The organism is Phycicoccus sp. Soil803 (assembly GCF_001429685.1).
Lineage (GTDB): Bacteria > Actinomycetota > Actinomycetes > Actinomycetales > Dermatophilaceae > Pedococcus.
The window spans coordinates 2,643,325-2,696,035 of the sequence record NZ_LMST01000001.1 but is presented as its reverse complement, the minus strand read 5'-3'; the positions used below and the strand labels follow the sequence as shown (position 1 = coordinate 2,696,035).

Annotated in this window: 46 protein-coding genes; 27 read left to right on the top strand and 19 right to left on the bottom strand. The window is 71.1% G+C overall.

Features of this window, described 5'->3' with window-relative positions; all coding sequences use genetic code 11:
- The 5 genes from ASG95_RS12355 to ASG95_RS12335 all read left to right on the top strand — a co-directional run.
- A partial coding sequence (locus tag ASG95_RS12355) for an SAV_6107 family HEPN domain-containing protein (protein ID WP_369820379.1) occupies nt 1-480 on the top strand: 480 nt, incomplete at its 5' end.
- Nucleotides 477-4,478, top strand: coding sequence for a DNA polymerase III subunit alpha (locus ASG95_RS12350; protein WP_057377661.1), 4,002 nt, complete (start codon nt 477-479; stop codon nt 4,476-4,478). The genes ASG95_RS12355 and ASG95_RS12350, both read left to right, overlap by 4 nt.
- A gap of 98 nt (nt 4,479-4,576) precedes the next feature.
- On the top strand, nt 4,577-5,350 hold the full coding sequence (locus tag ASG95_RS12345; RefSeq protein WP_057378889.1) for a methyltransferase domain-containing protein: 774 nt from the start codon (nt 4,577-4,579) through the stop codon (nt 5,348-5,350).
- 33 nt (nt 5,351-5,383) lie between these two features.
- Complete coding sequence (gene dinB, locus ASG95_RS12340) at nt 5,384-6,670, top strand: DNA polymerase IV (protein WP_057377660.1); 1,287 nt, start codon at nt 5,384-5,386, stop codon at nt 6,668-6,670.
- A 143-nt stretch (nt 6,671-6,813) separates the two neighbouring features.
- The gene (locus ASG95_RS12335) at nt 6,814-7,227 is read left to right on the top strand and encodes a DUF3040 domain-containing protein (RefSeq protein ID WP_057377659.1); all 414 of its coding nucleotides are present in this window, start codon (nt 6,814-6,816) and stop codon (nt 7,225-7,227) included.
- A 9-nt stretch (nt 7,228-7,236) separates the two neighbouring features.
- Here the strand turns inward: ASG95_RS12335 and ASG95_RS12330 are convergent, their stop codons facing one another.
- A complete protein-coding gene (locus tag ASG95_RS12330) occupies nt 7,237-7,722 on the bottom strand; it encodes a DUF456 domain-containing protein (RefSeq protein WP_057377658.1) in 486 nt (161 codons plus the stop codon).
- A gap of 21 nt (nt 7,723-7,743) precedes the next feature.
- Nucleotides 7,744-7,965 carry a hypothetical protein gene (locus ASG95_RS12325; RefSeq protein ID WP_057377657.1) on the bottom strand — a complete coding sequence of 74 codons (222 nt, stop codon included), beginning with the start codon at nt 7,963-7,965 and terminating at the stop codon, nt 7,744-7,746.
- A gap of 368 nt (nt 7,966-8,333) precedes the next feature.
- Between ASG95_RS12325 and ASG95_RS12320 the strand changes: the two genes are divergently transcribed.
- Together ASG95_RS12320 and ASG95_RS12315 are read left to right on the top strand one after the other, a co-directional pair.
- Nucleotides 8,334-10,481: a type IIA DNA topoisomerase subunit B gene (locus ASG95_RS12320; RefSeq protein ID WP_057377656.1), complete on the top strand. Its 2,148-nt coding sequence runs from the start codon at nt 8,334-8,336 to the stop codon at nt 10,479-10,481.
- 164 nt (nt 10,482-10,645) lie between these two features.
- On the top strand, nt 10,646-12,082 hold the full coding sequence (locus ASG95_RS12315; RefSeq protein ID WP_057377655.1) for an APC family permease: 1,437 nt from the start codon (nt 10,646-10,648) through the stop codon (nt 12,080-12,082).
- A 7-nt stretch (nt 12,083-12,089) separates the two neighbouring features.
- On the opposite strand, the gene ASG95_RS12310 is transcribed toward ASG95_RS12315, so the two are convergent.
- The 8 genes from ASG95_RS12310 to ASG95_RS12280 form a co-directional block, all read right to left on the bottom strand.
- Nucleotides 12,090-13,136, bottom strand: a complete 1,047-nt coding sequence (locus tag ASG95_RS12310; protein WP_057377654.1) for a LacI family DNA-binding transcriptional regulator — start codon at nt 13,134-13,136, stop codon at nt 12,090-12,092.
- Nucleotides 13,137-13,156: 20 nt separating this feature from the next.
- Nucleotides 13,157-13,318 carry a hypothetical protein gene (locus ASG95_RS21355; protein ID WP_200961911.1) on the bottom strand — a complete coding sequence of 54 codons (162 nt, stop codon included), beginning with the start codon at nt 13,316-13,318 and terminating at the stop codon, nt 13,157-13,159.
- 88 nt (nt 13,319-13,406) lie between these two features.
- A complete protein-coding gene (locus ASG95_RS12305) occupies nt 13,407-14,312 on the bottom strand; it encodes a carbohydrate ABC transporter permease (RefSeq protein ID WP_056920787.1) in 906 nt (301 codons plus the stop codon).
- A gap of 1 nt (nt 14,313) precedes the next feature.
- Entirely contained in the window at nt 14,314-15,369 is a 1,056-nt protein-coding gene (locus tag ASG95_RS12300) for a carbohydrate ABC transporter permease (protein WP_057377653.1), read from the bottom strand.
- 153 nt (nt 15,370-15,522) lie between these two features.
- Nucleotides 15,523-16,791, bottom strand: coding sequence for an ABC transporter substrate-binding protein (locus tag ASG95_RS12295; RefSeq protein ID WP_057377652.1), 1,269 nt, complete (start codon nt 16,789-16,791; stop codon nt 15,523-15,525).
- 190 nt (nt 16,792-16,981) lie between these two features.
- Entirely contained in the window at nt 16,982-17,965 is a 984-nt protein-coding gene (locus ASG95_RS12290) for a sucrase ferredoxin (protein WP_082592561.1), read from the bottom strand.
- Between the two features lie 10 nt (nt 17,966-17,975).
- Nucleotides 17,976-20,423 (bottom strand): DNA topoisomerase (ATP-hydrolyzing) subunit A, encoded by a 2,448-nt coding sequence (locus ASG95_RS12285; RefSeq protein ID WP_057377650.1) that lies wholly within the window; start codon nt 20,421-20,423, stop codon nt 17,976-17,978.
- Between the two features lie 66 nt (nt 20,424-20,489).
- Complete coding sequence (locus ASG95_RS12280; RefSeq protein ID WP_057377649.1) at nt 20,490-21,122, bottom strand: nitroreductase family protein; 633 nt, start codon at nt 21,120-21,122, stop codon at nt 20,490-20,492.
- A gap of 144 nt (nt 21,123-21,266) precedes the next feature.
- On the opposite strand from ASG95_RS12280, the gene ASG95_RS12275 reads away from it, so the two are divergent.
- The 6 genes from ASG95_RS12275 (at nt 21,267) to ASG95_RS12250 (ending at nt 28,576) form a co-directional block, all read left to right on the top strand.
- A complete protein-coding gene (locus ASG95_RS12275; RefSeq protein WP_162259403.1) occupies nt 21,267-21,788 on the top strand; it encodes an RNA polymerase sigma factor in 522 nt (173 codons plus the stop codon).
- Nucleotides 21,785-23,230: a sialidase family protein gene (locus ASG95_RS12270; RefSeq protein ID WP_057377647.1), complete on the top strand. Its 1,446-nt coding sequence runs from the start codon at nt 21,785-21,787 to the stop codon at nt 23,228-23,230. Before ASG95_RS12275 ends, ASG95_RS12270 begins: the two co-directional genes overlap by 4 nt.
- Before the next feature lie 66 nt (nt 23,231-23,296).
- A complete protein-coding gene (locus tag ASG95_RS12265) occupies nt 23,297-25,963 on the top strand; it encodes a bifunctional GNAT family N-acetyltransferase/acetate--CoA ligase family protein (protein ID WP_057378888.1) in 2,667 nt (888 codons plus the stop codon).
- Between the two features lie 48 nt (nt 25,964-26,011).
- Nucleotides 26,012-26,647: a DUF5998 family protein gene (locus ASG95_RS12260; RefSeq protein ID WP_235543827.1), complete on the top strand. Its 636-nt coding sequence runs from the start codon at nt 26,012-26,014 to the stop codon at nt 26,645-26,647.
- A gap of 94 nt (nt 26,648-26,741) precedes the next feature.
- Nucleotides 26,742-27,890, top strand: a complete 1,149-nt coding sequence (locus tag ASG95_RS12255) for an alkaline phosphatase family protein (RefSeq protein ID WP_057377646.1) — start codon at nt 26,742-26,744, stop codon at nt 27,888-27,890.
- A gap of 11 nt (nt 27,891-27,901) precedes the next feature.
- Nucleotides 27,902-28,576, top strand: a complete 675-nt coding sequence (locus ASG95_RS12250) for a thymidine kinase (RefSeq protein ID WP_057377645.1) — start codon at nt 27,902-27,904, stop codon at nt 28,574-28,576.
- Between the two features lie 27 nt (nt 28,577-28,603).
- Here ASG95_RS12250 and sepH read toward each other — a convergent pair whose 3' ends face one another.
- The gene (gene sepH / locus ASG95_RS12245; RefSeq protein ID WP_162259402.1) at nt 28,604-29,800 is read right to left on the bottom strand and encodes a septation protein SepH; all 1,197 of its coding nucleotides are present in this window, start codon (nt 29,798-29,800) and stop codon (nt 28,604-28,606) included.
- 126 nt (nt 29,801-29,926) lie between these two features.
- Here sepH and ASG95_RS12240 point away from each other — a divergent pair, with 126 nt between their 5' ends.
- From ASG95_RS12240 to ASG95_RS12230, 3 genes are read left to right on the top strand one after another with little or no spacing between them, the layout of a single operon-like run.
- Nucleotides 29,927-30,562: a trimeric intracellular cation channel family protein gene (locus ASG95_RS12240; RefSeq protein WP_057377643.1), complete on the top strand. Its 636-nt coding sequence runs from the start codon at nt 29,927-29,929 to the stop codon at nt 30,560-30,562.
- Between the two features lie 13 nt (nt 30,563-30,575).
- Entirely contained in the window at nt 30,576-31,694 is a 1,119-nt protein-coding gene (locus ASG95_RS12235) for a ferrochelatase (protein ID WP_057377642.1), read from the top strand.
- Nucleotides 31,695-31,696: 2 nt separating this feature from the next.
- Nucleotides 31,697-32,578 carry an inositol monophosphatase family protein gene (locus ASG95_RS12230; RefSeq protein WP_057377641.1) on the top strand — a complete coding sequence of 294 codons (882 nt, stop codon included), beginning with the start codon at nt 31,697-31,699 and terminating at the stop codon, nt 32,576-32,578.
- Nucleotides 32,579-32,659: 81 nt separating this feature from the next.
- Here the strand turns inward: ASG95_RS12230 and ASG95_RS12225 are convergent, their stop codons facing one another.
- Nucleotides 32,660-32,845: a hypothetical protein gene (locus tag ASG95_RS12225; protein ID WP_056920801.1), complete on the bottom strand. Its 186-nt coding sequence runs from the start codon at nt 32,843-32,845 to the stop codon at nt 32,660-32,662.
- A 414-nt stretch (nt 32,846-33,259) separates the two neighbouring features.
- On the opposite strand from ASG95_RS12225, the gene ASG95_RS12220 reads away from it, so the two are divergent.
- The 5 genes from ASG95_RS12220 (at nt 33,260) to ASG95_RS12200 (ending at nt 36,174) form a co-directional block, all read left to right on the top strand.
- The gene (locus ASG95_RS12220) at nt 33,260-33,559 is read left to right on the top strand and encodes a DUF4193 domain-containing protein (protein WP_056920802.1); all 300 of its coding nucleotides are present in this window, start codon (nt 33,260-33,262) and stop codon (nt 33,557-33,559) included.
- 84 nt (nt 33,560-33,643) lie between these two features.
- Complete coding sequence (dut, locus tag ASG95_RS12215) at nt 33,644-34,138, top strand: dUTP diphosphatase (RefSeq protein WP_235543817.1); 495 nt, start codon at nt 33,644-33,646, stop codon at nt 34,136-34,138.
- A gap of 7 nt (nt 34,139-34,145) precedes the next feature.
- The gene (locus ASG95_RS12210) at nt 34,146-35,024 is read left to right on the top strand and encodes a DUF3710 domain-containing protein (protein WP_057377639.1); all 879 of its coding nucleotides are present in this window, start codon (nt 34,146-34,148) and stop codon (nt 35,022-35,024) included.
- A 6-nt stretch (nt 35,025-35,030) separates the two neighbouring features.
- Nucleotides 35,031-35,450, top strand: coding sequence for an OB-fold nucleic acid binding domain-containing protein (locus tag ASG95_RS12205; RefSeq protein WP_369820378.1), 420 nt, complete (start codon nt 35,031-35,033; stop codon nt 35,448-35,450).
- On the top strand, nt 35,440-36,174 hold the full coding sequence (locus tag ASG95_RS12200) for a DUF3159 domain-containing protein (RefSeq protein ID WP_057377638.1): 735 nt from the start codon (nt 35,440-35,442) through the stop codon (nt 36,172-36,174). The genes ASG95_RS12205 and ASG95_RS12200 overlap by 11 nt, the downstream gene beginning before the upstream one ends.
- Here the strand turns inward: ASG95_RS12200 and ASG95_RS12195 are convergent.
- Together ASG95_RS12195 and ASG95_RS12190 are read right to left on the bottom strand one after the other, a co-directional pair.
- Nucleotides 36,147-36,830 carry a TrkA family potassium uptake protein gene (locus ASG95_RS12195; RefSeq protein WP_056920806.1) on the bottom strand — a complete coding sequence of 228 codons (684 nt, stop codon included), beginning with the start codon at nt 36,828-36,830 and terminating at the stop codon, nt 36,147-36,149. The genes ASG95_RS12200 and ASG95_RS12195 overlap by 28 nt on opposite strands.
- A 64-nt stretch (nt 36,831-36,894) precedes the next feature.
- Nucleotides 36,895-37,563, bottom strand: a complete 669-nt coding sequence (locus ASG95_RS12190) for a TrkA family potassium uptake protein (protein WP_057377637.1) — start codon at nt 37,561-37,563, stop codon at nt 36,895-36,897.
- 79 nt (nt 37,564-37,642) lie between these two features.
- On the opposite strand from ASG95_RS12190, the gene ASG95_RS12185 reads away from it, so the two are divergent.
- The 4 genes from ASG95_RS12185 to ASG95_RS12170 all read left to right on the top strand — a co-directional run bounded on the left by ASG95_RS12185 (nt 37,643) and on the right by ASG95_RS12170 (nt 44,577).
- The gene (locus ASG95_RS12185; RefSeq protein WP_235543815.1) at nt 37,643-39,649 is read left to right on the top strand and encodes an APC family permease; all 2,007 of its coding nucleotides are present in this window, start codon (nt 37,643-37,645) and stop codon (nt 39,647-39,649) included.
- Nucleotides 39,646-40,944: a class I SAM-dependent RNA methyltransferase gene (locus tag ASG95_RS12180; RefSeq protein WP_082592553.1), complete on the top strand. Its 1,299-nt coding sequence runs from the start codon at nt 39,646-39,648 to the stop codon at nt 40,942-40,944. Before ASG95_RS12185 ends, ASG95_RS12180 begins: the two co-directional genes overlap by 4 nt.
- Before the next feature lie 187 nt (nt 40,945-41,131).
- On the top strand, nt 41,132-43,939 hold the full coding sequence (gene acnA, locus ASG95_RS12175) for an aconitate hydratase AcnA (protein ID WP_057377636.1): 2,808 nt from the start codon (nt 41,132-41,134) through the stop codon (nt 43,937-43,939).
- 188 nt (nt 43,940-44,127) lie between these two features.
- A complete protein-coding gene (locus tag ASG95_RS12170; RefSeq protein ID WP_057377635.1) occupies nt 44,128-44,577 on the top strand; it encodes a DinB family protein in 450 nt (149 codons plus the stop codon).
- Nucleotides 44,578-44,615: 38 nt separating this feature from the next.
- Here ASG95_RS12170 and ASG95_RS12165 read toward each other — a convergent pair whose 3' ends face one another.
- The 5 genes from ASG95_RS12165 to ASG95_RS12145 all read right to left on the bottom strand — a co-directional run bounded on the left by ASG95_RS12165 (nt 44,616) and on the right by ASG95_RS12145 (nt 50,921).
- Nucleotides 44,616-45,026, bottom strand: a complete 411-nt coding sequence (locus ASG95_RS12165) for a VOC family protein (RefSeq protein WP_056920810.1) — start codon at nt 45,024-45,026, stop codon at nt 44,616-44,618.
- 151 nt (nt 45,027-45,177) lie between these two features.
- Nucleotides 45,178-46,638 (bottom strand): HNH endonuclease signature motif containing protein, encoded by a 1,461-nt coding sequence (locus tag ASG95_RS12160; RefSeq protein ID WP_057377634.1) that lies wholly within the window; start codon nt 46,636-46,638, stop codon nt 45,178-45,180.
- 182 nt (nt 46,639-46,820) lie between these two features.
- Nucleotides 46,821-48,842, bottom strand: coding sequence for a VWA domain-containing protein (locus tag ASG95_RS12155; RefSeq protein ID WP_057377633.1), 2,022 nt, complete (start codon nt 48,840-48,842; stop codon nt 46,821-46,823).
- The gene (locus ASG95_RS12150; protein ID WP_057377632.1) at nt 48,839-50,251 is read right to left on the bottom strand and encodes a hypothetical protein; all 1,413 of its coding nucleotides are present in this window, start codon (nt 50,249-50,251) and stop codon (nt 48,839-48,841) included. The genes ASG95_RS12155 and ASG95_RS12150 overlap by 4 nt, the downstream gene beginning before the upstream one ends.
- 88 nt (nt 50,252-50,339) lie before the next feature.
- Nucleotides 50,340-50,921 (bottom strand): DinB family protein, encoded by a 582-nt coding sequence (locus tag ASG95_RS12145; RefSeq protein WP_057377631.1) that lies wholly within the window; start codon nt 50,919-50,921, stop codon nt 50,340-50,342.
- 187 nt (nt 50,922-51,108) lie between these two features.
- On the opposite strand from ASG95_RS12145, the gene ASG95_RS22430 reads away from it, so the two are divergent.
- Nucleotides 51,109-51,633, top strand: a complete 525-nt coding sequence (locus ASG95_RS22430) for a pentapeptide repeat-containing protein (protein WP_157582017.1) — start codon at nt 51,109-51,111, stop codon at nt 51,631-51,633.
- The gene (locus tag ASG95_RS12140) at nt 51,596-52,171 is read left to right on the top strand and encodes a hypothetical protein (RefSeq protein ID WP_057377630.1); all 576 of its coding nucleotides are present in this window, start codon (nt 51,596-51,598) and stop codon (nt 52,169-52,171) included. Before ASG95_RS22430 ends, ASG95_RS12140 begins: the two co-directional genes overlap by 38 nt.
- Nucleotides 52,172-52,711: the final 540 nt, after the last annotated feature.

The following is a 52,711-nucleotide window of genomic DNA, read 5'->3' as shown; positions in this document are numbered from 1 at the left end:
GGGTCCTCCACGGGGTCCTCCACGGGGTCCTCCACGGGGTCCTCCACGGGGTCCTCCACGGGGGCGGCTGCCACGCTCGACCTGCTCGACCGGGCGCGGCACTCGCTGCTCGAGGCCTGCCAGAGCCAGGAGGTCACCCGGCGCTACGACCAGGCCCAGCTCGGGGCGCTGCGGGCCGCTGCCGCCGTGGTGGCCACCCGCACCTCCAGTCGTCCACCCACGGGCCAGTCGGGTCCGCGCAGCCTGTGGGAGCTGCTGCCCACGGTCGCCCCGGAGCTCTCCGAGTGGGCGGGGTTCTTCGAGGTGGTCGGTGCCCGCCGCCACCACGGGCACAGCGCACGGGAGGCCGATGACGTGCTGCGCCAGTCCGAGCTCTTCCTCGACCTCGTCTGCCACACCCTCGGTCTGCCGGTGACCATGTCGCCCCAGGACCACCTGCTGGTGCCCACGGCCGCTACCGGCGCGAGGGCGGCGCCATGAGCACCGAGTTCGCCCACCTGCACGTCGCGTCGGGGTTCTCGATGCGCTACGGCACGGCGCCACCCGAAGCCCTGGTCGAGCGCGCCGCCCAGCACCGCCAGCCGATCCTCGCCCTCACCGACCGTGACGGTCTCTACGGTGCGGTCCGGTTCGTCCAGGCGGCCACCGCGGCCGGGATCGCCCCCGTCCTCGGCGTCGACCTCGCAGTGGGACCGGACGCGGCACACCCCGGCGCAGCACACCCCGGCGCAGCGGGGGACTGCCCCACTCCCACGCCCACCGCTCCAGCCCGGACGCCGGTCCGCGGTGGTGCCGAGCGCGACGCGCGGCACCCCCGGGTCACCGTCCTCGCGCGGGGGCGGGCCGCTGGGGTGCCCGCCGGGGTGGGGTGGGCGGCGTTGTGCCGGCTGGTCACCCAGACCCACCTGCGGGGGGAGCGCGGGGTGCCGGTGAGCTCCGTCGCGGTGCTCGCCGGCGCGTGCGGGTGGCCGCCGGGAGGGCCGAGGGAGCAGGGCAGGGGAGCAGCAGGGGCCGCCGGTGGGGGAGCGCCCAGCCCGCTCGTGGTGCTGCTCGGACCCGACTCCGACGTGGGTCGCGCGCTGCTGGCGCGGCGTACCGACCGCGCGCGCGAGCTGCTGAGCGCCTGGCGGCGCCGACTGCCCCCCGACGCCCTCGTCATCGAGGTGGTCTGCCACGGGGGCCCCGAGGGCACGCCCGCCTCGCGCAGCCATGCCCGGCGACTGCTCGGGCTCGCCGACGAGCAGGGCGTCCCGGCGGTGCTCACCGCCGCGGTGCGCCACGTCGACCCGGGGGAGTCCGCGGTCGTCGACGTGCTCGACGCCGCCCGGCGGTTGGTCGCCCTCGACACCCGGCACCTCGACCGGGTCACCGACGCCGCCCACCTCGCAGGCACCGACCCGATGCACGCCATCGCCCGCGAGGTCGCCGGTGGCGACCGGGCGCGCGCCGACGCCCTGGTGGCCCGCACCCTGGCCCTCGGGCTCGGGTGCGCCCAGAGCGCCCGTCATGACCTCGGCATCGGCTCGATCCACCTGCCCGAGCCCGAGCGACTGGGGGTGGAGCCGGGCATGAGCGCCCAGGTCATGCTCGAGCAACGGTGTCGCGCGGCGGTGGCCTGGCGCTATCCCGGCGCCAGCGAGCACGAGCTGGTGGCCATCGAGAGCCGACTCGGCGACGAGCTCAAGGTGATCGCCGAGCTCGGCTACCCGACCTACTTCCTCACCGTCGCCCAGGTCGTCGACCTGATCCGGGAGATGGGCGTCCGCGTTGCCGCCCGCGGGTCCGGTGCCGGGTCGCTGGTCAACTACCTGCTCGGCATCAGCGGGGTCGACCCGATCCGCTACCACCTGCTGATGGAGCGGTTCTGCTCCCCGCTGCGGGCCGAGCTGCCCGACATCGACATCGACGTCGAGTCGGCCCGACGCACCGAGGTGTACGAACGGATCCTCGACCGGTTCGGCGGTGAACGGGTCACGTGCGTCTCGATGATGGACACCTACAAGGTCCGCCACGCCATCCGCGACGTCGGATCGGCCCTCGGGCTGCCACCGGTGGAGATCGACGAGATCGCCAAGGCGTTCCCCCACATCCGGGCCCGGGACGCCCGCAACGCCATCGCCGAGCTGCCCGAGCTGCGGGCCCGGGGTCTGGACAGCCCACGACTGCGCGCCCTGTTCGACCTCGTCGAGCGGCTGGACGGGTTGCCCCGCCACATCGCGCTGCACCCGTGCGGGGTGATCCTGTCCGACGGCAGCCTGCTCGACCGCACCCCGGTCGAGGCGAGCTGGCTGGGCTTCCCGATGAGCCAGTTCGACAAGGACGACGTCGAGACGCTCGGGCTGCTCAAGCTCGACGTCCTCGGCATCCGCATGCAGTCGGCGATGGCGCACGCCGTGGCCGAGGTCGCCCGGGTCGACGGGGTGCAGGTCGACCTCGACGACCAGGCGCAGGTGCCGCTCGACGACGAGGCGACCTTCCGGCTGATCCGCACCAGCCACACCCTCGGCTGCTTCCAGATCGAGAGTCCCGGGCAGCGCGAGCTGATCGGCAAGTTCGGCCCGGAGCGGTTCGAGGACCTCGTCATCGACATCTCGCTGTTCCGACCCGGCCCGGTGAAGTCCGACATGATCACGCCGTTCCTCGAGGCCCGGCACGGGTGGAAGGAGGTCAGCTACCTGCACCCCACGCTCATCGAGGCGCTGCGCGAGACCGAGGGGGTCGTCGTCTTCCACGAGCAGGTGCTGATGATCGTCGCCGAGACCACCGGGGTGTCGCTGGCCCAGGCCGACGAGGTCCGCCGCGCCCTCGGCACCCCCAAGGGCCAGCGCGAGATCGAGGCCTGGTGGCGGCCCGCGGCGCGGGCGCGAGGCTATGCCCCGGCCGACGTCGACCGGATCTGGGAGGTGCTCAAGGCGTTCGCGTCGTTCGGGTTCTGCAAGGCGCACGCCGCGGCCTTCGCACTGCCCACCTACCACTCGGCGTGGCTCAAGACCCACCACGCCGCCGCGTTCCTCGCCGGGGTGCTCACCCACGACCCGGGCATGTACCCCAAGCGGCTCATCCTCGACGACGCCCGGAGCCTGGGCATCGCGGTGCTCGGGCTCGACGTCAACGTCTCCACCGAGAGCTACCGCATCGAGCGCCTGGGCGAGGACACCGATGACACCGAAGGCACTGATCACACTGATCACACCGATGGCATTGCTGGCATTGCTGGCCCAGACCCGTCCGGGTTCGTGCCAGCGCACCCCGACCTGCCCGATGCCAGCAACTACGGCATCCGGCTGTCCCTGGCCGACGTGCGGGGGATCAACGACGCGGAGGTGGCCCGCATCGTGGCGGGCCAGCCCTACGCCGGGTTGGCCGACTTCTGGCACCGGGCCCACGTCTCGCGCCCGGTCGCCGAGCGCCTCGTCCTCGCCGGCGGGTTCGACAGCCTCTACGGCATGCGGGTCGAGTCCGCCGGGATCGGTGCCGGGGGGCTCGGGCGCCGGGGTCGCACCACCCGACGCGACCTGCTGCTCCACGTCGCCGAGCTCGACCGCTACGGACGAGCACTCGACCGTTCCGCGAAGCGGGCCGCCCCACGACGGGGCAGGGCGTCCAGCGCTGCCCCGTCGGACCAGGCGCTCGAGACCGGCCAGGTGCGGGCCAGGGCGGCCGCGCAGTCCCAGGGCGCCCTGCCGGTCCGCGCGGCCGACCAGCAGCCGACCCAGCTCGCGCTCGACCTCGGCGACCGACCCGAGCTCACCAGCGGCACCGGCCTGCCCGAGCTGTCCGGTCCCGAACGCATCCGCGCCGAGCTCGACATCCTCGGCCTCGACGCCAGCGCCCACGTCGTCGCCTTCTACGCGCCGATGCTCGATGCCCTGGGGGTGACCCGCAGCCGTGACCTGCTGCGGGCGCGCAGCCGGTCGACCGTGTGGGCGTGCGGGGTGAAGGTGGCCACCCAGACACCGCCGATCCGGACCGGCCGCAGGGTGGTCTTCCTGACCCTTGACGACTCCACCGGTCCGGTCGACGCGACCTTCTTCGAGGACGTCCAGGGCCCGTATGCCGCCACGGTGTTCCACTCGTGGATGCTGCTCGTGCGGGGAGTGGTGCGACGCACCGGGCCCCGGGGCGTCTCACTGCGAGCGACCGGGGCCTGGGAGCTCACGCCGTTGTGGGAGGCGTGGCTGCGTGGTGGCCTCGAGGCGGTGCATGCCGCGATGGAGGCGACCGAGCGCGCCGCCACCGAGCAGGCGGAGGCGATGGAGGCAGCCCACCAGGACCAGGTGGGCGCGGGCCGGCGGGTGCTCGTCCACGCCTCGGGGTTCCGCCAGTCGCCCTACGCCGACACCCGTCCTCCGGGAGAGGACGTGCGGGGTTCGCACCGGCTGGGCCAGGGAGTGGTGGTGCCCGACGGCCGGGAGGCGGAGCAGTTCAGCCCGCCCCGCAAGCTCTGGCACTCCAGCCCGGGAAGCTCGGGTCACTGAGCCGATGACCGTGCCAGCACTCCAGCCGCATGATCCGCGAAGCTCGGGCCATTAGGCTGGCCGAAGCACCATCAGACCCAGCACAGGAGGTGGCCGTCGTGGCCGAAGAGCAGTGGCGGCACCGGCGCGGCGGCGTCGAGACAGCCCTGCGCACCTCGGCGGTCTGGTCCTCGGTGCGCAGCCTCATCGAGCGGCGTCAGGGCGAGCTCGGCCGCCCCCTGCGGGTCCTGGACCTCGGTGGCGGCACCGGAGGACTCGCGGTCCCGCTCGCCGAGCTCGGCCACCAGGTGACCGTCGTCGACCCCAGCCCGGACGCCCTGGCCTCGCTCTCGCGGCGCAGCGCCGAGCGGGGGGTCGCCGACCGGGTCACCGCCCTGCAGGGCGATGCCGACTCCCTCGCCGGCTTCGTGGGCGACCAGCAGGTCGACCTGGTCTGCTGCCACGGCACGCTCGAGGTCGTCGACGACCCCGAGGCCACCCTCGTGGCGCTGGCCGGCGTGCTCGCCCCCGGCGGCTACCTCAGCCTGGTGGCGGCAGGGCGCCTCGCCGCGGTCCTCGCCAGGGCACTGGCCGGCCAGTTCGCCCAGGCGCACACGGCGCTGACCTCGGCGGACGGCCGATGGGGCGGCGCCGACCCGCTGCCGCGCCGGTTCGACGCCGCAGCCCTCCGCTCCCTGGTCGAGCAGACCGGGCTGGTCGTGGAGGACGTGCACGGGGTGCGCGTGTTCAGCGACCTCGTCCCGTCGGCCCTGATCGACTCCGACGCCGACCGCGTCGCCCTGCTCGAGCTCGAGGAGGCCGCCACGGGCCACCCGGACTTCGGCTTCCTCGGACAGCTCGGCGCCGCGGTACACGTCCTCGCCCGACGCTGACGGCGTCCGGCTGCTGACCACGAGGCCACCGAGATGAGCCGGCGCCAGTACGCGCTTCCCCAGCGCGGCGACGAACATCCCCCGGACGACACCGGGTGCACGGTGCTGCACGTCGACATGGACGCCTTCTACGCCTCGGCCTCCCTGCTGAGTCGTCCCGAGCTGGTCGGCACCCCCGTCATCATCGGTGGCGGTGGCAACCGCGGGGTGGTGCTCTCCGCGACCTACGAGGCCCGCACGTTCGGCGTCGCCTCCGCCATGCCGATGGCGCGCGCCCGACGGCTGTGCCCCACCGCGACGGTCGTGGCGCCCGACCACGCCCTCTACAGCGCGATCTCCGCGGCCGTGATGGCGACCTTCGAGACCATCACCCCGGTGGTCGAGCCGCTGTCCCTCGACGAGGCCTTCCTCGACGTGTCCGGGGCGATCCGCCGGCTCGGCAACCCGGCCAGGATCGGCCAGCTGATCCGCGACACCATCCACGATGAGCAGGGCATCACCTGCTCGGTCGGGGTGGCGCCCACCAAGTTCGTGGCGAAGCTCGCTTCCGGCCTGGCCAAGCCCGACGGGATGGTCGTGGTGCCCCGCGACGAGGTGGTGACCTTCGTGCAGCAGCTGCCCGTGGGAGCGCTGTGGGGGGTGGGTGACAAGACGGAGGAGGCCCTCCTGCGGCTCGGCCTGCACACCGTGGCCGACATCGCCCACACCCCCGTCGACACGCTGCGCCGGGCCCTGGGCGAGAGCGCCGGCCCGCACCTGCACGACCTGTCCTGGGGCCGGGACCCCCGCCACGTCGAGGTCCAGCGTCGCGAGCGCAGCATCGGCTCGGACGAGACGTTCGAGTTCGACGTCGACGACCCGGCCTACATCCACCGGCAGCTGCTCAAGCTCAGCGACCGCACGGCGGCCCGGGTGCGCTCGGCCGGGATGCTGGGGCGGACCGTCACGATCAGGGTGCGGTTCTCCGACTTCACCACCATCACCCGCAGCCGCACGTTGCGTGACCCCACCGACGTCAGTCGCGAGATCTTCGACACGGCCAAGGGGCTCTACGACGCGTTGGGGCTGCAGCGGGCCAGGATCCGCCTCGTGGGAGTGCGGATGGAGGGCCTCGTGGAGAGCGAGGGCGCGCCGATCCAGGGCACCCTCGACGAGCCCGACCACGGGTGGCGCGACGCCGACCGTGCGGTCGACCGGGCCAGCGCCCGGTTCGGTGCGGGGAGCGTCCGCCCGGCCAGCCTGATCAGCGACCGTGAACGCGACCGGCGTCGCGGCCGGCAGGGTGGAGCCGAATCCGGGACGGGCCAGACCTCCACCTGAGAACGGGTAGTGCAACACCGCGCGGCGACATATCCTGAAGAGGTCAGCGGAAGGCCACTGACCGGCAACGATGCTCTCGACAGGCAACGATTCGGTGGCTCGACGCGTTAGTTGGGTGCACGCCGAACGTCCAGGAGGTCACCGTGCCGCTCTCTGAGCACGAACAGCAGCTGCTTGAGCAGATGGAGCAGGCGCTGTATGCCGAGGACCCCAAGTTCGCCTCGCAGATGCAGGGCGCCGGTGCCCGCGCCTCGGCCCGACGACGGATGGCCGTCGGCGTCGTGGGTGTCGTGGCCGGCCTGGCCCTCGTCCTCGTCGGCGTGAACACCACGATGTGGATCGGCGCGATCGGGTTCGCCGTGATGGTGAGCGCCGTCGCCTTCGCGCTCACGCCGCCGCGGCGCAAGACCGCCCTCGGCACGGTCCAGCCGGACGGCACCGTCCGGCGCGCCACCCCCGGCAAGTCGCCGAGCAAGCCCAAGTCCTCCAGGTCCGGCGGGTCGTTCATGAACCGCATGGAGGAGCGTTGGGACAAGCGCCGGGACGACGGCTACTGACCGCGCAGGTCAGCCGCGGCTGAGCAGCACGCCCACGACCCAGGTCACGGCGATGGCCAGCGCGGCCAACAGCTCGATGCCCATCGACAGGAAGACCGCCTTCAGCGCGGCCTTGGTCGAGGCCCAGGCGGCCGACCGGTCCTGCGAGTGGCCGAGCTCGACCAGGAAGATCCCGCCGACGAACCCGACGGCCGCCCCCACGACGGGGATCACGAAGAAGCCGACGACAGCGAGCAGCACGGCCAGCACCAGGGTCGACCGGCGGACGCCCGCCTCGCGCATCCGGCGACCGGGCACGGCATACTGCAGCGCCAGCCCGGCCAGGTAGAGCGCGGCGCACACGCCGAAGACCGACCACCCGAGGGTGGTCTTGGTGTCGAACGCCCACACGAACACGCCGGCCAGGCACAACAGCAGGCCGGGGATGACGGGAATGACGATCCCCACCATCCCGATCACGATCAGGACGGCGGGGACCCAGAGGGTGGCCTCCATCAGGAGGTCCGCAGTCGCGTTCTACCGCTCCTCGAGCGGAGCCACGGTGGGAGTCTCGTTGAGGCGCTCGGTCTCGTCGACGATGTCAGCGTGCTCGCGCAGCTTCGGCAGGTGCTCGCGTCCGTGGTGGGCGCAGAACAGCAGTTCGCCCCCAGCGTGAAGGCGAGCGCGCACGTAGGCCTGGGCGCCGCAGCGGTCGCAGCGGTCGGCCGCGGTCATAGAGGGTGCCAGTGCAGTGGTCACGTCAGCCTTCCTTTCGTAGCGCCCGCAGGCGCGTTGTCTCTGATGAGACGAGTTACCCCGGACTTCGGTTGATACACCGGGGAAGTAACTTTTCCCGATGGCCCGTCCGGTGCCTTGTCAACAGTCAAGCACGCCGCGTTCTTCCCGGTCGGTATTGGGTCGTCATGTGGGCCATCTCATGTCGCATTGGGTGATTCGTAGATCGGGCGTCCGGTGGATGGGAAAACCGGCCGCGCGGTGGGTGGGCCCGGTGTACCGCGTGCCTGCGCGGCGACGGGGGAGCGGCGAGATAGCGTGGGGGGCACCCCTGTGTGAGCATGCGTGAGCACGCAGGAGTCGCCGGAACCCACCACAGGAGCACAGCACCGTTGGCCACCGCCACCACCGCCAAGAAGGCCGCGACCACCAAGTCGACCTCGGACTACAGCGCGCACCACCTGCAGGTCCTCGAGGGCCTCGAGGCGGTCCGCAAGCGTCCCGGCATGTACATCGGGTCCACTGACGGTCGCGGACTCATGCACTGCCTCTGGGAGATCATCGACAACGCGGTCGACGAGGCCCTGGCCGGGGTGTGCGACCACATCGAGGTCGTCCTCTACCGCGACGGGTCGGTCGAGGTGCGCGACAACGGCCGCGGCATCCCGGTCGACATCGAGCCGCGCACCGGCCTCACCGGTGTCGAGGTGGTCTTCACCAAGCTGCACGCGGGTGGCAAGTTCGGGGGTGGCTCCTACACCGCCTCCGGTGGCCTGCACGGTGTCGGGGCGTCCGTGGTCAACGCGGTCTCGGCCCGGCTCGACGTGGAGGTCGACCGCGGGGGCAACACCTACGCGATGAGCTTCCGCCGGGGCGAGCCCGGCTACTTTCCCGACGTCGCCACCGACGACAAGGCGCCGGACCACGAGTTCACCCCCTATGAGCGCTCGAGCGAGCTCGCCGTGGTCGGCAAGACCAAGCTCGGGGTCACCGGCAGCCGGATCCGCTACTGGGCCGACGAGCAGATCTTCCTCAAGGACGCCGAGTTCGACTACGACGGGCTGGTCGCCCGCGCCCGCCAGACGTCCTTCCTCATCCCCGGGCTGACCCTGGTGATCCGCGACGAGCGACGCAAGCCCGGCACGGCGGGGGAGTCGGCGACCCACGTCGAGACCCTCGTCCACGACGGTGGCATCTCGGAGTTCGCCGAGTTCCTCGCTCCCGACGCAGCCGTGACCGACGTCTGGCGCCTCCAGGGCACCGGCACCTTCACCGAGACCGTGCCGGTCCTCGACGCCAACGGCCACATGTCGCCGACCGCCGTCGAGCGCGAGTGCGCGGTCGACGTGGCGGTGCGCTGGGGCACGGGCTACGACGCCAAGGTCAGCTCCTTCGTCAACATCATCTCGACCCCCAAGGGCGGCACCCACCTGGCCGGCTTCGAGCAGGCGCTGCTCAAGGTGTTCCGCAAGCAGCTCGAGGTCAACAGCCGCCGGCTCAAGGTCGGCAGCGACAAGCCCGAGAAGGACGACGTCCTCGCCGGCCTGACGGCGGTGGTCACGGTGCGGCTCGCCGAGCCGCAGTTCGAGGGCCAGACCAAGGAGGTGCTCGGCACCAACGCGGTGCGGGCGATCGTGGCCAAGGTGGTGGAGCAGGAGCTCACCGCGCGGATCACCTCCACCAAGCGTGGCGAGAAGGCCCAGGCCGCGCTGCTGCTGGAGAAGGTCGTCTCGGAGATGAAGTCGCGGATCAGCGCGCGACTGCACAAGGAGACCCAGCGTCGCAAGAACGCCCTGGAGACCAGCAGCCTGCCGGCCAAGCTCGCCGACTGCCGGTCCACCGACGTCGAGCGGTCCGAGCTGTTCATCGTCGAGGGCGACAGCGCCCTCGGCACCGCGAAGCTGGCGCGCTCGAGCGACTACCAGGCGCTCCTGCCGATCCGCGGCAAGATCCTCAACGTCCAGAAGGCCTCGGTCTCGGACATGCTCAAGAACGCCGAGTGCGCCGCCATCATCCAGGTGATCGGCGCCGGCTCCGGGCGGTCCTTCGACCTCGACGTCGCGCGCTACGGCAAGGTCATCATCATGACCGACGCCGACGTGGACGGCGCCCACATCCGGACGCTCCTGCTCACCTTGTTCTTCCGCTACATGCGTCCCCTCGTCGAGGCCGGGAGGGTGTATGCCGCCGTGCCCCCCTTGCACCGCATCGAGGTCGTCAACCCCGGGTCGAAGAAGAACGAGCTCATCTACACCTACTCCGAGAAGGAGATGCGCACGACGGTCGCCTCCCTCGGCAAGCGCGGCAAGAACATCAAGCAGCCGCTGCAGCGCTACAAGGGCCTGGGGGAGATGGACGCCGACCAGCTGGCCGAGACCACGATGGACCCCAGGCACCGCACGCTGCGCAAGGTGACCCTGCGCGACGCCGAGGCGGCCGAACGGGTCTTCGAGCTGCTCATGGGCAACGACGTCGCACCCCGCAAGGACTTCATCGTCGACTCCGCAGCCGGTCTCGACCGCGAGCGCATCGACGCCTGACCGGCTGGTCCGCGGCCGCAGCCCACTCGGGAGCGGGGCGCGAGGCACCTCGAGCCCGCGGCGCACGGGGCGCGTTTGTCGTTGCCGTGCAGCAGGTTCTAGGCCACTGTGGGGGTCTGCAGGAGCCGTGAAGGGCGGCCCCCGCGACCGAGAGTGGGTACGCCATGAGTGCGACGGCAGAAGTCGAGCGGTCAGAGGAGCACACCGAGCTCAAGCGGGTGATGGGCACCAAGCTCCTGTTGCTGTTCATCGTCGGCGACATCCTCGGGACCGGCGTCTACGCGCTGACCGGCACGGTGGCCAAGGAGGTGGGGGGAGCCGCGTGGGCGCCCTTCGTGGTCGCCTTCGTCGTGGCGATCATGACCGCGTTCTCCTACCTGGAGCTCGTCACCAAGTACCCGCAGGCGGCGGGCGCGGCGCTGTACACGCACAAGGCGTTCGGCATCCACTTCGTCACCTTCATCGTCTGCTTCACCGTGATGTGCTCGGGCATCACCTCGGCGTCCACCGCGTCCCGGGCCTTCGCGTCGAACATGCTCAAGGGGTTCGGGGGTGACAGCAAGAACACCACCCTCATCCTCATCGGGGCGCTCGGCTTCATGACCCTGGTCGCGCTGGTGAACCTGCGTGGTGTCGGCGAGAGCGTCAAGGCCAACGTCGTGCTCACGCTGGTCGAGCTCTCCGGTCTGCTGCTCGTCATCATGGTCGGCTTCTACGCGCTCTTCGCCGGCAAGACCGACTTCAGCCGCACCATGGTCTTCGACAGCCCCAGCGACAAGAGCGCCTTCTTCGCGGTGACGGCTGCGACCTCGCTCGCCTTCTTCGCGATGGTGGGCTTCGAGGACTCCGTCAACATGGCCGAGGAGACCAAGGACCCGGTCCGGATCTTCCCGAGGATGATGTTGACCGGGCTCGGCATCACCGGGGTCATCTACATCCTGGTCTCCCTGTTCGCGGTCGCGATCGTGCCGGTCGGGCTCCTGGGCGAGAGCGAGACCCCGCTGGTCAAGGTCGTCGAGACGGCCGCGCCCGGGATCCCGATCGAGAAGCTGCTGCCGTTCATCTCGATGTTCGCGGTGGCCAACTCGGCGCTGATCAACATGCTGATGGCGAGCCGCCTGCTCTACGGCATGGCCAAGCAGGAGGTGCTGCCACCCTTCCTCGGCAAGGTGCACCCCAGGCGTCGGACCCCGTGGGCGGCGATCCTGTTCACGACGGTGCTGGCCTTCGGCCTCATCTTCTTCGTGTCCAGGGCCAGTGCGGACGCGACGGCGGTCCTCGGTGGCACGACGGCCCTGCTCCTGCTCGGGGTCTTCACCATCGTCAACATCTGCGTGCTCGTGCTGCGCAAGGACACCGTCGACAGTGACCACTTCGTGACGCCCACCGTGATCCCGATCATCGCCGGGGTCTGCTGCGCGTTCCTCGTCACGCCCCTCACGGGACGCGACGGTGAGCAGTACGTCGTGGCGGGCTGGCTGCTGGTCCTGGGGGTCGGGCTCTGGGCGATCACGTGGTTCGCCAACCGCGCCCTGCGCTCCAAGAAGACCTATCTGCGTGACCCGGAGTCGCTGTCCGAGCGCGAGGGCGGCGTCAACTAGAGCGCGCTCAGACGCCGGCCGCTGCCGGCGACCGTCGTTGGCCGGCTGGTCGCGGCGCGGCGGTGGACCCACGCACGATCAGCTCGACGTCGAGGACCTCGTCCACGACCGTGTCCCCGGCGCGACCGCGCAGGGCGTCGAGCATCATCTGCCCGGCCCGGCGGCCCTGGGCCTCCACGTCCTGGCGCACCGTCGTGAGGTCGAAGATCTCGGCGTGGACGTGGTCGTCGATCCCGATGACCGACACGTCCTCGGGCACCCGCAGGCCGTGCCGACGCGCGGCGCTGAGCACCCCGAAGGCCATCTCGTCGGAGGCTGCCACGACGCACGTGGGGAAGCGGGGGAGGGCGAACAGCCGGTTGGCGTGCTCGGCGGCGCCGGCGGCGGTCCAGTCGCACTCGAGGGTCCACTCCGGGGGACAGACCAACCCGTGGTCGGACAGCACCGCGGCGAAGGCCTCGCGCCGGTCGAACGGCGTCTGCAGGTGGGTGATCGAGGCCGGCACGGTGCCGGCGTACCCGATGTCGCGGTGTCCCAGCTCGATCGCGTAGCGCGTGGCCAGCGCCATGGCCGCCCGGTCGTCGATCCGGACCGACGGCCAGCCGGGCTGGCGGTTGCCGACGGTCACGACCGGCATACCGAGGCGGTCCAGGACCGAGCGCTCAGCCGGCACCGGTGGCACGTTGAGGATGATCGCGCCGTCGGCCCGCTTCCAGAGCATCGTCTGGGTGATCGGCAGCCGGGTGTCGAAGGTGTGGCCCTCGAGGTCGCACAGCAGGACGTGGAAGCCCTCCTCACGCAGGACCTTCTCGATGCCGCTGACGACCGTGGCGAAGAACCACCGGTTGAAGTACGGGGTGATGACGCCCACGCCCCGGGTGCGTCCGGAGACGAGGCTGGTCGCGGCGGGCGAGGCGACGTAGTGCAGCTCGGTGGCCGCGGCCAGGACCCGGTCGCGGGTGCGCGGGCTGACCCGGTCCACCCCGCGCAGGGCGCGGGACACGGTGGCCACGGACACGCCCGCGGCCCTGGCCACGTCGCCGATGGTGGTCATCGCGCACCCCCACTCGAGGTCTAGACGCCGGTGTTGCGTCGCAGCCGCCAGACGAACCAGAGGGCGGCCAGGAGGACCGCGAGGAGCACGGCAGACCCTGCCGCCGACTCCCCGCGGACCTCCAGCAGCACCGTCTGGACGACGGCCATGAACGCGAAGAACCCGATGATTCCGAGCAGCATGTCCAGTCGCTGGGCTCGCGCCCGTTGACCGCCCGTGCCGCCCCCTGGGTTGAAGATTCCCATGAGTGCTGGGGGTTTCGGCTGTCGCCTAGCCCTTCACACCTCCAGCCGTCAGGCCGGACACGATGGCCCGCTGGAAGATGAGCACCATGATGATGAGCGGCACGGTGACGATCGTCCCGGCTGCCATGACCGCGGTGTACGGCTCCTGGTGGGGTTGGGCCCCGGTGAAGTTCGCGATCGCGACCGTGACGGTCTGGGTCGACTTGGTCGAGAACTGGGCGGCCAACAGGAACTCGTTCCAGCTGGAGATGAACGCCAGGATGGCCGTGGTGAACAGACCGGGCGCCGCGAGCGGCAGCATGATCTTGCGGAACGCCTGGCCGGGGGTGCACCCGTCGATGCGGGCCGACTCCTCGAGCTCCCAGGGCATCTCGGACAGGAACGCCGTCAACGTGTAGATCGTCAGCGGCAGGGCGAACGAGATGTTGGGGATGATCAGCGCCTGGTAGTTGGCGCCGGTCAGCCAGCCGAAGTTGGAGAACATCTGGAACAGCGGGGAGACCAGGGCGACGCCCGGGAACATCGAGGCCCCGAGGATGACGCCCAGCACGGCGTACTTGCCCGGGAAGTCGAGCCGGGCCAGCGCGTAGGACGCAAACACTCCGACGAGCAGGGCGACCGCCGTCGTGAGGACGCCGATGATGACCGAGTGCACCAAGGCGGCACCGAAGTGGTTGCCGCGATCGGTAGAGAACGCCGTCGTGAAGTTGTCGAGTGTCACGTGGGTCGGCCAGGGGGTCGTGTCGAACGTGTAGCCCACGTCGCGGAAGGCCGTGACCACCATCCAGTAGAACGGGGCCAGCCCCCAGATGACCAGGGCAGCCAGACCGAGGTACATCCGGATCTTGGCATTGCGGTCGCTCTTGAAGTGGATCTCCTGCGCCTCGGTGCGACCACTCGTCGGAGTGGCCGTGGTCGTCGCGGTTGTCATCTCAGGCTCCCGGGGTGGTTGCGTTGGCGGCGACCGGGTTTCCGGGCGCGGCGGCCGGTTCCTTCTTCTTGCTCTTGGGTGGTCGTTGGACGACGTCTGCGCCACCGAACTTGATGAACAAGAACGCGGTGAACGCGATCAGCAGGAAGACGATCGTGGACAGCGCCGAGGCGCTGTGGAAGCCGCTCCGGATCTGTTTGATGACCAGCATCGACAGCGAGGTGGTGCCACCACCTCCGTTGGTGAGGATCGCCGGCAGGTCGTAGATGCGCAGCACGTCGAGGGTGCGGAAGAGCACCGCGACCATGAGCGGGACCTTGACCAGCGGGAGGGTGATCTTGGTGAAGGTCTGCCACTTCGTGGCGCCGTCGATCTGGGCCGCCTCGTAGACGTCGCCGGGCACCAGCTGGAGGCCGGCGAGGATGAGCAGCGCCATGAACGGCGTGGTCTTCCAGACGTCGGCGATGATGATGGCGAACTTGGCAGCCCAGGGGTCGCTCGTCCAGAGCTGGGGGTTGACTCCCACGGTGCTGAGCAACCTGTTCGCGATGCCGTCGAAGGCGAAGATGAAGAGCCAGAGCTTGGCCGTCACGGCGGTGGGGATGGCCCACGGCACGAGGATGGCGGCGCGGACCAGGCCGCGGCCCTTGAAGTCGCGGTTCATGATCATGGCGAACCACATGCCGAGGATGACCTCGATGAAGACGCTGACGACGGTGAAGAAGAGCGTCACCCAGAGGGCGTCGTAGAACTGGGCGCCGAGGGTACCGGGCGGGCAGTCCACCTCGCCACACTTCTGGAGGAGCCAGTGCGTGTAGTTGGAGATCCCTGCGTTGCCGCCCTCCACGAACAGCCCGGTGGCCGGGTCGAGCCCGGCGTCCTTCTGGAAGGACAGCTGGATCGCCTTGAACAGCGGATAGATGATGATCACGGCCAGGAAGAGCATGGTGGGTGCCACGAGCATGAGGCCCAGGCGACCCTGGCCTGCGTTCAGGCCCTTGCTCTTCTTCGGCTTCGTGTCAGTCGATCGCGGTGGTGCGGATGTGGCTGCGCTCATGCCTGCTCCTAGCCCGGGAGGTGCGTCTCAGGGTGGGTCGAGATGGGGGTCGAGTCGAGCTTCGACCGAGGATGCGAACGGCAAGGTTCCTGCAGGTGTGGGGGTGACCCCAGGGGGGCCACCCCCACACCTTGGGATGTTGCGTCAGACCGGTCAGCCGCCGGCTGCCGCCATGGCGGACTGCATGTCCTTCACCGCGGCCTCAGGTGTCTTCTGGCCCTGGATCGCGGCGTAGAAGTTGTCCTGGATGGCCTGGGTCACCTGCGGGTAGAACGGGGTGACCGGACGGGAGACCGCGTTGGCGATGGACTCCTTGAGCACCGGGAGGTACGGGTACTTCTTGACCAGTGCCTCGTCGGTGTAGATGGACTCGATGACCGGGGCCAGCGAACCCTTCTCCATGTTGGTCTTCTGCTGCTCGGGGCTGGTGAGGAACTTCAGGAAGTCCAGGGCGGTTGCCTTGTACTTCGAGTAGGCGCTGATGGCCGCCATGTGGCCACCGAGCGTCGACGTGCCGGGGCCACTCAAGCCCGGCAGCGGGGCGACGGCGAACTTGCCCTTGACCTTGGACGACTTGTCCGTGGAGGCCAGGTTGTAGACGTAGGGCCAGTTGCGCAGGAACAGCAGCTTGCCGTCCTGGAAGGCCGCACGGCTCTGCTCCTCCTGGTAGGTGATCGCCTGCTTCGGGATGTCGCCGTTCTTGTAGTGGTCGGCGAGGGCCTTGAGGCCGGCAGCCGCCTCGGGGGAGTCGACGGTGGGCTTGCCCGCGTCGTCGACGACCTTGGCGCCGTAGGCGTTCATCCACTCGGTGGCGTTACACGTGCCGCCCTCGTACTTGGCGAACTGGCCTGCGAAGCAGTCCATGCCGTTCTGCTTGGCGATGGAGCACATGCCCCACATCTCGTCGATGGTCTTCGGCGGGGTCTTCACCAGGTCGGTGCGGTAGTAGAGCATCGCGCCGTCCGAGGAGGTCGGGGCCGCGAACAGCGTCTTGTTGTAGGTCGCGGCCTTGACCGTCGGCTCGAGGAACCCGGTCGTCGGCAGCGCCATCTTGTCCTTGAGCGGGGTCAGCCAGCCCTTGGCGGCGAACTCCGCTGTCCAGACGACGTCGACGGAGACGACGTCGTAGCTCGGGTCCTTGGCCTGGAAGTGCTGCACGAGGTCGTCGTGCTGCTGGTCGGCCTGGTCGGACTGCTCCTTGACGGTCACCTTCTCGTTCGGGTGGGAGGAGTTCCACTTCTCGGCCATGGGGCCGAGCAGACCGCTGTTGTCCTTGCCCTGGACGTAGGTGATCGGGCCTCGGGCTGCAGCGCCGGAGTCAGCCGTGCTGCCCGTGCCGCCGTCATCGCCGCCACAGGCCGCGGCAACGAGCGCCACGGCCACAGCTCCGGCCATCACCGTGAGGGTGCGCCGCTTGTGCATTCGAAGGGCCATACGCCCGCCTCCATCTTCTCGCGTTGCGCTGGGGCGGACTGCCCTCAGCGCTGAGGTGAACCGAGTTCATGTAAACGTTTACGCTCCGTCGCCGCAATCCGAAGATGCATGCGTTCCGGTAACGATTGGGTAACTGGCAGGTGATCCACGCGTGACGAGTCGGAGTTGTCCCGATCCGTCAGCCGACCAGGTGCCCGACCCAGTCCGCCACGTGGACGGCCGCCTTGCCGCACGACTCGGGCAGGTACTCGTGCGCGCGGCGTTCGAGCGCGACGACCCACACGCGACCGTCCTTGTGCCGCACCACATACGAGCCACCGACGTCGTCCGCACGGTCGTCCACGCCGGCCGTCGCGTCCCCCACGCTGAGCGCGGTCAGGTCGGTGATCCCCGCATGGTGCCGGACGAACGACTCCGCGGCCTGGTGGGGACCGGACAGGGGGCTGCGCCCGCGGTCGTGCAGCGGCCCGAGGACCGATCGAGGCAGGTGGCCGGCGCCGGCCGCGGTCAGGACCTCGGCACTTGCCGCGGCGTCGAGCCTGGCCAGCGTGGCGCCGTGCGGGAGCAGCACACCGGTCGGGGCGAACCGGTGTCCGCCCGTGTGCGACGCCTCCCACACCCTTCCCGGGTGCTGGGCGAACGACTCCAGGGCGACGGGGCGGCCGCGCACGGCGCAGCAGACGTCGCGGCGTCCGTTGGTGCACAGCAGGAGGATCGGCTCGGCGGGAGCGGCGCCCGGCGCCGTCGCCAGGACGGCTGTGCGGTCACCGCTCGCGAGCGCGCCGAGGTCGAGGTCGAGGAGCGTTGCCGGGTCCGTGACCGACAGCTCCAGGAGCCAGGGCGCCTCACCCGCCCATGCGAGGTATGCCGTGTGGCCGGCGTCGTGGGCGTCGTCGGCGTGGCGGCCGGGCCGGCGAATCAGTGAGAGTCGACCGCCCCGCGCGGAACACGCCTGGGACAGCGAGCGTCCTACTGCCGCAGGCAGATGCGACTCGGTCGCCGCATCCCGACCCCACGGCCCGGACTGCTCGAGCGCGATGAAGAAGCTGGCTCGAGCGGCCGTGCCGTAGGCGCTGACGTCGGCGCGGTCGAAGCCCACCGAGCAGGCGTCCGGCGCCGGGGTCGCGTGGGAGACAGGGCGCGCCGGCCCGGTCGACGTCACGACCGGGCCGTCACGAGAGTGGCGGCCCGGCGATGCGGGCGATGGCGGTTGCCGCGGGGACCCCCGAGCCGTCCCGGCGGCCGGTGGCCTCGGGCAGGTCGAGGGCCACGCCGTTGGCGGCCGCGGCCCGGGCCGGCAGCGCGCCGGCCCAGGCGAGGACGAGGGTGTCCTCGCCCTTGAGGAACCGGTGGCAGCGCACCCCGCCCGTGGCCCGTCCCTTGGGCGGGTACTCCGAGTAGGGCGTGACCTTCAGCGAGCCGGGCTCGGTGCCGGGGAGCGCCCCCGAGGAGCCGGAGGAGGTGACCACCACGCCGTCGGCGCCCTGGGGCACGGCCCCGAAGAAGGTGACCCGCTGCCCGGCCCCGAGCTTGATGCCGGCCATGCCGCCGGCGGCTCGTCCCTGGGGTCGTACGGCGCCGGCCCCGAACCGGAGCAGCTGGGCGTCGGAGGTGATGAAGACGAGGTCCTCCGTGCCGGTCGCCAGCTCGACGGCTCCGACGACCTCGTCGCCGTCCTTGAGGGAGACGATCTCGAAGTCGGGACGGGACGGGTAGTCCGTCGTCACCCGCTTGACCACGCCCTGGGCCGTGCCGAGCGCGATGCCGGCCGACTCTGGGGAGACCGACACCAGGGTCAGCGGCTCCTCGCCGGCGGGCAGGTCGACGTAGGCCGCGAGGGGCGCACCCCCGGACAGGCTGGGCGAGCCGTTGGTCGGCGGCAGCGTCGGCAGCTCCAGCGCGGAGAGCCGCACGAGCCGGCCCCGCGACGTCACGAGCCCGACCTCGCCGCGCGCGGTCGTGCGGACCGCTCCCACGAGGGCGTCGTGCTTGCTGCGCGCCGAGTCCAGCGGCAGCGGCTCGGCGGATCCGGTGCGGGCCATCAGCCCGGTGGAGGAGAGCAGCACCCAGCACGGGTCGTCGGCGACCTCGAGCGGTGTGGTGGTCGTCGCGGGCACGCCGGCCGACTCCAGCAGGACCGTCCGCCGCGGCGTGCCGTGGGCCTTCGCGACGTCGGCGAGCTCGGTGGAGACCGTCTTCAGCAGCAGCTTCTCGTCGCCGAGGATGGCCTCGAGCTCCTCGATGAGCCGCTCGAGCTCGGTCTTCTCCTTGTCGAGCTCGAGCCGGCTGAACTTGGTCAGGCGGCGCAGCTGGAGCTCGAGGATGTAGTTGGCCTGCGCCTCGGACAGGTCGAAGACGTCGATCAGGCGGCTGCGAGCCGCGGCAGCGTCGTCCGACGTGCGGATCACCTGGATGACCTCGTCGATGTCGAGGATCGCGATGAGCAAGCCCTCGACCAGGTGCAGGCGGTCCTTGTACTTGGTCAGCCGGTACTCCGTGCGGCGACGCACCACGTCGGTGCGGAAGTCGACGTAGACGCGCAGCAGGTCCTTGAGCCCCAACGTCTTCGGCTGGCCGTCGACGAGCGCTACGTTGTTGATGGAGAACGAGTCCTCCATCGGGGTGAGCTTGTAGAGCTGCTCGAGGACGGCGTCGGGGTTGAAGCCGTTCTTCACCTCGATGACCAGGCGCAGCCCGTGCTTGCGGTCGGTCAGGTCCTTGACGTCAGAGATGCCCTGGAGCTTCTTGGACTGGACCGCGTCCTTGATCTTCTCGATCACCTTCTCGGGACCGACGAGGTAGGGGAGCTCGGTGACGACGATGCCCATCCGCCGGGGTGAGGTCTTCTCGATCCGCGTGGTCGCGCGGGTGCGGAAGCTGCCGCGGCCGGTGAGGTAGGCGTCCCGGATCCCGTCGAGCCCGATGATCCGCCCGCCCTGGGGCAGGTCGGGCCCCGGCACGAACCGCATGAGGTCGTCGAGCGAGCAGGTGGGGTTGGCGATGAGGTGCCGGGCCGCGCCGATCACCTCGACGAGGTTGTGCGGGGCCATGTTGGTGGCCATGCCGACGGCGATCCCGCTGGCACCGTTGACGAGCAGGTTGGGGAACGCCGCGGGGAGGACCGCGGGCTGGAGGAGCTGGTCGTCGTAGTTGGGGATGAAGTCGACGGTCTCCTCGTCGAGACCGGTGACCATCAGCATCGCGGCAGCGGCGAGCCGGGCCTCGGTGTAGCGCGAGGCGGCCGGGCCGTCGTCGAGCGAGCCGAAGTTGCCGTGCCCGTCGACCAGCGGCAGCCGCATCGTGAACGGCTGGGCCATGCGGACCAGGGCGTCGTAGATCGCGGTGTCACCGTGGGGGTGGTACTTGCCCATCACGTCGCCCACGACCCGGGACGACTTCACGTGACCGCGGTCGGGGCGCAGCCCCATCTCGGCCATCGAGAACAGGATGCGGCGCTGCACCGGCTTGAGGCCGTCGCGCGCGTCGGGCAGGGCGCGCGAGTAGATGACCGAGTAGGCGTACTCGAGGAACGCCCCCTGCATCTCCTCCTCGACGTCGATGTCGACGATCCGCTCGACGTAGCTGTCGTCGGCCGGTGCGGGTGGGGTCTTGCGGGCCATGCGTGTGTGCAACTCCTCGAGGTCGTCCCCGCACGGCGCGGGGATCCCCCCAATCTTGTCCCACGGCTACACCGGGCCTGCCCCCGACTCGCCGCTGAAGTGACCCCGGTGCACGACCTGGGTGGCGGCCCGGCGTGGCCGGGTCCGGCTGGACCCCTCGGTGCGCCGCAGCTCGTGGCCCAGGGCCACGACCCCGACCAGCCGCCGGTTCCCGGGTATGCCGTGGGCCTCCCGCACCGCCGCGTGCCGGGGCGCAGGGACCCCGAAGAACAGCGCCCCCAGCCCCTGGTCGACGGCGGCCAGCAGCATCAGCATCGCGGCCATCCCGGTGTCGACGTCCCAGTAGGGGACCGGCCAGCGAGCCGGGTCACGGTCGTCCCAGCCCTTGTCGGGCTCGGCGTAGCGGTCGAGGTAGGTGTCGGGGTCGGACAGGCAGAGCACCAGCACCGGCGCGGCCGAGACACCCGCCAGCCAGGCGTCGGGGGGTGCCCCCGAGCCCGGGTCCCGGGTCGCGCCCCAGAAGCGCGCGCGGTCGTCGTCCTCGACGAGCACGACGAAGTCCCAGCCCTGGCTGAAGCCGGCGCTGGGAGCCCGCTGCGCGGCATACAGGACCGCCTCGAGGGCCGCCGGCGGGACCGGTCGGTCGGGGTCGAAGCGCCGCACCATGCGGCGCCGCCGGACCACGTCTGCGAACTCCATGGGGCCATCCTGTCGTGGCCTCCGTCGTGGCGGCGGAGGACCCGCGCACGCTGCCTGCAAGACTGGCCGACGACCCACCCGCCCAAGCACTGCCAACCGGGGACCGCCCTGCGGCGTCCACGAGGCATGACGACCATGGCCGCGGTGGCACTCACGGGAGGGGTGGCAGTGCCGGCGCGAGACCGCGTGGACGTGGAAGCGTCCGTCCGTGAGCTCTACGACGTGCACTACGCCCGCCTCGCGGGGTGGACCGCCAAGCTCGTGGGCGACCCCGACCTGGCCCACGACCTCGCCACCGAGGCCTTCCTCAAGCTGTTCCGTGAGTTCGGGCGGGTCGACGAGCCGCGGCCGTGGCTCTACACCGTGACGGCCAACCTGGTCCGCGACCACTGGCGCAAGCGCGGCCGGGAGGCGGCCGCCTACCAGCGCCACGAGGCCGGCCGCGACGACTTCACGACCGACGCCGACCACGCGACCACCCTCACCGTCCGGGACGCCGTCGAGGCGCTGCCCGACCGGCTGCGGGTCGTGGTGATGCTGCACTACTTCGCCGACCTGCCGGTGGCCACCGTGGCCAGACAGCTCGAGAAGTCCGAGGGAACCATCAAGCGGGACCTGTTCGACGCGCGCCAGCGGATGGCGACGATGCTGGGAGCGATCCGATGAACCGCCACCTGTCCGACCTGCCCGGTGAGGGGGAGCAGCGCGACCCCGTCGCCGACTTCTTCGCCCGCGAGCGAGCCGACATCCGCGACCTGCCGGCCGGCGCCGACCGCTGGGAGTCGATCGTCGTCGAGGCGCGCCGTCCGGTGCGCCGCAGCTGGCTGCCCTGGCTCGCGGGTGCCGCGGCCGTCGTCGTGGCCGCCGGCGTGGTGTGGGGCAACGGGCGAGGGCCCGGCACCGAGCAGGCCGCCAACCCCGCCAGCAGCACGGCGTCCGTCTCGACCGAGACGGTGGCCACCGACAGCCCGAAGGTGGGCGGCCCGTCCGCCACCGGCACTCCCTCGAGCGGGCTCACCACTCCTTCGACGCCGGCCCCGCTGCCCGTCCCCAACAGCTTCGACGTCGTGTCCATGACCAATGCCGGTGGGAAGCACCTGTTCGGTCTCGGGAAGGCCACCTGCCCGAAGGGGGCGTGCACCGCGGTCATCGGGTCGGACGACGACGGGGCCACCTGGACCACCCGAGCCTCGTTCACGACGCTGACCAGTCCCGGCCCGCTCGCCACCCCAGCAGCGCCCGACCAGTTGGTCGGCATCCGCTTCGCCGACCCGGAGACCGGTTTCGTGTACGGCAGCGCGACCTTGCGAACCGTGGACGGCGGGCGCAGCTGGAAGCCGATGGACGTTGGCGGCCGAACCGTCCTCTCGCTGGAGACGGACGGGTCGACGGTCTGGATGGTCACGGCCGCCAAGTGCCAGCGAGCCGACTCGGGGAGCGCGAGAGGCTGCTCCGGTCTCGACGTCAGGTCGCTCGACGTCACGGCCAGCGCCCCGCAGCAGACGCAGTCGCTCAACGTGTCGCAGCCGGTGGAGTCGGCCTGGCTGAGCATGGACGGCGCCGACGCCTACGTCAGCGTGTCCTACCTCGACCAGACCACCCAGACGCCGCCACGCCGCGTCTCGGGCAAGCCGGTGACGCTGGTCCGCCCGCAAGGCTGCCAGGAGGCCGGTGGCCTCTGGGTCTGGGGCACGGCCAACCGCAAGGGCGGGCTGGTCGCGGTGTGCCAGATCGGTGACGCGCACGCCTCGTACGGCGTGGCCACCTCGACCGATCGCGGAGCCACCTGGTCCGACGCCAGGATCGCCCGCGGGCTGGGCTCCACCCAGCCGTCGGGGGTGTGGCTGACCGCCGTCGACCTCGATCGCTTCGTCGCGGTGTCGCAGGGCTTGCCCACGAGCGCACTTGAGCCCGGCGGCGCTCCCACCCTCATGGCCAGCGGCGACAGCGGCGGGACCTGGACCCGTCCGAAGACCGCGCCCGGCGGCGCCACCGAGTGGGTCGGAGCGGCCGGAGGGGGCCTGGTCTACGCCCTCGGCGGTGGTCGGTCCTACTGGGTGAGCCACGACTCGGGCGCGACGTTCGAGCAGGTCCAGCTCCGCAGGTAGACCAACCGGTCCGCGGGGGGCGGGTCAGCCGCTCCCGGGGCAACCGGACGTGACATGCTTTCGGCCATGAGCGAGGCCTCGGCGCTTCCCGCCGGCTACCCGGTGCTGTGGGAGGCCGACGTCGTCCTGCGAGACGGGTCGGTGGCCCACCTGCGACCGATCACGCCGAGCGACGTCGACGCCGTGCACCGGTTCCACGCCGGCCAGTCGGCCGAGTCGATCTACATGCGCTTCTTCGCGCCCCTGCGCCAGCTCAGCGACCGCGACGTCACCCGGTTCACCAACGTCGACTACCACGACCGGGTGGCCCTGGTGGCAACCGTTCGCGGCGACATCATCGGGATCGGGCGCTACGACCGGATCACGCCGACCAGTGCGGAGGTGGCCTTCAACATCTCCGACAGCTACCAGGGCCGGGGGATCGGCTCGGTGCTGCTCGAGCACCTCGCCGTGATCGCGTGGGAGTCGGGGGTCGAGGAGTTCACCGCCGAGGTGCTCCCGCAGAACCGCAAGATGATCTCGGTCTTCTCCGACGCCGGCTACGAGGTGAGCCGGCGCTTCGAGGACGGCGTCGTCTCGCTGACCTTCCAGATCAAGCCGACCGAGCGCTCCGAGGCGGTTCGGCTGTCCCGCGAGCACCGCGCCGAGTCGGTCAGCATGCACTCGGTGCTCTTCCCCGACTCGATCGCCGTGGTCGGGGCGAGCCGCCGGCCGGAGTCGATCGGCCACCACATCCTGTCCAACATCCTCGCCGCCGACTTCAACGGCGCCGTCCACGCGGTCAACCGCGAGGCCATGGAGGTGCTCGGGCTGCCGGCCCACGCGCGGGTCTCCGAGATCCCCGACGACGTCGACCTCGCGGTGGTCGCGGTCCCGGCCGAGGAGGTCCTCGACGTCGTGGCCGACTGTGCCGAGGCGGGGGTCAAGACGCTGCTCGTGGTCAGCGCCGGCTTCGCCGAGTCCGGGCCCGACGGCGCGGACCTCCAGTCGAAGCTGCTCACCGCCGCGCGGGAGTCCGGGATGCGGGTGCTCGGCCCGAACTCGTTCGGGGTGATCAACAACGACCCAGCAGTGCGGCTCAACGCGTCGCTGGCGCCCGAGCTGCCGCCACCGGGACGGTTGGGCCTGTTCGCCCAGAGCGGGGCCCTGGGCATCGCGGTGCTCGCGTCGGCCGCCCGCCGCGGCCTCGGCATCTCCGTCTTCGCCTCCGCCGGCAACCGCGTCGACGTCTCGGGCAACGACTTCATGCAGTACTGGATCGACGACGACAGCACCGACGCGGTCGGCCTCTACCTCGAGTCGATGGGCAACCCCCGCAAGTTCTCCCGCATCGCCCGGCGGCTCGCCTCCACCAAGCCCGTGATCGTCGTGAAGTCGGGGGTGTCGTCCTACGGCGTCCCCCCGGGCCACCGCGCACGCCACACCCGGATCCGGCCCGAGGCCTTCGACGCCATGCTGCGGCAGGCCGGCGTGATCCGGGTCGAGAACGTCCACCAGATGTTCGACGTCGCGCAGCTGGTGGTCCACCAGCCGCTGCCCCAGGGCAACCGGGTCGCCATCATCGGCAACTCCGACGCGTTGGGCGCGCTGAGTGCCGAGGCATGCGTCAGCTGGGGCCTGCAGGTCGCCCACGGACCGGTCTCCCTGCCGAGCGACGCGAGCGGTGAACGCTTCGCCGAGGCGCTCGCCGACGCCTTCGCCGACCCCGAGGTCGACAGTGTCCTGACCTGCTTCATCCCACCCCTAGTGACCCTCGACGAGGACGTCGCGATCGCCGTGCGCGACGCCGCCATGAAGCACGAGAAGCCTTGCCTCGCAACGTTCCTCGGCATGCGCGGAGTCCTCGAGCGGCTATCCGGCCAGACCGACGACGGACGCACCACGGTGGTCCCCGCCTACGCCATGCCCGAGGACGCCGTCCGCGCCCTGGCCGCAGCGACGAGGTATGCCGAGTGGCGGGCTCGCGACCGCGGCATACCGGTGCTCCCGGTCGGGATCGACCGCGAGGCCGCCGAGGCGTTCGTCGAGCGGATCCTCGAGGAGACGCCCGAAGGGCGGCGGTTGACGCTGCAGGAGGTCACCGAGCTGCTGGCCACCTACGGGATCGAGGTCTGGGGCAGCGTCCCCGCCCGCACCGTCGACGAGGCGGTGACCGCCGCGGAGGCGATCGGCTACCCGGTCGTGATCAAGTCGGTGGCGCCCCTCATGCGGCACTCCCCGGGGCTGAGTGGGATCCGGGTCGACCTGCGGTCGGAGGCACAGCTGCGTGAGGCGTTCGAGGGGCTCAACGAGCGACTGGCGCCGATGTCGGCCAACACCTTCGTCATCCAGCGAATGGCCACGCCGGGGGTGTCGTGCGTGGTGCGCTCCGACGAGGACCCCCTCTTCGGCCCGGTCGTGTCGTTCAGCATCGCGGGACCACCCACGGAGCTGCTCGGCGACATCGGGCACCGGATCCCGCCGTTGACGGACGTGGACGTCTCCGACCTCATCTCGTCGGTGAAGGCGTCGCCGATGCTGCACGGGCACCGTGGTGCGGCGCCGGTCCACCGCGCGGCCCTCGCCGACCTCATCGCCCGCGTGTCGGTGCTGGCCGACAACCTGCCGGAGGTGGGCAGTCTCGTGCTCAACCCGGTCAACGCGCACGTCGGGGGAGTCGACGTGCTCGGCGCCGAGGTCACCCTGGCCCCGACCCCACGCCGCAAGGACCAGGCTCGCCGCACGCTGACCTAGCCGACCTGGCCGGCGCGCCACCCGTCGGGCTAGGGCAAGATGGGACGCATGGGCTCCACCTCCTCGCACGATGCTTCAGCACGCAGGGCCTCGCCCGATGGCATTGCTGCACCCCTCATCCCCCTCCCTGTCGACCTGACGCGGGAGATCGAGCGGGCCGGCTACTACCCCGCACTCGTGGCGGACGTCGTCCAGGCCGCCCTCGGCGCCGAGGAGGTCGTGTCACACCTCGTGCACCAGGAGACGACGTTCGACCACGACGTCGTCCGTCGGCACATCACGGTGCTGGCCCTGACTGCTACCCGGCTGGTCATCGCCCACGCCGACGACCACACCGACGAGCGACCCGGCCACGAGGACGTCGCGACCGCCACGACCGAGTGCGTGCCCCTGTCTGCGGTGCGCGGCGTGATGATCACGCACGTCGTCGCACGCCCGCAGGAGTACCAGCCGGGCTCGCTCGGACGCGAGATCACCCTGACGCTGGGCTGGGGGGCGGTCAGCCGGATCGACCTGATGCCCGCCACCTGCGCCGACCCCGACTGTGACGCCGACCACGGCTACGAGGGCAGCGTCGCCTCTGACGACATCTCACTGCGGATCAGCGCCGACGCCGAGGGCGAGGCGGCCCTGCAGCACGCCCTGGGGTTCGCCCGAGAGCTCTCGGCGAGCATCGGCAGCTGAGGTGCGTCGCGCCAGCGGTCCGTCCCCTCTTCACCCGGGTGACCCGACCGTTGCGGCCAGAACGCTCGACCTGACCCCGGCGACCCGCTAGCCGATGCCCCACGAAGGTCTGCTCCCACCCCGCTACGACCAGTCCGGTCTGGCCGGGGTGCTGCCGGCCGTCGCCGCCAGCCTGGGCGTCCAGCACTATGCCGGTCCCGGTCACCTGCAGTTGCCGGAGGCGCGGCGCGCGGTCGTCGTCCTCGTGGACGGGCTGGGTTACGAGCTGATCCGTCGGCGCGGTGGCCATGCCCCCTTCCTGCGCTCACTCCTGCCCGCCGCCCACCGGATCACGGCCGGGTTCCCGGCCACGACCGCCACCTCGATGGGCACGTTCGGCACCGGACTTCCGCCCGGCTCGCACGGCCTGCTGGGCTACGAGGTGCTGGTGCCGGGCGAGGACCGGCTGGTCAACGAGCTGTCCTGGGAGGACGGTCCCGACCCCGTCGCCTGGCAGCCGCAGCAGACCGTCTTCGAGGTCGCCGAAGGTGCCGGGGTGGCCGTCACCCGCATTGGCCCGGGGTTCTTCGACGGGTCCGGGTTGACCCGAGCAGCCCTGCGGGGTGGGAGCTTTCGCGCCGCGGACACCCTCGCCGACCGGGTCGACGCGAGCCTGGCGGCGGTGCGGACCGCCGCCCGGTCGCTGGTGTACCTCTACTGGGGCGAGCTCGACAAGGTGGGGCACGTGCACGGCTGCCAGTCGTGGGAGTGGGGCGACGAGCTCGAGGCGATCGATGCCGAGCTCGGTCGGCTGGTGCGCTCGGTGCCCAGCGACACCGCGGTCCACATCACCGCCGACCACGGCATGGTCGACGCCCCGCACGCCCTGCGGATCGACCTGGCCCACGACGCCGAGCTGGCCGCGGGCATCCGCCACGTCGGCGGGGAGCCGCGCGCCCTGCAGCTCTACTGCGAGGAGGGGGCGGCCGCCGACGTCGCCCAGACCTGGGCCGACCGGGTGGGGGAGCGAGCCTGGATCCGCACCCGCGAGGAGGCCACCCGCGAGGGGTGGTTCGGTCCGGTCAGCGAGGTCAACCGGGCCCGCATCGGTGACCTCGTCGTGGCGATGCGCGACAACTTCGCCATCGTCGACTCGCGCCGGGCTCGTCCGCAGCTGCTCGCCCTGCTCGGTCTGCACGGATCCCTGACCCCCGAGGAGTCCGCCGTGCCGTGGTTCCACGTCCCGGCGCGGGACAACGCCTAGGGTGTCCTCTCGTGGCTGAGCTCGTCTTCTTCTCCGGGACCATGGACTGCGGCAAGTCGACCCTTGCGCTCCAGATGGACCACAACCACCAGGCGCGGGGTCGGTCGGGCCTGATCTACACCAAGCTCGACCGCGCCGGCAGCGACGTGCTGTCGTCCCGGCTGGGCCTGTCGACCGCCGCCCACGAGGTCAGCGACGACCTCGACTTCTGGGAGGCCGTCGTCGAGCACGCGACCAGTGGGCTGCGGGTCGACTACCTCATCTGCGACGAGGTGCAGTTCTACACCCCGGAGCAGGTCGAACAGCTCGCGAAGCTGGTCGACGAGATGGGCATCGACGTGTTCGCGTTCGGCATCACCGCCGACTTCCGCACCCAGCTGTTCCCCGGGTCGCGCCGGATGATCGAGCTGGCCGACCGGGTCTCGGTGCTGCAGGTCGAGGCCCTGTGCTGGTGCGGCCGCCGCGCCACCCACAACGCCCGGGTGGTCGACGGGGTGATGGTGGTCGAGGGTGAGCAGGTCGTCGTCGGCGACACCAAGCCCGGCACCGAGACGCTCGTGGAGTACGAGGTGCTGTGCCGCCGGCACTTCATGCGGCGGATGAACTCGGCCGCCGCGCGGACCGCGGCCACCTCACCTGACGTGCTGCCGTTCGACCTCGACGTCTGCCCGGTGCCGCAGGGCTAGTCGAACCGGCGTCCTGTCGGGCGTCGGCTAGTCGCGGGGCTTGGCCCCGAACATGACGTCGTCCCAGCTGGGCACGCTGCGGCGCGCGGACTTCTTGCCCGAGCCCGCAGCAGGACGGTGGGTCGGCTCATCCTCGGCAGGCGGCGCAGGCGTCGTCGCGACCTCCGGCTCCCTCTCGTGCGTGTCGCCTGCTGCGTCACTCGGCGGCGATCCCGGCGCCGAGTCCTGGGGCTCGGCCGGGGGCTCCGGCGCCGCTGGCAGCACGTCGTGCCCGACGGAGCCGTCCTCGGGGCCTTCGTCGAGGGGGTGCGGGCCGCGGGCCGCCGGGGGAGGCGGCATGGACTCGGGGTCGTAGGCCAGGTCCTCGAGGGGCAGCGCGTCATCGCGCGGGGTGTCGTCGCCGGGGGTCTGGGTGGCGGGGCTCTTGCGACGACGGGGGCGACCGCGATGCGACGCCCGCTCGCGCATGGCGGACATCAGGTCGAGCGGCTCGTCGTGCGGGCCAGCGGTGGTGGCGGACGAGCGTGCGGCTGCCCGTCGGGCCGAACCCACCCCGCCCTCGGCCTCGACGTCGTAGACGGTGGTCGCCCGCACCGGGGCGGAGACGAGGTGCGGCGCCGGCAGGGGTGAGCTCGTGCCGGACACGTCCTCCTCGCTGAGCCACCGCGCCTCGTCGTCGGCCGCCGCGACGGTGCGCGCCGGCACGTCGAAGGACCACCGGGCCTGGCGTTCGCGACCGCCTGCGGGGAAGGTGAGGATGATCGTCCAGTCGCCCTCGGTGCTGCGAGCCGAGTCCCAGTCCGCCGAGGCGGGGTCCACCCCGCGGCCGGAGAGCCGCTGGCTCACGCGGGCCGACAGGGTGGGAGCGCTGGCGCCGCCCACCGAGCGACCACGGAGGCGGACGGCACGGGCCAGGCCCGCGACGTACTCGCGCTCGGCGAGGATCGGCCCTTCGTAGCGTCGGACCTTCTCCACCGGCCAACCGGACCGCTCAGCGACCTCCTCGGCCGAGAGCCCACCACGGATCAGGGCCTGCACCTCACGCGGCCGCATCCCGCCGTCGATCTCGATCTGGAGCTGTCCGAGGCGGGGCCGGTCCCGCCGGGCCGCGGCCCGCAGGGGTTCGTCGAGCTGGACGCGGAAGCGCTCTCCGTCGGAATCGGACAGCAGCAGGTGCTGGCCGTCCTCCTGCACACCGATCAGCCGCAAATCCCGCATTGCCATCGTCTCCAGTATCGGCATGGTCTCCCGTATCGCCCTCGCTCGTGGATCGGGCACCGTGCTGCTGACTCTGCCATCCCCGAGGTCGAGGCGAAAGCGACCACGCCGCAACGGTAGTTTTGACTCGCGATGCTCACCTTCGACGCACACCTCCAGCTGGCCCTCGACCTCGTCGGGGTGTTCGCCTTCGCGCTGTCCGGTGGGCTGGTGGCCGTCAAGAAGCGGCTCGACCTGTTCGGGGTGCTCGTCCTGTCCGGGGCGGCCGCCCTCGGAGGAGGGGTGATCCGGGACGTCCTCATCGGTGCCCTGCCACCCGTGGGCATCTCCGACTGGCGGCTGCTGACCTGTTCGCTCGTCGCCGGACTGGTCACCTTCCTCTACCACCCGGGCGTCGAGCGCATCTCCCGCTTCGTCCGCGTGCTCGACGCCGCGGGCCTGGCCGTCTTCGCCATCGGGGGGTCGCTCAAGGCCCTCGGAGCCGGGATGGACCCGCTCACCTCCGTGTTCGTGGGTGGCATCACCGCAGTCGGCGGCGGCATCATCCGCGACGTCCTGGCCGGCCAGGTGCCCGAGGTGCTGCGGCGGGAGATGTACGCGCTCCCGGCGCTGCTCGGCTCGATCCTGATGGTCACCGCCCACCACTACGACCTCGTCAACTCCTTCACCATCTGGGGGTGTGTCGCACTCGTCTTCGTCATGCGGATGGTGGCGGTCGTCCTCGACGTCCACGCACCCAAACCACTGCGCACGGGAGACCTCACATGATCGGACCCACCGGATGACCACGGACGAGCGACCCCTCGAGCCCTACGACGGCATCCTGCTGCTGTCCTTCGGCGGGCCGGAGAAGCCCGAGGACGTGCTGCCGTTCCTGCGCACCGTCACGGCAGGCAAGAACATCCCTGACGAGCGCCTCGAAGAGGTGGGCGAGCACTACTACGGCTTCGGCGGCCGCAGCCCCATCAACGACCAGAACCGCGCGCTGCTGGCGGCCCTGCGAGTCGAGCTGGACCGGCGCGGGATCTCGACGCCGGTGATCTGGGGCAACCGCAACTTCACCCCGTTCACCGCCGAGGCGCTCGCCGAGGCGGGCCGACAGGGTATGCAGCGGCTGGTCACCGTGGTCACGAGCGCCTACTCCTCCTACTCCTCGTGCCGGCAGTACCGCGAGGACCTCGCCGCCGCGCAGGAGTCGGTGGCCGAGAGCGGCATCGTGATCGAGCTCGACAAGGTCCGTCCCTACGCCAACCACCCGGGGTTCGCGCGCGCCAACACCCGGTTGGTGACCGACGCGGTGCGAGGGGCCCTGCGGGACGGGGTGGGCCGGGAGGGCATCCGCCTGCTCTTCGTCACGCACTCGATCCCCACGGCGATGGACGACACGTCCGGTCCCGGCGACGAGGACGGCAACGCCTACAGCCACCAGCACATCGCGCTCGGGGCGGCCATCACCGACGAGGTCAACGCGACCCTCGACACGGACTTCACCGGCGAGCTGGTGTTCTGCTCGCGGTCGGGACCGCCCTCCCAGCCGTGGCTCGAGCCAGACGTCAACGACCGGCTCGAGGAGCTCGCCGCCGAGGGCGCCACGACCGTCGTGCTGGCCCCCATCGGCTTCGTGTCGGACCACATGGAGGTCGTCTACGACCTCGACACCGAGGCGGCGGCGACGGCAGACCGCCTCGGGCTCCGGCTCGTGCGGGTGCCCACCGTCGGGGTCGACCCCGAGTTCGTGTCCGGCCTCGTCGACCTCGTCCTCGAACGCGCCGCCCAGGCGCGCGGTGAGGAACCGGTCGCCCCTGCGTGGCCGGGCCGCGCGCCGATGCCGTCGGTGTGCGCCCCCGGGTGCTGCCCCAACCTGCGTGCGGCCAAGCCGGCGCTCTGCGGGCGGGACTGACCATGGACCTCGCGACCCCGGACCTCACCACCCCCGACGACGCCACCCTGGAGGGCCTCGAGACGCTCGCCGTCGACGTCGCCCTCGAAGCGGGCCGCCTCATCGTCGACGAGCGCCCCCCGAACCTGGGGGTCTCCAAGACCAAGAGCACCGCGACGGATGTCGTCACGGTGATGGACCAGCGGGCGCAGGACCTGCTGCGGACCCGGCTGCAGGAGGCCCGGCCCCAGGACGGCTTCCTCGGCGAGGAGGAGGGCGGCACCGACCGGCGTTCGGCGATCACCTGGGTCGTCGACCCCATCGACGGGACCGTCAACTACCTCTACGGCATCCCCTCGTACTCGGTGTCGGTGGCTGCCGTGGTCGGCGACCCCACGGTCCCCGGGGCCTGGCGACCGGTGGCCGGTGCGGTCTTCAACCCGGTGACGGGCGAGCTCTTCCGCGCGCGGGCCGGGGCGGGGGCCAGGCTCGAGGGGGGACGGGCGCCGGAGCGCCGCCTCGAGCTCGCTGAGCCGCCGTCCCTGGGCCACGCCCTGGTGGGCACCGGCTTCGGCTACGACACGGCCCGACGGCAGTGGCAGGCGACGGTGTTGATGGACGTGCTGCCCCAGGTCCGCGACATCCGCCGGATCGGGAGCGCAGCCCTCGACATCTGCGCGGTCGCCGCCGGCAGCCTCGACGCCTACTACGAGCGTGGCCTCAACCCGTGGGACATGGCCGCGGCCTGGCTGGTGCTGGTCGAGGCGGGCGGGGTGTTCTCCGGCCTGGGAGGCGAGCCACCCAGCGACCGGATGGTGGTCGCGGCGGCGCCCACGCTGCATACCGCCCTGCACGAGGTGGTGCTCCGCGCCGCCGAGCGGGCCGGCACGGACTCGACCCTGTGACGCAGCGGTCACACCCGGCGCAGGAAGGAAGCCGGCGCCGGGGCGCTGGCCCCGGCACCGGCTTCGTCGTGCAGGTCAGGTTCAGGCAGCGTGGTAGTTGCTGAGCTCGGGGATGCGCAGGCCGTGCTCGGAGGCGAGGCGGGCCAGGTTCTCGAGCTCGGCCTCACGGACGGAGGCGAGGTAGTCGTCGCCGGACTCCTGGGCCTTGCGCAGGGACTGGACGGCGCGGGCTGCGCGCTGGGTGATCTCGGTGTGGAACTCGGTCATGGTGCACCCCTCTCTTCGTGTGTCAGATGGTCGTTTCACGAGTCGGGTCGGCCGGGCCGGAGGTGAGGACTCTACGGGCTCAGACGCCGGAACGGGGACTCGGGGTTGCCCCTCGGGGGTGAATCTTGGGTGAACCCAGACCAGCACTTGGTATGCCGCGGGCGTGCGGACCGGGGTGGCTCGCCGGTGCTTGGGGGTGCTTTGGGGGTGCTTCGTGGCCACGCGCGGACCGGATCTGGACGCGATGGTGACGTGGCGCCGTGGATAGGGCACAATCCCGCCCTGCAGCGGGCACAAAACCGCGGGCACCAGCGTTACACGGGCGAATCGTATTGCCGGGACACCGGCCGATCGGTTTTCCCGAGCTTCGGGAAGACCCAGAACGACGACAGAACAGGGAGAGCGACAGCGACCATGGCGACTGACTACGACGCGCCGCGCAAGACCGATGACGAGCTGTCCGAGGACTCGATCGAGGAGTTGAAGTCCCGCCGCGTCGACAAGAGCGCATCCAGCGTCGACGTCGACGAGACCGAACAGGCCGAAGGCTTCGAGCTGCCCGGTGCGGACCTGTCCGGCGAAGAGCTTTCGGTGCGAGTCATCCCGCGCCAGTACGACGAGTTCACCTGCTCACGGTGCTTCCTCGTGCACCACCGCAGCCAGCTGGCTTCCGAGTCCGGCGGCCAGATGGTGTGCCGGGAGTGCGCCGCGTAGGTGAGCACGGACATGGAGGACGGCAGCGTGGGCACCACGGTGCAGGACGCACCTCCTCTCGACGCAGGGATAGGGTCAGTCCACGTGACTGGCCCTTCCCGCGTTCCGACCTCGCCGGTGCCCATCGCGGTCCGGCGGCTGGACCCCACCCTCCCGCTCCCGTCCTACGCCCACCCGGGCGACGCCGGGGCGGACCTGCACGCCGCCACCGACGTGACGCTCGAGCCGGGGGAGCGGTCCCTGGTCCCCACCGGGGTCGCGCTCGCGATCCCGGACGGCTGGGTCGGGCTGGTGCACCCCCGGTCCGGACTGGCGGCCAAGCACGGCGTCAGCATCGTGAACGCCCCCGGCACCGTGGACTCCGGCTACCGCGGCGAGATCCTCGTCAACCTCGTCAACCTCGATCCCCGCGACGCGTTCACCGTGCGTCGTGGCGACCGCATCGCCCAGCTGGTGGTGCAACAGGTCGCCCGGGTCGAGTTCCACGAGGTTGATTCGCTCGAAACCACCCCCCGGGGTGACACTGGACATGGTGCCAGTGGTGGCTTCGGCGACCACACCCCGACAACGAAGGACTGACTCACCAGTGGGCATTTTCCGACGCGGCAAGAACTCCGACGCGGCCGACACCGTCGACCGTGTCGACGACGTCGCCGGCGCCGACCAGGCCGACGGGACCGACGCCGACGACCTCGACCTCGAGGACCTGGGCGACGTCAGCGACACCGACGACCACGACGACTCGGACGACGAGCGCTCGCCCGACCGGGCGGTCGGCTCCGACACCGGCGCCACCGGGCCGTTCGACGCGGCCGAGGTCGACGACGAGGACGGCCGGCTCGACCTGGGCGCGCTGCGCATCAAGGGCGTGCCGGGCATGGAGCTGCGGCTCGAGATCGACGAGGCCGCCAACCAGGTGGTCGGCGCCACGGCGGTCATCGGGGACTCGGCGGTGCAGATCCAGGCCTTCGCCGCCCCGAAGACGACCGGCATCTGGGACGACATCCGCAGCGAGATCGCCGAGTCGATCCTGGCCCAGGGCGGCACCGCCGACGAGGCCAGGGGAGTGCTCGGCACCGAGCTGCGCACCCGGATGCCCTCAGCCGGGCCGGACGGCCGCACCGTCTTCGCCCCGGCCCGGTTCGCCGGCGTGGACGGCCCGCGCTGGTTCCTGCGCGCCGTCTTCTCCGGTCGGGCAGCGATCGAGGACGCCGCCGCCGAGCCGCTGCTCGAGGTGGTCCGCGGCACCGTGGTGGTGCGCGGCGACAGCGCCATGGCCCCTCGCGAGATGCTGCTGCTCAAGCTGCCCGACGAGATGCAGCCGGACCACGACCACGACCACGACCACGACCACGACCACGACCACGACCACGACCACGGGGACGACGCCCCGACTGGCTCGTCCAGCCGGGTCGACGACCTCAAGCCGTTCGAGCGTGGTCCCGAGATCACCGAGGTCAGGTAGGACGCCATGGCGATGAAGCACCTCACCCCCGTCGACCCGCGCACGACGCAGGTCCACAAGTCACCGCTGGCCAAGCTCTCCGAACGCCTCACGAAGACGGTCACCCAGATGGAGGCGGACGAGCTCCAGGAGGACGCCGCCCGCATGGGGTGTACGCCGATGTGCGACCTGGAGGACCGACAGGAGGCCACCGTCTCCGGCACCGTGCGCGCGGTCACCCTGCGCCCGCGGGTCAACGTGCCCGCGCTGGTCATCGACCTCTACGACGGAAGCCGCACGATCAACCTGGTCTGGCTGGGTCGCCGCACCATCGGCGGCATCGAGCCCGGCACCTACCTGCGCGCGCACGGTCGCGTGACCTACACCCGCGGCACGCCGACGATCTTCAACCCGTCCTACGAGATCGTCCCCCTGCGTGCCCACTGACCCCGCGCCCGACAGTCGCGGGGAGGACCGCCACGACCTCGCGCCCGGCGCCACCGTCGAGGAGCTGATCCGGCACCGCCTGTCCACCGCCCTGGGCGGCTGGCGCGGTTCGATCGAGACGGCGCTGCCCACCGTGGCGTTCGTCGTCCTGTGGGTCTGGCGCAAGGACCTGACCGTCGCGATCATCGGCTCGGTCGCCGTGACGGTCGTCCTGGCCGTCGTGTGCCTGGTCCAGCGGCAGAGCCTGCAGTACGTGCTCTCGGCCGTCTTCCCCACGGCCATCGCCGCCTTCTTCGCGCTGCGCAGCGGCAAGGCCGAGGACGCCTTCCTGCCCGGCATCATCTGGAACACCGTGATGCTGGCGGTCGCCCTGGTCTCGGTGGCCCTGCGCTGGCCGCTGGTGGGCTTCATGGTCGGCGCGGGTGACCCGCGGATGGCCGACGACCCGGTCGGCTGGCACCGCGACCGCGGGCTCGTGCGCGTCTGTCAGCGGCTGACCCTGGTGCTGGTTGGACTGTTCGTGGTCCGGCTCGTCATCATGGTGCCGCTGTACCTCGCGAGCCAGGTGGCCCTGCTCGGCGTCGCGAAGGTCGTGCTGGGGTGGCCGCTCTGGCTGGCCGGGATCGGCGTGATGGGCCTCATGCTCGTCAAGGGACACACCCCGCCCGAGCTGGAGGTCGAGCCCGAGGGCTCGGCTCACTCCTCGCCGCGCGGCACCCTCTGACCCGGGCTCAGCATCGCCTCGAGCTCGTCCTCGAACTCCGGCGTCGAGATGAACAGCAGCTCGTCGTGCGGCTCGAGCGAGTCGTCGCGGCTGGGGGCGATGGGGTGGTCCTCGCGGATGATCCCGACCAGGACGGTCTCGCCCGGGAAGTCGACGTCGCCGACCCGCTTGCCCGCGTAGGGGCTGTCGGGCGGCAGCGTGAGCTCGACCATGGTCGCCTTGCCCTGCTGGAACTGGAAGATCCGCACCAGGTCGCCGATGCTCACGGCCTCCTCGACCAGGGCGGTCATCAGCCGTGGGGTCGACACCGCGACGTCCACGCCCCACGCCTCGTCGAACATCCACTCGTTCTTGGGGTTGTTGACCCGCGCCACGGTGCGCGGCACGCCGAACTCGGTCTTCGCCAGCAGTGAGACGACGAGGTTGACCTTGTCGTCACCGGTCGCGGCGACGACCACGTCGCACTCGGCCAGCCCGGCCTCGTGCAGCGCGGTGATCTCACAGGCGTCGGCGAGCAGCCAGTTGGCGTCCGGGATCTTGCTGGCCTGGACGTCCTTGCGCTCGCGGTCCATGAGGAGCACCTGGTGACCGTTGTGCAGCAGCTCGCGGGCGATCGAACGGCCCACGCTGCCTGCACCGGCGATGACGACGCGCATCTTGGTTCCTTCGTGCTCAGGGTTCGTAGTGCTCAGTGTTCGTGGTGCTCGGTGGGCGTGCTGCTCATTGGTCGGTCACGGCGGGCGGCCCGTCGAGCGTGCGCTCGACGGAGGGCAGCTCGGCCGCCAGGGCGGCCAGGTGGAGCAGGTCACCCTCCTGGAAGACGCTGTCCGCGGCGGGGAGCGTGGCCACACCCAGGCGGGTCAGGTATGCCGCGCGGGCCCCGGTGGCCTCCTCGAGCTCGGTGAGGCGTCGGCCGACCCAGCCGGGGTTGACGGTCACCTCCGCGATCACGACGTTGCCCGACGGGTCGACGAGCTCGGGCACGTGGCCCTGCGGGAGCAGCCGCCGCATCATCTGGTCGGCCGTCCACTTCACCGTGGCGACGGTGGGGATGCCGAGCCGCTGGTAGACCTCGGCGCGGCCGGGGTCGTAGATGCGGGCGACGACGTGCTCGACGCCGAACGTCTCGCGCGCCACCCGGGCCGCGAGGATGTTGGAGTTGTCACCACTGGAGACGGCCGCGAAGGCGTAGGCGTCCTGGATGCCCGCCTCGTGCAGGGTGTCGCGGTCGAACCCGACCCCCGTCACCCGTCGGCCCTCGAAGGTGGACCCGAGGCGGCGGAACGCCGACTCCTCCTGGTCGATGATCGCGACGTCGTGGCCCTGGCTCTCGAGGCTGTGCGCGAGGGAGGAACCCACCCGGCCGCAGCCCATGATGACGAAATGCACGACGCCGACGCTACACCGCGCCGTCCCACGGCTGCAGGGCGCCGCGCAGCCGTGGATACCGCGCCCTAGAGTGTTGGCCGTGCCCAACTCTTCACGCGTCGTCAAGCGTGTGCTCGTCGGACGCGCGATGCGTAGTGACCGGCTGGGCGACACGCTCCTGCCGAAGCGGCTCGCACTCCCGATCTTCGCCAGCGACGCCCTGTCCTCGGTGGCCTATGCACCGGACGAGATCTTCCTGACGCTCGGCCTGGCGGGTGGCTTCCTCGCCCTGACCCACTCGTGGGAGATCGGGCTGTGCGTCGTCGGCGTCATGCTCGTCGTGGTCGCGTCGTACCGGCAGAACGTGCATGCCTACCCCTCCGGCGGTGGTGACTACGAGGTCGCGACCACCAACCTCGGGCCCAAGGCCGGTCTCACCGTCGCCGCCTCGCTGCTCGTCGACTACGTGCTCACCGTGGCAGTGTCGATCTCCTCGGGTGTCCAGAACGCCGCGGCCGCCCTGCCGTTCATCCGCGGCCACGAGGTGATCGTCGCCGTCGGCCTGGTCGCGCTGCTCACCGCGATGAACCTGCGCGGGGTTCGCGAGTCGGGCAAGGCCTTCGCGTTGCCGGTCTACCTCTTCATGGCGAGCGTCATCGGCATGGGCATCGTCGGGCTGGTCCGCGAGGTCACCGGGTCGCTGCCCCAGGCGGAGAGCGCCGCGCTGACGCTGGCCCCGGAGAAGGGCTTCGAGTCCCTCGGCAGCTTCGCGATGATGTTCCTGCTCCTGCGCGCCTTCTCGTCGGGCTGTGCCGCGCTGACCGGCGTCGAGGCCATCTCCAACGGCGTCCCCGCCTTCCAGAAGCCCAAGAGCAAGAACGCCGCGACCACCCTCCTGCTGATGGGCGTCATCGCCATCACGATGCTCATGTCGATGCTGACCCTGGCCAAGTGGACCGGGATCAAGTACGCCGAGGACCCGGGCACCCAGCTGCTCCGCGACGGCCAGCCGGTCGGCGACACCTACGTCCAGGACACGATCATGGGGCAGGTGGCCAAGGCGGTCTTCTCCGGCTTCCACCCCGGGGTCGTGCTGGTCTCGATCGTCGCGGGGCTCATCCTCATCCTGGCGGCCAACACCGCGTTCAACGGGTTCCCGGTGCTGGCCTCCATCCTCGCCAAGGACGGCTACCTGCCGCGCCAGCTGCACACCCGCGGCGACCGACTCGCGTTCTCCAACGGCATCCTCATCCTCGCCGGCGCGGCGGCCCTGCTCATCGTCATCTACGACGCCGAGGTCACCAAGCTGATCCAGCTCTACATCGTGGGCGTCTTCGTGTCGTTCACGTTGAGCCAGACCGGCATGATCCGGCACTGGAACCGGCACCTGCGGCTCGAGCGGGACGGGGCCGTGCGGCGCCGGATGATGCGCAGCCGCATCATCAACGCCGTCGGCGCGACGATGTCCGGCACGGTCCTGGTCGTGGTGCTGCTGACCAAGTTCATCCACGGGGCCGGCTACGCCATCGCGGCGATGATCGTCATCTTCTTCATCATGGTGCGCATCCACCGGCACTACGATCGGGTCCGGGCCGAGCTGCGGATCAGCGACGACGACCTGGATGCCCAGATGCTCCCGAGCCGGGTGCACGCGATCGTCCTCGTGTCCAAGATCCACAAGCCGACCCTGCGCGCCCTCGCGTACGCGCGGGCCACCCGCCCGTCCAAGCTCGAGGCGATCACGGTCAACGTCGAGCCCGACGAGACCAAGGCGCTGCAGGACGAGTGGGACCGACGCGACATCCCCGTGCCGCTCAAGGCCCTCGACTCGCCCTACCGCGAGATCACCCGCCCAGTCGTCGAGTACGTCAAGTCGCTGCGCTCCGGCCACCCCCGCGACGTCGTGGTGGTCTACATCCCGGAGTACGTGCTGGGCAAGTGGTACGAGCAGGTCCTGCACAACCAGAGCGCCCTGCGCCTCAAGGGCCGGCTGCTCTTCACGCCGGGCGTGATGGTGGCCAGCGTGCCGTGGCAGCTGGCCTCGTCGGAGGGCCAGGAGGAGCGGTTCGACGGCCCCACGGCGGGCTCCGTCCGCCTCGGGCAGTGACCACCGCCCCGCCCCCTGGAGCTGCGCTCGCCGTCGGCGACGTGGTGACCCTCGACGTCGGCGCGGTGGCGCACGGCGGGTTCTGCGTCGCGCGGCACGAGGGCCGGGTCGTCTTCGTCCGCCACGCGCTGCCGGGCGAGCGCGTCAACGCCCAGGTCACCGAGGCCCGCGAGGGCCAGCGGTTCGTCCGGGCCGACTGCGTGGAGGTGCTCGACGCCAGTCCGCACCGCGTCACCCCGCCCTGCCGGTATGCCGCCCCCGGGCTCTGCGGTGGGTGCGACTTCCAGCACGCCACGCTCAGCTACCAGCGAGAGCTCAAGACGTCGGTCGTCCGTGAGCAGTTCGCCCGCTTGGCCAAGCAGGACGTCGAGGTCGTGGTCGAGCCGCTCCCCGGCGACCACGAGGGCCTGGGCTGGCGCACCCGGGTGGAGTTCGCGGTCGATGACTCCGGTCGGGCCGGGCTGCGGGGGAGTCGCTCGCACGACATCGTGCCCGTCGACACCTGCTTGATCGCCGATCCGCGCATCCTCGCCACCGGCGTCCTGACGCACGACTGGTCCGGCGAGTCGGCCGTCGACGTGGCGGCACCGTCGGAGGGCGAGGCCGTCGTGGTCGCCCTCCCCACCGACGAGAATGACCCTCCCACCGTCACCGAACACGTGGTGGGACAGACCTTCTCGGGCCGGTTCGAGGTGTCCGCCCGCGGCTTCTGGCAGGTGCACCCCGGCGCGGCCGCAACCTTCGTCGACACGGTCACCGGCCTCCTCGAGCCGCGCGCGGGCGAGACCGCCCTCGACCTGTATGCCGGCGTCGGCCTCTTCGCCGCAGCGCTGGCCCAGCGGGTGGGCGAGTCGGGGAAGGTCGTCGCGGTGGAGTCGGACGCGGGGGCCGTCGCGTCCGCGGCAGGCAACCTCGCGGCATACCCGTCGGTCGCGGTGGTCCGCGCCCGCGTGGACGACGCGTTCGGGGTGCCGCGGGCCAGCCGGTCGGGGCCCACCCGCAACCGTGCCCAACGGCAGCGCAAGCTGCGTCGCCACCCCCTGATCCCGCTGCGTGCCGACCTGGTGGTGCTCGACCCGCCACGGACCGGCGCCGGTCGCGACGTCACTGCGCAGGTGGCCGCCCTGGAGCCGCGGGCGATCGCCTACGTCGCCTGCGACCCCTCGGCGCTGGCCCGGGACTCGGCCTTCCTGGCCGTGGCCGGCTACGAGCTGGGGGAGCTGCGCGCCTTCGACGCGTTCCCGATGACCCACCACGTCGAGTGCATCGCGCTGTTCACGAGGACCACGACGTGACCGGTGGGGCTGCTGCCGCGGGTGCTCCCCACTTTCGCTGCGCGCGGCCTTGGAGCAGGATCAGGCACAAGGCCTGACCAACGTGATATCTTGACGTCAAGATAAATCGAACGAGCACGAGCACCCGCATCGAGCGACACGACGGTGCATCCCAGAGCATCGATTCCGAGCATCGAAGGAGCAGGCAGTGGCCAGCACGAACAGCTTCAACGCCCACGGTGAGCTGAAGGTCGGTGACAACTCCTACGAGGTCTACCGGCTCGACGCGGTCGAGGGCAGCGAGACCCTCCCGTACAGCCTGAAGGTGTTGCTGGAGAACCTCCTGCGCACCGAGGACGGCGCCAACATCACCGCCGACCACATCCGCGCGCTGGGCGCGTGGGACGAGACCGCCGACCCCGACACCGAGATCCAGTTCACGCCGGCGCGGGTCCTCATGCAGGACTTCACCGGCGTGCCCTGCATCGTCGACCTGGCCACGATGCGCGAGGCGGTCGCCGACCTCGGGGGCGATGCGGCGAAGATCAACCCGCTCAGCCCGGCCGAGATGGTCATCGACCACTCCGTGATCATCGACGTGTTCGGCCGCGCCGACGCCTTCGAGAAGAACGTCGAGATCGAGTACCAGCGCAACGGTGAGCGCTACCAGTTCCTGCGCTGGGGCCAGACCGCGTTCGAGGACTTCAAGGTCGTGCCCCCGGGCACCGGCATCGTCCACCAGGTCAACATCGAGCACCTCGCCCGCACGGTGATGGTCCGCGACGGCGTGGCCTACCCCGACACCTGCGTCGGCACCGACTCGCACACGACGATGGTCAACGGCCTCGGCGTGCTCGGCTGGGGCGTCGGCGGCATCGAGGCCGAGGCGGCCATGCTCGGCCAGCCCGTCTCGATGCTCATCCCGCGCGTCGTCGGCTTCAAGCTCTCGGGCTCGATCCCGGCCGGCGCCACCGCGACCGACGTCGTGCTCACCATCACCGAGCAGCTCCGCGCCCACGGCGTGGTCGGCAAGTTCGTCGAGTTCTACGGTGAGGGCGTCTCCGCGGTGCCGCTGGCCAACCGCGCCACGATCGGCAACATGAGCCCCGAGTTCGGCTCCACCTGTGCGATCTTCCCGATCGACGACGTGACGCTGGAGTACCTGCGGCTCACCGGCCGCAGCGACGAGTCCGTCGCGCTCGTCGAGGCGTACGCCAAGGAGCAGGGGATGTGGCTGCACGCCGGCCCCGACCAGCCCGAGGCCCGCTACTCCGAGCGGCTCGAGCTCGACCTGTCGACCGTCGTGCCGTCCATCGCCGGACCCAAGCGCCCGCAGGACCGCATCGCGCTCACCGACGCCAAGGACGCCTTCCGCAAGGTGCTGCCGACCTACGTCGCGCACCACGAGGGCGACGCCGGCGTGGCGTCCTCCTTCCCGGCGAGCGACCCCTCGCCGCAGGGGAGCACCGACGGCACCAACGGCGGCGACAAGCCGGCCTCCGAGGGTGACGGTGCCGACCGTCCGTCCAAGAAGGTCACCGTCACCACGGCCGAGGGTGCGTCGTTCGAGATCGACCACGGCATCGTCTCGATCGCCTCGATCACCAGCTGCACCAACACGTCCAACCCGTCGGTCATGATGGCTGCCGCGATGCTGGCCAAGAACGCGGTCGACCGCGGCCTCACCGTCGCTCCCTGGGTCAAGACGTCGATGGCGCCGGGATCCAAGGTCGTCTCCGACTACTACGAGAAGGCCGGCATGTGGCCCTACCTCGAGAAGCTCGGGTTCCACCTGGTCGGCTACGGCTGCACCACCTGCATCGGCAACTCCGGTCCGCTGTCGGACGAGATCTCCGCGGCGATCAACGAGAACGACCTCGCGGTCGTCTCCGTGCTGTCCGGCAACCGCAACTTCGAGGGCCGGATCAACCCCGACGTGAAGATGAACTACCTCGCGTCGCCGCCGCTGGTCATCGCCTACGCCCTGGCCGGGACGATGGACTTCGACTTCGACTCCGAGCCGCTCGGCCAGGACACCGACGGCAAGGACGTCTTCCTCAAGGACCTGTGGCCCGCTCCGGCTGACGTCGAGCGGACCATCGCCGAGAGCATCAACAAGGAGATGTTCACCAGCGACTACGCCGACGTGTTCGCCGGCGACGAGCGCTGGAAGTCGCTCCCGACGCCCGAGGGCAAGACCTTCGACTGGGCCGACGACTCGACCTACGTGCGCAAGCCCCCGTACTTCGACGGCATGACGATGGAGACCACCCCGGTCTCCGACATCGCCGACGCGCGGGTGCTGGCCAAGCTCGGAGACTCGGTCACGACCGACCACATCAGCCCGGCCGGGTCGATCAAGGCCGACAGCCCGGCGGGCAAGTACCTCGCCGAGCACGGCGTGGACCGCAAGGACTTCAACTCCTACGGCTCGCGTCGCGGCAACCACGAGGTCATGATCCGCGGCACGTTCGCCAACATCCGGCTCAAGAACCTGCTCCTCGACGGGGTCGAGGGTGGCTTCACCCGCCTGTTCTTGAAGGGTGACGGCCTGGCGGGCGGCGAGCAGACGACCATCTACGACGCGTCCGCGGCCTACCAGGAGGCCGGTGTCCCGCTGGTCATCCTGTCCGGCAAGGAGTACGGCTCCGGCTCGTCGCGCGACTGGGCGGCCAAGGGCACCCGGCTGCTGGGCGTCCGGGCCGTCATCGCCGAGTCGTACGAGCGGATCCACCGCTCCAACCTCATCGGCATGGGCGTGATCCCGCTGCAGTACCCGGCGGGTGAGTCGGCCGACTCGCTGGGCCTCGACGGCACCGAGACGATCTCCATCTCGGGCATCACCGAGCTCAACGAGGGGCGGACCCCCAAGACGGTCAAGGTCTCCGCGGTCCGGGACGGTGCCGACCCGGTCGAGTTCGACGCGGTGGTCCGCATCGACACCCCCGGTGAGGCGGACTACTACCGCAACGGCGGCATCCTGCAGTACGTCCTGCGGTCGCTCGTCAACAGCTGAGCTCCGCCGCCCCGCACCAACGCTGAGGGGTATGCCGCGTGGTCACCACGCGGCATACCCCTCAGTCGTGCGCCTGGTCGGACTCGGGTTCGGCTGGCTCCCAGAGCTGGATCGGCGGAATGCCACCGATGCCGGTCACGCGCTCCATGGGCCGATCGTAGGCGACGCGGGTGGCTAGCCTTCGACGCATGACCACCGAGATGGAGCACCTCGTGGCGGCGCTCGAGGGGCTCCGGGCTGGCGTGCTGAAGAAGCTCACCGGGCTGAGTGAGGAGGACGCCCGGCGGAGCACCGTGGCGTCGGGCACCAACCTGGCCGGCCTCGTGCAGCACCTGACCTTCGCCGAGTCGAAGTGGTTCGAGGGTGTCGTCGCGGGAGGCAAGGCGGGCCGGGGCGCCCGCTCCATGGTGGTGGACCCCGACGTGTCGCTGCGCGGGCTGCGGGCGGACTACCGAGCGGCGTGCGACGCCAGCAACGCGATCGTCGCCGCGGCCGGTGACGGTGACTCGCTCGTCGACCTGAACGGGCGGACGGTCACCCTCCGGTCCGTCCTCGTCGGCATGATCGAGGAGACCGCCCGGCACCTCGGACACGCGGACATCATCCGCGAGCAGATCGACGGCCGGACTGGTCGCTGAGGCCTCGGGGTTGGTGCCGGCCGCCGGCCGGTCCCGGCCTAGCTGCCCTGCTGGAGGACCCGGATGTGGTTGCCGAACGGGTCGCGCACGCCGAGGTCGGTGCCGTAGAAGTGCTCGGTGGGCTCCTGGGTGAAGTCGGTGACGCCTTTCGCCGTGAGGTCGTCGTAGAGGGCGCGGGCGTCGTCGGTGATGAACACGAGGCCGCCCAGCGCGCCCTTGGTGACGAGCTCGCGGATCTGCTGGGCCGTCGCCTCGTCGTGCAGCGGCGCGCCCGGCTGTTCGAGCGAGATCTCGGTCGACGGGTCGCCCGGGACCCGGACGGTGAGCCAGCGGTAGTCGCCCTGCCTGACGTCGTTGCTCTTCTCGAGCCCGAGCTTGCCGACGTAGAAGTCGAGCGCCTCCTCCTTGTCGAGGACGTAGACGGTGGCGACGTTGAGCCTGGTGATCATGGCGCGCTCCTGCGAAGAAGGTCGGGATGGGCTGCCCCAATGCTAGGAACGCGGTGTGGTCCGGGCTTCTCGATTCCTGACCGATCCGTCGGCGCGCAGCCGCGGCGTGGGTCGCAGTCAGGTCCTGGGAGCCCCTCGGGCGCCGTGGTGGTCATGGTCGGTCCGGATCTGGCCAACGCGGGATGGTGCCGGCTCGGCGGAGGGCCTCGAGGCGGTCGTCATAGCCGCCCGGGACCAGGTCCCACTGGACGGTCGGACCGTGCCGAGTGCTGATCACCGCGCCGGCATAGCGGTGGCGGTGGACGACGGTGTGGTGGGCGCGGCAGAGCAGGGCGGCGTTGGTCAGGTCGGTGGGTCCGCCATCAGCCCAGTGGACGAGGTGGTGGACGTCGGCCCATTGCGGGGGTTTGCTGCAGCCGGGGAAGGTGCAGCTGTTGTCGCGCAGCCAGAGATGTCGGGTCTGGGCCGGGGTGAAGAGCCGGATGGTCTGGCCTTGGTCGAGGATCTCGCCCTGTGAGCCGAGGACGGCGGGGATGAGGTCGGCGTCGCAGGCGAGGCGGCGGATGGTGTCGGTGGTGAGCAGGTCGCCGGCGAGGGTGCGGCCGGCGCCTCGCACCTGGCGGGTGAGGGTGGCCAGGTCGGTGGTGACGACGAGCTGGGTCTTGGCCTGCCGGGGGAGGCCGTCGGGCGCGGTGGCGGCGCGCGTGACGAGATCGAGGACAGCATCGGCGCGGCGGGCCGCCGGGGTGCGTGGGTCGGGTTCGCCGGTCTCGGCGTCGGGTGAAGGCTTCGCGAGGGCGTCGACCGCCGTGTCGAGGATGGCGGCTCCTTCGTCGTCCAGGAGCAGGGTGTAGCGGGACAACCCGAGAGGACCGGGGCCCTTGACCAGCGAGCGGTGCGCTCGGCGGATGTCGGCGTCGTGCTCGACGACCTGCTCTGGGCGCAGCTGGTCCGCGGCATGGCGAAGGGCTGTCGCGAGGCCGCGCTCGGACAGGGCGCTGTGTCCGCGCGCGGCCCGCAGAGCGATGGTGGTGAGCTCAAGGAGGTGGTCGGGGTCGGCCAGCCCACGCACTGACCGGTGGAACCGGACGATCTGGGCCGCTTTCCCGAGCTCCAGCCCACCCGTCTCGACGGCTGCCGTGTCGTCCTCGTCCGGGCAGGCACCGTCCGCATGGTCCGCCGTGTCCGCACCGTCCGCGCCGCGCTCGCTGTCGCAGCTGGCCGCCTCGGTGACGGCGTCAACGACCGCACCGAGGCGCGTGTCGCCCGCTGCGGCGTCGGCCGCCGCGGTGGCGACGGTGTCGAGGTCGGTCAGGGTCCGCGTCGGCAGCTGCGGCGCCTGCGCCCTGGTCCAGTCGACCGGCCCCCACCCGTCACCAGAGCCCAGGCCGCGTCTTTTGGCCTCGGCCAGCACTCCGACCAGGTGTGCGTCGACGCTGCCCCGCAGCCTGCCGAGCAGGGCGAACGCCTGCGTGACCTCGGCATCGCTCAGAGCCCAAAGGCGCTCGGGTTGGGCGCCGGCCAGGGTGTCGAGAGCCGTGTCGACCGCACCGGGGACGGGCCGGTCGGCAGGAAGCTCCCGCTGCCGGCTGTTGTCTGGTGCGATCGCCATAGGTGAAACCTAGGACGTGGCACCGACAGTCCAACCCAACCGTCTGACGGCGAATCAGGTTGCTGTGCATAACTTTTCGACCATCGTGCCGGCGTGGACAGGCGACGCAGATACGGCGCCGACAAGACTCCTACCGACTCGTGGAGGCGAGGCACTCGCACGAGCCGGCCACGCGGCATACCTCAGTCGTCGACCCAGAACCCGCGGCCGCCGCCGTAGAAGCCACCGAACTGCTCGCGGTAGGAGCCCGGGCCGCGCGACCCGAGGTAGCTGCCGACGACGGCCGCACCGAGGTCGTCCAGCTCCGGCGCCACGACGCGGCCACCCACCCGCTTCGCCATCTGGTCGATGAACCGGGCCAGCCCCGGGTCCTCGCCGAGCCGGAAGAACGTCACCTGCGCTCCGAGCCGGGCCACGTTGTCGAGCTCGCGCACGCTGTAGGCGACGGTGAGGGGGTGTGGCGGGTAGTCGAAGTAGACCTGGCCGTCGGGTTCGAGGTGCGCGGTCGGCTCGCCGTCGGTCACGACGAGCAGCACCGGCTGCGCGCTCGGGTGCTTGCGGAAGTGCCGGGCCGCGAGCAGCAGCGCGTGGTGCAGGTTGGTGCCCTTGGCCCACTGGGCGTCGAGACCAGTGAGTTGCTCGATGTCCATCACCTCCGCGTGCCGTCCAAACCCGATCAGCTGGAGGGCGTCGCCACGGAACCGGCTGGAGATGAGGTGGTGCAGGGCCAGGGCGGTGCGCTTCATCGGCACCCAGCGTCCGTCCATCGCCATCGAGAACGACGTGTCGACGAGCAGGGCGACGCAGGCCTGGGTGCGCGCCTCGGTCTCGGTGACCTCCACGTCGCGGATGTCGAGGCGTATGCCGCGTGCGGGCTGGCCGCCTTCACCCGCCGTCCGCAGCACGGCGTTGGCGACCGTGCGGGTGACGTCCCAGGGTTCGGTGTCACCGAACTGCCACTCCCGGGTGGCGCCGCTGGCTTCGCCGGCAGCCCCGGCGTGCCGCACGTCGCGCTGTCCCTGGCGTCCGGACAGCCGGGTGGCGACATCGCGCAGCAGGGCCTTGCCGAGCTGGCGCATCGCCTTGGGGGACAGTCGCAGCTGTCCGTCCGAGGTGCGGTTGAGGTAGCCCGAGTTGCGCAGGGCGCGCTCCAGCTCGCTCAGGGTCCTGGCGTCGACCGCGGCGTCGTCACCCACGAGCCTGGCCAGGGCGTCGATGTCGATGTCGTCCATCCGCGCGCCGGGATAGGACTGCGAGAGCTGCTCGGCGAGCTCGTCGAGCGACGCGAGCTGTTGCAGGGCCCCGGTGCCGTCGCCGAGACCGAGCCCCTGCGACCCCTCGAACTCCTCGGAACCGCCCCAGTCCTCACCGGGACGCAGCGCCTGCAGGTTGGCGTCGAGCTGCCCCAGCTGGTCCATGAGCGCCGGTGACCCGAACGCCTGCGCCGACAGCTGCATCAGCTCGGCCCGCTGTTCGGCGGTCATCGAGTTCAGCATTCGCTGCGCTGCGGCCGCCCGCTGGGCCAGGCTGTCGATGAGCTCGTCGACGTCCTGTGGGTCGTCCGGGAAGAAGTCGCCGTGCTGCTCCATGAACTCGCGGAACTGCTCGGTGGTGTCCTCGCCCCGCGCATGGGCCGCGAGCAGGTCGTTGAGGTCCGAGAGCATCCGGCGGACCTCTTCGCGGTCCTCGTCGGTTGCGTTCTCGAGGGCCTGCTTCATGCCGGCGAACCGCTGGTCCAGGGCCTCGCGGCCGAGCAGGTCCTTGATCCGTTCGTAGTCGGCCCGCGCGGACGGGCTGCGCCACGGGTAGTCGGACAGCTCGCTGACGGCCCCCGCGGTGGACGGCGGCAGGCTCTCGATCCGCATCTCGGCCAGCCGGGCGTCGTCGTCGAGGTCGCGGGCCAGCTGCTTGCGCTCCTCGAGCACGGCACGGTCGAGCAGCTCGCGGACCTCGCGCAAGGTGCCGTCGAGCGAGTGCCGTTGCAGCAGCTCCTGTCGCTTCTCGGCCACCCTGCGGGCCAGGTCGTCCAGGCCGGTCTGGTCACGGCTGCCCCGGCGCAGGTACTCGCGCATGGCGTGGTCGGCGGAGTAGCCGGCCATGACGTCCTGGCCGATCGCGTCGAGGGCGTCGGCCAGGTCGACCGGGGGTGCCAGGGGGTCAGGGCCGCCTGAGTACCGCGCGTACCGCGACCGGTGGGGGCTCATCCGTAGACCGTCTCCCCGTCCGCCGAGTCCTTGTCGACGCGGCGCGCGAGGTAGAGGGCCTCGAGCGCCAGCTCGACCGCGCCGGCCCGCTCACCGGCGCTGTGCGCATCGAGCCGGTCCGCGATGGCGTCGTAGAGGTCGGACTCGCCGAGCACCGGCAACCCGGCCAGCACGTCGGTGGCCGCCACCTGCTCGCCGGTGGTGACGGTGGCGCCACCCTCCAGGGCGGCGACGAGCAGGGCGAGGTCGATCCCGGCCAGGTGGCGTCGAGCGGTGTCGGCGATGGAGGTCCGCAGCAGGTGGGTCAGGATCTCCTGCTCGCGACCCTCCTCACCGGTCTCGAACTCGATCTTGCCGGCAAGCACCTCCACAGCACTGTCGAGGTCCACGACTCTGGCCACGGCCTCGGGCTCGCCCTGACGGGTGGCGCGGTGCAGGGCGGCCGCGGCGACCGTCTCCGCCCCGGCGATGGAGAACCGCGCCGAGACGCCGGAGCGCTGGTCGACCGAGCTCGACTCCCGCAGCGCGCGGGTGAACCGGGCGAGGACCTCGACGAGGTGGTCGGGCACCTGGGCGACCAGGGCGGCCTCCTGCCGGATGACGGCCATCTCGTCCTCGAGCTCGCGCGGGTAGTGGGTGCGGATCTCGGCGCCGAACCGGTCCTGCAGGGGAGTGATGATCCGGCCCCGGTTGGTGTAGTCCTCGGGGTTGGCGCTGGCCACCACCAACACGTCCAGGGGGAGCCGCAGGACGTAGCCGCGGATCTGGATGTCGCGCTCCTCCATCACGTTGAGCATCGCGACCTGGATCCGCTCAGCGAGGTCGGGCAGCTCGTTGATCGCCACGATGCCGCGGTGGCTGCGGGGGATCAGCCCGAAGTGGATGGTCTCGGGGTCGCCGAGCGAGCGCCCCTCGGCGACCTTCATCGGGTCGACGTCGCCGATCAGGTCGGCGACGGAGGTGTCCGGGGTGGCGAGCTTCTCGGCATACCTCTCGTCGCGGTGCCGCCACTCGATCGGGAGGTCGTCGCCCAGCTCCGCCACCCGTCGCCGTGAGGCGTGGATGACCGGCTCGTAGGGGTGCTCGCCGAGCTCGGACCCGGCGATCACCGGGGTCCACTCGTCGAGCAGCCCGACGAGGCTGCGCAGCAGCCGGGTCTTGCCCTGCCCCCGCTCGCCGAGCAGGACGATGTCGTGGCCGGCGAGGAGGGCTCGCTCGAGCTGGGGGATGACGGTGGTGGAGAAGCCGTGCAGCCCGGGCCACGGGTCGCGGCCCTCGGCGAGTGCGGCGACGAGGTTGCCGCGCACCTCCTCGCGGAGGGTGCGGTGCTCGTGACCAGAGGCGCGCAGCTCGCCGAGGGTCGAGGGAGCGGGCGGGGGAGCAGTGGTGGAGGCAGAGGGGTGCGTCACCTCCTCACGCTAACCCCGCCCGTGACGAATCCGTATGCCGGGGACCGCCCTTCGGACTCACCGGTCGCCTCCCAGCCCGCTCGCCCGGTCAGCCCATGGTCTTCTGCCCGTCGAGGGACTCACGGATGATGTCGGCGTGACCAGCGTGCTGCGAGGTCTCGGCGATGATGTGGAGGAGGGTCCGGCGAGCCGACCACCGCGCCCCCGGCTCGAACCACGGAGCCTCAGGGAGCGGGTGTGAGGCGTCGAGGTCGGGCAGGCTCGCGACGAGCGCGTCGGTGGCTTGGGCGACCGAGTCGTACTGTGCGAGTAGGTCGTCCAGCGTTTCGTCCGCTGTCATCCGATGCGAGTCCATGAAGGCCTTCACGTGTTCCGGGGGGTTCTGCCAGTCGACGTTCTCCCAGTCGATGGCGGGACGGGGTGCGGGTCCGTCGACGATGAAGTCGGCCCACTGCTTCTCGGTGGTGGCGACGTGCTTGATGAGGCCGCCGAGCGTGAGCTCCGAGACAGTGGTGCGCTGGCGGGCCTGGTGGTCGCTGATGTCCTTGACGGTGAAGCGCAGGAAGTCACGATGGCGTCGCAGCGACTCCAGGAAGTCGGCACGTTCACCCCCTGTCGGCGCGGATGCAGAGGTGGGTGCGGGGGTGTGGGTCTGGTCGGTGGTGGTCATGGCTCCACGCTAGGCGTCCAACCGGTCAGTTCCTGACCGCTTTACCCCCGAAAGACTGAGGGTTTCGGAGGAGTCCGACGGCCGGTCGCTGAGCCCGTTTGGGTGCGGAAGGCGGGGCTGACCTGCGGCGTTGTCGGGCTGATCTCTTGCCGTTGCGCTTGGTCCGTGTTCCACTGGAGTCAAGTTAATGCCCTTGAGCCGGGGAGCTTGGGGTCGACTGCATGCAGGGGACGACGCACGTGCGCAGCCTCGTTCGGCTGTTCATCGGTGCCGCCCTGTTGTGTCTGGCCTGGGTGGTCCTCACCTCCGGACAAGCCTCCGCGGCCGAGCGGCCCACCGCCTCGCACCCCCGCTCCGACCGGGTTCGCAGCCTCCCGCTCATCGACCGGACGGGTCTCGAGACGGTGCTGGGCAGTGCCCTCGGAAAGTCGTCCGCACCGGCCGGGCGGTCAGCGGCCCACCCTGCGAATTCCTCCAAGCCCGCCACCTCGCACGCTTCGCACGAGACGGAGACGGCGAACGAAAAGCATTCTGGCGCAACGACTTCCACAACACCGACTGCAACACCACCGACTTCCACAGCGCCGACTTCCACGGCGCCGACTTCCACAGCACCGACTTCCGCCACGATCGCGCCGGTCCTCGACCTGGTGGGCGCCACGACACGGTCAACGGTGGACACCGGTCTGACGCTGGTCACCGACGTGGGTGAGGTGGCCGGCTCCCTGCCCATGGCCGGCGAAGCGCTCGGGTCCGTGACCGACACCGTCGTGACCCTGGTCCAGTCCCTTCCCGCCGTGGTCGTCCCGTCGCCGATCGTGCCCCTGCCGATCGGCGACGGGACGCCTGCCCAGGGGGTCCCGCTGCCGGGGGCCACGGAAGCCGTTGCGGCAGAGCGTGACCCGTCGATGGCCCGAGCCGACCTCCGGCGCCCCCATCCGCGTGACCGTCAGACGTCCCTGACCGAGGACGGGCTCACAACCGGTCGCCACGGGCCCCCGGTGCAGGTCGAGGTGCCCGCTGGGCCCAGCCGACCCGGCGCGCCCTCCGGCCCGTGGGCTCCGTTCGACTCCTCGCCGGCCCTGCCGAGCCAGCCGTCGTCCACCGGCGGCGCGGCCCAGGGTGGCGGCGACCATGCCACGGCGAGCGTGAGTCTCGTGCTCCCGAACCCGAGCCTGTTCGGCCGTATCAGCGCCGACTGGCGCGTCCCGCGCGGCCTTCCCGCACACCCCGGCACCCAACCTGACTAGTGCCGCTCTCGCGCCGTGATCTCGGCGCAGAAGAGCCATGCCCGGACACGGGCGACACAGCAGATTCAGGAAGGAAAGACCATGCATGCATATGTGCGCAGAGGGCTCGAAGTAGCCCTGCTGGTCGGGGGCGGCATCCTGTTCTTCGCAGGACAGGCGTCAGCCGACGAAGGCACCTCCGGGGCGGACAGCGCCCTCGGTGGCAACCAGGCGGCAGTCTCTGTCGTCGCCCCTGTCGCCGTGACGGGCAGCTCCATCTCGGTGGTGGGGGACTCGGACTCGTCCGGGGCCAGGGCCACCACACCAGCGACGCCTGAGGCGCCGACGGCCCAGGTCGCCAGCACCTCCGGTGAGGACTCGGCGGCGGGTGGCAACCAGGTCGNCCGGTCACGGCCGGTGGCAATGCGGTCTCGGTGCTGGGGGACTCGTCGTCCTCGGGTTCGACCACGACCGCGCCCTCGGGTGGCTCAGCTGGTCCGGCTGGCGGTGCCGGTGACACGACCTCGGGTGAAGGCTCGGCGGCCGGTGGCAACCAGGTCA

Coding starts and splice junctions, on each gene's coding strand:
- ASG95_RS12145 (WP_057377631.1), bottom strand. CDS start 50,921: ATGACCACCACCGACCAGACCCACACCCCCGCACCCACCTCTGCATCC.
- ASG95_RS12265 (WP_057378888.1), top strand. CDS start 23,297: ATGAGCGAGGCCTCGGCGCTTCCCGCCGGCTACCCGGTGCTGTGGGAG.
- dinB (WP_057377660.1), top strand. CDS start 5,384: ATGAGCCGGCGCCAGTACGCGCTTCCCCAGCGCGGCGACGAACATCCC.
- ASG95_RS12240 (WP_057377643.1), top strand. CDS start 29,927: ATGCTCACCTTCGACGCACACCTCCAGCTGGCCCTCGACCTCGTCGGG.
- ASG95_RS12220 (WP_056920802.1), top strand. CDS start 33,260: ATGGCGACTGACTACGACGCGCCGCGCAAGACCGATGACGAGCTGTCC.
- ASG95_RS12315 (WP_057377655.1), top strand. CDS start 10,646: ATGAGTGCGACGGCAGAAGTCGAGCGGTCAGAGGAGCACACCGAGCTC.
- ASG95_RS12225 (WP_056920801.1), bottom strand. CDS start 32,845: ATGACCGAGTTCCACACCGAGATCACCCAGCGCGCAGCCCGCGCCGTC.
- ASG95_RS12165 (WP_056920810.1), bottom strand. CDS start 45,026: ATGATCACCAGGCTCAACGTCGCCACCGTCTACGTCCTCGACAAGGAG.
- ASG95_RS12280 (WP_057377649.1), bottom strand. CDS start 21,122: ATGGAGTTCGCAGACGTGGTCCGGCGGCGCCGCATGGTGCGGCGCTTC.
- ASG95_RS12230 (WP_057377641.1), top strand. CDS start 31,697: ATGGACCTCGCGACCCCGGACCTCACCACCCCCGACGACGCCACCCTG.
- ASG95_RS12305 (WP_056920787.1), bottom strand. CDS start 14,312: ATGACAACCGCGACGACCACGGCCACTCCGACGAGTGGTCGCACCGAG.
- ASG95_RS12310 (WP_057377654.1), bottom strand. CDS start 13,136: ATGACCACCATCGGCGACGTGGCCAGGGCCGCGGGCGTGTCCGTGGCC.
- ASG95_RS22430 (WP_157582017.1), top strand. CDS start 51,109: ATGCCCTTGAGCCGGGGAGCTTGGGGTCGACTGCATGCAGGGGACGAC.
- ASG95_RS12160 (WP_057377634.1), bottom strand. CDS start 46,638: ATGGCGATCGCACCAGACAACAGCCGGCAGCGGGAGCTTCCTGCCGAC.
- sepH (WP_162259402.1), bottom strand. CDS start 29,800: ATGGCAATGCGGGATTTGCGGCTGATCGGTGTGCAGGAGGACGGCCAG.
- ASG95_RS12155 (WP_057377633.1), bottom strand. CDS start 48,842: ATGAGCCCCCACCGGTCGCGGTACGCGCGGTACTCAGGCGGCCCTGAC.
- ASG95_RS12195 (WP_056920806.1), bottom strand. CDS start 36,830: ATGCGCGTCGTCATCGCCGGTGCAGGCAGCGTGGGCCGTTCGATCGCC.
- ASG95_RS12300 (WP_057377653.1), bottom strand. CDS start 15,369: ATGAGCGCAGCCACATCCGCACCACCGCGATCGACTGACACGAAGCCG.
- ASG95_RS12235 (WP_057377642.1), top strand. CDS start 30,576: ATGACCACGGACGAGCGACCCCTCGAGCCCTACGACGGCATCCTGCTG.
- ASG95_RS12205 (WP_369820378.1), top strand. CDS start 35,031: ATGGCGATGAAGCACCTCACCCCCGTCGACCCGCGCACGACGCAGGTC.
- ASG95_RS12270 (WP_057377647.1), top strand. CDS start 21,785: ATGAACCGCCACCTGTCCGACCTGCCCGGTGAGGGGGAGCAGCGCGAC.
- ASG95_RS12285 (WP_057377650.1), bottom strand. CDS start 20,423: ATGGCCCGCAAGACCCCACCCGCACCGGCCGACGACAGCTACGTCGAG.
- ASG95_RS12260 (WP_235543827.1), top strand. CDS start 26,012: ATGGGCTCCACCTCCTCGCACGATGCTTCAGCACGCAGGGCCTCGCCC.
- ASG95_RS12255 (WP_057377646.1), top strand. CDS start 26,742: ATGCCCCACGAAGGTCTGCTCCCACCCCGCTACGACCAGTCCGGTCTG.
- ASG95_RS12170 (WP_057377635.1), top strand. CDS start 44,128: ATGACCACCGAGATGGAGCACCTCGTGGCGGCGCTCGAGGGGCTCCGG.
- ASG95_RS12350 (WP_057377661.1), top strand. CDS start 477: ATGAGCACCGAGTTCGCCCACCTGCACGTCGCGTCGGGGTTCTCGATG.
- ASG95_RS12330 (WP_057377658.1), bottom strand. CDS start 7,722: ATGGAGGCCACCCTCTGGGTCCCCGCCGTCCTGATCGTGATCGGGATG.
- ASG95_RS21355 (WP_200961911.1), bottom strand. CDS start 13,318: ATGCTGCTCGGAATCATCGGGTTCTTCGCGTTCATGGCCGTCGTCCAG.
- ASG95_RS12295 (WP_057377652.1), bottom strand. CDS start 16,791: ATGCACAAGCGGCGCACCCTCACGGTGATGGCCGGAGCTGTGGCCGTG.